Genomic DNA, 55,094 nt, shown 5'->3' with positions numbered 1-55,094 from the left:
AGCGACTGCGAACCCCTCGCTGACCCCATGCGGCGAGGGGTCTCGCCTTTTGTTCCTCTCCAGGTCACTGCGCTGCGCGCAGGAACTGCTCGAGCACCGGGCCGGCGGTACCGGAGCCGGACTCGCCCTGCGCCACGTAGACGGCGACGGCCAGGTCGCCCTGGGCAGCCACCATCCAGGCGTGAGTGAGGGTCTTGCCGTCCTTCTCGAACTCGGCCGTGCCGGTCTTGGCGATGATCGCCGGGCCGGGGACGTCGAGCAGGCCGCGCCCGGAGCCGTCGGTGACGACGGCGCGCAGCATCGCCTTGAGCGAGGACGCCTCGCGGGCGGTGAGCGGCGCGACGCCGTCGGGTGCGTCCTCCTGCTGGCCCTGCACCAGCCACGGTACGACCGTGGAGCCCTGCTGCACCGACCCGATCGCGGTCGCCATCGCCATCGGCGAGGCGAGCACCTGCCCCTGGCCGATGGTGTCGGCGGCCTGCACGGTCTGCGACTCCGGCTTCGGCACCGCGCCGAAGTAGGCCGGGAATCCGACCTCGTGGTCGACGCCCACCCCGAGCGATGCCGCGGCGTCACCCAGCTTCGTGCCACCGAGCTTGCCGGACTGGGAGATGAAGGCGGTGTTGCAGGAATAGGCCACGGCGAGCCGTAGCGGGATCTTTCCGATGCCGCCAGCGGGATAGTCGGAGTAGTTCTTGAACTGCTTGCCGTCGATCGTGATCGTCGGCGTGCACGGCAGCACGGTCTGCGGGGTGTCACCGGCACGCAGCAGCGCAAGACTCGTGGCGATCTTGAAGGTGGAGCCGGGCGCGGCCTGCCCGTAGGTGGCGATGTTGTAGCCGTCGTTGCCGGGGCCGTTCGCAGCGGCCAGGATCGCGCCGGTGCTGGGCTTGATGGCGACCAGGGCTGACTCCGGGCCGACGTTCGCCAACGCCCGCTCGGCCGCCTGCTCCAGCCCGACGTCGAGACTGAGCTTCAGGTCGTCGCCGTCGACCGACTTCTGCCTGAAGAGCGTGCGCTCCTCGGCCTGACCGCCGGCGTCGTCGGCCGGCACTGCCACGACCTGCACCCCCGGAGTGCCGCGCAGTTGTTCGTCGTAGCGCGCCTGCAGGCCCGAGAGCCCGGCGACGTCTCCGGACTGGTAGATGTCGGGGTTCTTCTCGACCATCTCCGCCGTCACCGGGCCGACCGAGCCGAGGATCGGTGCCGCGAAGTCTCGCGTCGGGGCGAGCGGCAGCTGCCCTTGGACCACCAGCACACCCGGCACTGCCCGGTAGCCCTGGGCCACCTTCGCCGGCACGTCGCCGACGCGGTAGGTGATGGCCTCCACGAAGGCCTGGTCGCCGGCCGCGGCGACCCGCTTGGCGTAGGACGCCGCGTCGACGTCGGTGAGCCTCGCCAGCCGCTTGGCCCCCGCCACCGCCTTGGCCTTCGACACCTTCGAGCGGTCGATGCCGTAGCGCACCACCGGCCGGTCGGTCACGATGGTCTGCCCGCCGGCACCCTTGATGTCGCCCCGGGTCGGCTCCAGCGTCGTGGCGTCGAGCACCTCGCCGTCGGTCAACTCGGGCTCCACCACAGACGGGGCCCAGCTCGCCTCGAAGGAGTCGCCTGCCTCGGAGAGCTCGACGGTGCTGTCGTAGGTCCACGTGCCGGCCGTGAACGGCCACGACCAGCTCAGCGTCGCGGTGGCGGGCTGGTCGCCGTCTCCGGAGTCGACGGAGCTGACCTCGACCGTGGGCTCGACGTCTCCGAGCCGCTCGACGATGGCCTCGAACTCCTTCTGCGCAGCGCTCGGGTCGGCGAACGGGGCGTCCGAGAGGTCGCCGGCGCTCAGCGCCGCCGCTACGGCGTCGGCGCTCGGCTCGGGGTCGGGCCCCGCATCGACGGCGGAGCAGGCGGTCAGCGGCACAGCGGCAGCGACCGCCACGGCGGCGAGCACACGGCAGGGTTTCCCGAGCATGCCCAGTGTCTACCAGCAGCCACCGACGAACGGCTCACGTCGACCCCTCGAAGCGCGATTTGCGACCCCTCGCGGCACAATTCGCGACCCCTCGCGGCACGATTCGCGACCCCTCGCGGCCGACTCAGCGGCGGGGACGGCGGCCGGGAGGGCCGGAGTCGGCCTTGATCTCGATCAGCTTGCCGGAGATCCGGGTGCCGGCCAGCCGGTCGAGGGTGCCGGGTGGCAGATCCCGGGGCAGCTCGACCAAGGAGAAGTCCGGCTTGATGATGATCTTGCCGAAGTCGCGGCGGTTCAGGCCGCCCTCGTTGGCGAGCGCACCGACGATCTGCCGCGGCTCGACCTTGTGCCGCTTGCCGACCTCGAGCCGGTACATCGCCACCGGTGGGCCGTCGCCGCGGCCGCGCGGCGGTCGTCCGCCCTGGCCGGCCTCGTCGCGGCGTGCGCCCTTGGAGGGCGGCCGGTCGTCGCGGCCGCGGGGCAGCCGGATGTCGTCGCGGGCCGGGTCGAGCAGCAGCGGCGTCTCGCCCTGGGCGACCACGGCGAGCGCGGCGGCCACGTCGGTCTCGGGCACGTCGTGGTGGCGCACGTAGTGCTCGATGATGTCGCGGAAGCCCGAGATGCGGTCGGCCTGCGTGAGCGCCTCGGTGATCTGGTCGTCGAAGCGCGTGAGCCGGGTGGAGTTGACGTCTTCGATGCTCGGCAGCGTCATCTCGGCCAACGGCTGCTTGGTGGCCTTCTCGATGTGCTTGAGCAGGTAGCGCTCGCGCGGGGTCACGAACGAGATCGCGTCCCCCGTGCGCCCGGCCCGGCCGGTGCGGCCGATGCGGTGCACGTAGGACTCGGTGTCGGTCGGGATGTCGTAGTTGACGACGTGGCTGATGCGCTCGACGTCGAGGCCGCGCGCGGCGACGTCGGTGGCGACGAGGACGTCGAGGGCGCCGTCCTTGAGCTGGTTGACCGTGCGCTCGCGCACGTTCTGCGGGATGTCGCCGTTGATCGCGGTGGCCGAGAAGCCGCGGGCCCGGAGCTTCTCGGCGAGCAGCTCGGTCTCGTTCTTCGTGCGGACGAACACGATCATGCCCTCGAAGCTCTCGACCTCGAGGATGCGCGTGAGGGCGTCGACCTTCTGCGGGTAGGAGACGATGAGGTAGCGCTGGGTGATGTTGTCGGCGGTGCGCGTCTTCGACTTCACGGTGATCTCGGCCGGGTCGTCGAGGTACTGCTTCGACAGCCGCCGGATCTGCGCAGGCATGGTGGCCGAGAACAGCGCGACCTGCTTGGTGGCGGGGGTCTCGGCGAGGATCGCCTCGACGTCCTCGGCGAAGCCCATCTTGAGCATCTCGTCGGCCTCGTCGAGCACGAGGAACCGCAGCTCGGAGAGGTCGAGGGTGCCCTTGTCGAGGTGATCTTGGATGCGGCCGGGAGTGCCGACGACGACGTGCACGCCGCGACGCAGGGCCGAGAGCTGGACGCCGTACCCCTGGCCGCCGTAGACCGGCAGCACGCGGATGCCACGCGACTTCGCGGCGTACTTCTCGAACGCCTCGCACACCTGGAGCGCGAGCTCGCGGGTCGGGGCGAGCACCAGCGCCTGCGGCGTCTTCTGGTCGGGGTCGAGGTTGGAGAGGATCGGCAGCGCGAACGCGGCGGTCTTGCCGGTGCCGGTCTGCGCCAGACCCACGACGTCACGCCCCGAGAGCAGGGTCGGGATGGTCGCGGCCTGGATGGCGGACGGCGTCTCGTAGCCGACGGTGGTGACCGCCTCGAGCACCTCCGCAGAGAGGCCGAGATCGGCGAAAGTGGTCTGCGCGGGGGTGGAATCGGGGGATACGTCGGTGTCGCTCACCCGACAACTTTAGTGGGCGTGGTAGCCCGGTTCCTATTTCAGGTTTCTTGGGGGGGCAAACCCGAATCCGGAACCGGACTACCCGGGCTGCCTCACTCCACGGTGACCGACTTCGCGAGGTTGCGCGGCTTGTCGACGTCGAGCCCGAGATGGAGCGAGGCGTGGTAGGCCAGCAGCTGGAGCGGAACGGTCATCAGCACGGGGTCGAGCTCGGCCTCGTTGCGCGGCACGTCGATGCGCGTGAGGTCCACCGCCTCGCTCGTCTCGAGGTCGCCGAGGTCGACGCCCGCATGCGTGACCACCACCAGCGGGCCGCCCCGCGCCGCGATCTCGTGCAGCGCACCGACGTTGCGCTCGGCGAGCTCGTCGTCGGGCACCAGCGCGACCGTCGGCACCGCGGGTGAGATGAGAGCCAGCGGCCCGTGCTTGAGCTCGGAGGTCTGGTAGGCCTCGGCGTGCCGGTAGCTGATCTCCTTCAGCTTCTGCGCGCCCTCCCGGGCGACGGGGTAGCCGCGCACGCGGCCGACGAAGAACAGGGACGGCGCCTCCGCGAGCCGCCGGGCGACGTCGGCGAGCTGCGGCTCGAGGTCGAGCGCCTCCTTCAGCTGCCCGGGCAGCGCCTCAAGCCCGGCGACGATGCGCTGACCGTCGGCGATCGAGAGGTCACGCACGCGGCCCAGCTGGAGGGCGAGCAGCGCGAAGCCGAGGAACATCGAGGTGAGCGCCTTGGTCGAGGCCACGGCGACCTCGGGGCCGGCGTGCAGGTACACCCCGCCGTCCACCGCGCGGGCGATCGCCGAGCCGACGACGTTGACCAGGCCGAGCACCCGGCCGCCCTTGCGCTGGATCTCCTGCACGGCCAGCAGCGTGTCGATCGTCTCGCCGGACTGACTCACGGCCACGTAGAGGGTGTCGGGCTCGATGATCGGGTTGCGGTAGCGGAACTCACTGGCCGCCTCGGCGTCCGCCGGCACGCGGGCGAGCTCCTCGATCAGCTGGGCGCCCATCTGCCCCACGTAGTAGGCCGACCCGCAGCCGAGGATCTTCACCCGCTTCACCGCGCGCAGGTCGCGGGCATCGAGGTTGAGGCCGCCGAGATGCGAGGTGCCGAAGCGTGCGTCGAGCCGGCCGCGCAGCATGCGCTCGGCGCTGATCGGCTGCTCGTGCATCTCGCGGTGCATGTGCGACTCGCCCTCGGCCAGGTCGAGTCCGTCGTCGGCCGCCTCGACCTCGGTGGTGGCGATCGAGGTGCGGTCGAGCCGACCCGACCGATCGTCGGGCAGGTACGTCGAGAGGTCGGTCGCGCTGACCGAGGCCAGCTCGCCGTCGCCGAGGTGCACCACGGTGGTGGTGTAGCGCACGATCGCGGCGAGGTCGCTCGCGACGAACATCTCCTTCTCGCCGACCCCGATCACGATCGGGCTGCCGAGACGCGCGACCACGATCCGGTCCGGGAAGTCGGCGTGCACCACCGCGATGCCGTAGGTGCCTTCGACCTGGGCGAGCGCCTCGGCCACCTTCTCCTCCAAGGTGCTGGCCGGCGACCGAGCCACCAGGTGGGCCAGCACCTCGGTGTCGGTGTCGGAGGCGAGCTCGACTCCGTCGTCCGCGAGGCGGGCCCGCAGCGTGGCGGCGTTGTCGAGGATGCCGTTGTGCACCACGGCCACGCGGCTCTCGGCGTCGGTGTGCGGGTGCGCGTTGCGGTCGGACGCCGGCCCATGCGTGGCCCACCGGGTGTGGCCGATGCCGAGTTTGCCGGCGAAGCGCTTGGGCAGGTCGTCGGCGAGGTCGCGCACCCGGCCGGCGCGCTTGGCGACCTTGAGACCGGCGCTGCCGCCGACCACGGCGATGCCTGCGGAGTCGTACCCCCGGTGCTCGAGCCGGGTCAGTCCCTCGAGCAGCAGCGGGGCCGCCGCCTGGGATCCGATGTAGCCGACGATGCCGCACATGGGTGTCTCCTCGTCTGATGCGTGGAAGGGGGAAGGGGAGGGATCTGGTCAGCCGTGCACGATGCGGCGCAACTGTCGCTCGCTGAGCTCGGGGGCGGCCACGACGCTGTGCCGCAGCTCGGCCGCGATCTGCCGGAAGATGGCGGTGTTCTGCTGCCCGCGCGCCTGGAGCTCGCGGTGCCGCCTGCGCACCAGGTGCTCCAACGGCTCGGCATGAAAGGCGAGCACGTCGCCGATGACGCGAGTCGCCTCGGGCGCCGTGAGTCCGGTCGTCGCGACGACGTGGCGCAGCAGGGCCCCGGCGGGGGCCGGCGAGACGATGTCGGAGGAGGAACCCACGTCCCCGAGCGTGCCGGAGACAGCCCTCGAAGTCACGCAAGTGTGCTCATCTCACCCGATATCGGGTCAGATCGGTCATTTTGCGGGGCAAAGACGTCCGCCGCGGGTCACCCCGGTTTCTTCACCGGCGCTCTCACCCCATCGGGGGAGTAAAATCCCTGCGCCGCGCCGTCAGCGAGGTGCGCCAGTGGAGGAAGCGAGGCGATTTCGGCGACCCTTGGACCACCTCGGTGGGGACGTGTTACCTTGGGTGAACAGAAGGTGAACAGGAGGTGGATCATGGCTGACCCACAGATGTCTGAACTGGTGCGTACCTGGGTGAGCGTGACCGACACGTCCGGTCGCGAGCGACTCGAGGCGCGATGGGTTCTGCCCAGCGCGACGCCGGCACCGCTGGCCGGGGCGCACGCCGCCTGAGCCGAGCCAGCCAGCAGCCAGGCCCGCCAGCAGCGTCGAGGAGCACCCCCGCAGGGTGCGCCTCGACGTTGCTGGCATTTTTCGCGCGTTCTGCTCGGGACGGGAATGAATCGGACCGCGGTCCGATTACAGTGGTTGAATCCTGCACCACTTCCGACACCTCCAGGAGCACCCCATGACCGAGCAGTCCTTCGACACCCCGACCTCCGCCGTCGACGACATCACCGGCGACTACGCCCTCGACACCACGCACAGCCGCCTCGGTTTCAGCGTGCGCCACGCCATGGTGACCACCGTGCGCGGTCACTTCGCCGACTGGAGCGGCACCGCACACATCGACTCCGCCGCCCCCGCCAACAGCTCGGTGACCATCACCGCGCAGCTCGCCTCCATCGACACCGGCAACAAGGACCGCGACGGCCACCTGGCCTCCGGTGACTTCTTCGACGTCGCCCAGCACCCCGAGATGACCTTCACCTCGACCGAGGTCAGCCACGACGGCGAGACGTGGAGCATCACCGGCGATCTCTCCCTGCACGGCGTCACCAAGCCCGTCACCATCGACTTCGAGCAGACCGGGTCGGCCCGCGACCCGTTCGGCAACCTGCGAGTCGGCTTCGAGGGTGCGACCACCATCAACCGCAAGGACTGGGGCCTCACCTACAACGCCGCGCTCGAGACCGGCGGCGTCCTGGTCTCCGACAAGGTCAAGCTCGACCTCGACATCTCCGCGATCCAGCAGGGCTGAGCCCGCCCCGTCGTCCGCTCGCGGCTCGACCCGACTGGGGTCTCAGGCCGTGTGGACGACGGGCTCCACGGGGGCGGCGGCCGGCACCGACGCACGCCGTCGGTACACCGCCGCCACCCGCGGGGTCAACACCATCAGCTCGACGGCCATCACGAGCACCCACCCCACGGCGAGACCGGTCAGACCGCCGAGGCGGGCGCCGGTCGCGGCCGCGACCAGCTCGATCACCGTGAAGCCGCCCAGCAGCGCCGACTCGCGACCGACGTGACCGGTGACCCTCGCCACCGACACGTGGTGGTCACGCACCAGCACCCCGAAACCGGCCAGCGCGATGAGGATGAGGGCGGTCCGTCCCTCCCGGGCGTAGTCGGAGCCGAAGAGCTGAAGCACCACGCCGGCCAGCGGCGCCAGCACGACGTTCGCCGCCAGGCAGGCGGCCACCGAGACCCGCAGGGTGAACCGGAACTCGTCGACGAACTCGCTCGCGTCGCGCGAGCCGGAGGCGAACAGCGCGGTCGAGAGCGCGAGGGGGAGCATGAACACCCCGAAGGCGACCTGGAGCACCGCGTAGAGGTGGCCGGCACTCACCGAACCGAGCACCGCGGACGCCACGATCGGCAGTGCGAAGTACGGCGTCGCCAGGGCCAGGTTGAGCGAGTGGTGCCACACCGACTCCAGCGCCAGGCCCCGGATCGAGCTCAGCCGCGGACGCACGCTGCGCAACCGCACCTCCTGCCGGCGCGCCACCCACAGCGTCAGCGCCACCAGCGAGAGCAGATTGCCCACCAGCCAGCTGCCGTAGATGCCCACCGAGCCACTCGAGGCCACGAGCACGGCGATCGCGGCCAGCAGCAGCAACTTGCTGACGGTGAGCACGATGTTGCGGCCCAGTTGCGGGCCGCCACCGAGCATGCTGAGCAGCGCTTGATCGAGCACCACGCCGGTCGTGTTGACGCCGACGCCCGCGGCGAAGACCGCCGTCGGGAACACCTGATCACCGACGCCGGGCAGCCCGGTCATCGACATCGGCAGCGCGAGCGCCACGACGAGGGCCAGCACCGCCCCCGCCACTGCGGAGAGCAGCGCAGCGGTGACCAGCAGTTCGCGACGCCCGGTGCGCATCGCCGGGAGCCGCGCCACGAGCAGCGTGCCCAGCCCCAGCATCGCGAGCGTGCTGATGAGGTTCATCGCCGAGATGGCCGTGGCGGCCTCGCCGAGATCCCCGGTCGAGAACAGCCGCGCGCCCAGTGCCCAGAACACGAAGCCCAGGCCGGAGGTCAGGCCGGTCGTGAGCACGAGCGAGGCAGCGCTGCCCACGAGAAAGGAGGGGAGCGGCAGCCTGGCCAGCCGTCCACCCTCCGTCTCGTGAGTCGACTCCTCCACGTCGTCGCTCACGGTGCGTCCTCCAGTCCTCGGGCGGTCTCAGAATAGGCCCCGGCCGTCGGGTCGCCGATCGCTTGTCCGAACCGCATCACCCCCACCTGGGAGACGCGTCACACCATCTTGTGTGTGGGCTGTGCGTCATCGGCTACTCCGCGTGAGCACGCACTTCGCCACCCGCTTCGACTCGTGGGCTGCGAGATCCTCGCCGGCGCAGCGCCAGCACCTCTACGTCCCGGACGAGCTCGTCGAGCAGGTCATGCCGGCGCCGACCTGACCCCCGCGCGATCACGAACCCGGCAGCCGCACCGTGGTGACCACCTCGGTGACCGAGGGCCGGCGCGGGGTGGAGGAGAAACCGAAACCGGGCTCGGGGTACACCGGCGCCAGCGCTCCGAGCTCGACGCCGTCGAAGTGCCCGGACGACGCCACCAAGGCCCGGTGGCTCGTCGCGCCGTAGTACTCGGTGCGGCCGCCGCCGGCGGTGCCGCGGGTGCGTACGCCACGCATCAGCACCCGGGCCACCGGGTCGGTGAGTGCGCAGAAGGCCGGACTCGTGGCCAACCGATCCGGCACCAGAGAGAGCAGCCGACCCAGCGGGGTCCTACCCCCCACCTCGAGGTCGAGGTGCAGCGAGGACGAGCGCACCGCCCACGCGTCGTCCGGGCCGGTCACTGCGAACGGCTCGATGCGCACCTCGTCGAAGGAGTACGTGGCGGCCACGAAGTCGGCCACCTCCTCGTTCGGAGCCAACAGCACCCGTCGTCTCGCAGCCGTGGCGACCATCGCATCGGCGAACGACCCGAGCGGACTCGTGTGCCACCGCCCCACCACGACCCGTACCCCCGAGACCGACCCGACCCCGGCGATCGCCCCCTCGAACCGCTGCTTCATGCCCCGACCCTAGGCGTGACCCGTCACCAGTTTTCACCTGACCTGCCACGACTTTCAGGCAACACCCGTGCACCGGGGTTACCCTGCGGTAATGACCGACGACGCCCCCATCCCGTACTTCGGGCTGACGCCCGACCATCTCGAGCTCAAGGACTGGCTGCACACCTTCGCCGCCGACGTCATCCGGCCCGCCGCGGCCGAGTGGGACGAGAAGGAGGAGTTCCCCTGGCCGGTGGTCGAGGAGGCCGCCAAGGCCGGCATCTACTCCTTCGACTTCTTCGCCACCCAGTCCTTCGACCCCTCGGGCCTGGGTCTCCCGCTCTTCATGGAGGAGATCTTCTGGGGCGACGCCGGCATCGGCCTCTCCATCGTCGGTACCGCGCTGGCCGCGGCGGGAGTGCGCGCCAACGGCACCGACGAGCAGGTCATGGAGTGGGTGCCGCAGATGTTCGGTGAGCCCGGCGACCTCAAGATCGCCGCGTTCTGCTCCTCCGAGCCGGACGCCGGCAGCGACGTCGGCGCCATGCGGACCCGTGCGATCTACGACGAGGCGAGCGACGAGTGGATCCTCAAGGGCACCAAGACGTGGGCCACCAACGGCGGACTCGCCGACGTGCACGTGGTCACCGCCGTCGTCGACCCCGACCTGCGCAGCCGCGGGCAGGCGTCGTTCGTGGTGCCGCCGGGCACCAAGGGGCTCAGCCAGGGGCAGAAGTTCCACAAGCACGGCATCCGCGCGTCGCACACCGCCGAGGTCGTGCTCGACGACGTGCGGATCCCCGGGCGCTGCCTGCTCGGCGGCAAAGAGAAGCTCGACGCGCGGCTCGCCCGCGCGCGCGAGGGGGCCAGCTCGAGGGAATCCGGTGGGTCGAACGCGAGCATGGCCACCTTCGAGCGCACCCGCCCGGCGGTCGGCGCACAGGCCGTCGGCATCGCCCGCGCGGCCTACGAGGTCGCGCTGGACTATGCCAAGACGCGCGAGCAGTTCGGCAAGCCGATCATCGAGAACCAGGGGGTCGCGTTCCAGCTCGCCGACATGAAGACGGCGATCGACGCCTCGCGGCTGCTGGTGTGGCGCGCCGCGTGGATGGCCGCCAACGGCAAGCGGTTCGAGAACGCCGAGGGTTCGATGTCGAAGCTCATGGCCGGCGAGACCGCGGTCAAGGTGACCACGCAGGCCATGCAGATCCTCGGCGGCAACGGCTTCACCCGTGAGTACCCGGTGGAGCGCTGGTCGCGCGACGCGAAGATCTACACCGTCTTCGAGGGCACCTCGGAGATCCAGCGACTGGTCATCGCGCGCACCGTCTCCGGCGCTCCCATCCGCTGACGTCATGCCAGGTGACCTGCCATGAAAACTCGTGGCAGGTCACGTGAAAACTCGTGGCAGGTCACGTGAAAACTGGCGACGGGTCAGCGACTCATCGGACGGTGACGGAGGGGTCGAGCTCGTCGAGGACATCGGGGTCGTCGGCGTCGGCGTGGTAGTCGTCGTCAGAGGTGATGTCGTCGCCCTCCGGCACACCGGTCATCCGCAGGATCGGCGTGACCACCACCACCACGATCACGTTCGCCACGAACGCCACGACCGCGATGTAGACCTTCGTGTCGGTGAACGGGAACATCACCAGCGAGCCGCCGAAGTGACTGCCGGGGTCGCCTGGGGTCGCGACTCCGTAGGCGAGCCAGGTGCCGTAGAGCATGCCGACGGCCCATCCGGCGAGCAGTGCCCACCGGTGGCACCACCGGGTGAAGAGACCGACCACCACCGACGGCAGTGTCTGGAGGATCCACACGCCGCCGAGGAGCTGGAGGTTGATGGCGAAGTCGTTCGGGAGCGCCAGCACGAACACCAGGGCGCCGAGCTTGACCACGAGCGAGACCAGCTTGGCCTGCCTGGCCTCCTGGGCGGGCGTGGCCCCACGGTTGATGAAGGCCCGGTAGATGTTGCGCGTCCACAGGTTCGCCGCGGCGATGGACATGATGGCGGCCGGCACGAGCGCACCGATGGCGATGGCGGCGAAGCCGACGCCGGCGAACCAGCCGGGGAACTCGTTCTCGAACAGCTGCGGCACCGACTGCTGGGCGTTGTCGACCTTGACGCCGGCGGCGACCGCCACGAAGCCGAGCAGCGCCAGCAGCCCCAGCAGGAACGAGTAGGCGGGCAGCAGCGAGGCGTTGCGGCGGATCACCGAGCGGTCCTTGGTGGCCAGCACACCGGTGAGCGAGTGCGGGTACATGAACAGGGCCATGGCCGAGCCGAGCGCGAGCGAGGCGTAGGCCCACTGCGCGGCGCCGGGCGGGATGATGGCTCGAGCGTTGGCCCCGCCCGCGGCGATCGTGTCGGCGTTGTCGGCGTTGAAGCCGTTGAAGGAGTCCTTGGCGGCGTCGAAGACCGCACCCCAGCCGCCGACCTGGCTGGGCAGGTAGAGGACGGCCACGATGATGACCAGGTAGATCAGGGCGTCCTTGACGAACGCGATGAGTGCCGGGGCCCGCAGGCCCGAGGAGTAGGTGTAGGCGGCGAGCACGGCGAAGGCGATGAACAGCGGCAGATCCTTCACGAACCAGTTGCCCGTGGTCGTGCCGATGCCCATGACCTCGAGCACCACCTGCATGCCCACGAGCTGCAGCGCGATGTAGGGCATCGTCGCCAGCAGCCCCGTGACGGCGACCGCCAGACCGAGCCCGCGGGAGCCGTAGCGGCCCGTGACGAAGTCGGCCGGCGTCACGAACCCGTGGCGGTGACTCACCGACCACAGCCGGGGCAGGAACAAGAAGATGAGCGGGTAGACGACCACCGTGTAGGGCACGGCGAAGAAGCCGACGACGCTGCCGGCGTACATCGTGGCCGGGACGGCGATGAAGGTGTAGGCGGTGTAGATGTCGCCGCCGACCAGGAACCACGTGATGAACGTGCCGAAGCCGCGTCCGCCCAGGCCCCACTCGTCGAGCGAGCCCATGTCGTCGGCTCGCCGCCACCGGGCGGCGGCGAAACCCATCACCGTGACGAGCAGGAAGATGAAGACGAAGACCCCGACGGCGACCCCGTTCATCGGTGGCCCCCCTTGCCGGACGCCGAGGCCTCGCGCTCACGCCGCTCGGCGAGCAGCGTCACGCGATAGGCCGCCGTGGTCAGCAACGCCGCCACGATGATGAACGCGAACTGGAACCAGAAGTAGAACGGGAAGCCCCACAAGGTGGGGCCCTCCCGGTCGTAGATGGGCACCAGCAGTGGCACGACGACGGCCGGCGCGAGCAGCAGCAGAGCGAGCAGCCAGGGGCCGCTTCGGCGAACCCGGGGCCGCGCGGGGCGGGACCGGTCGCCGGACGGTGAGTCCGTCATGGGGAGCTCCTCCCGAGAGCACGGTTGACACCGCCAACCTAGACCCGGTCTGTGAGCGGTGTCACGTCGAGCGGTCGTGGCACGATCGACTCATGCACGATGCCCCCCGGCTCTACCGCGACCTGGTCGAGGCCATCGCGGCCCTGGCTCTCGACCTCCCCGCCGACTCGCTTGCCGCCGTCGTGCCTGCCACCCCGCAGTGGAGCGTGCGCCAGCTCATCGCGCACCTCGCGGGAGGCCCAGCCGACGCCGTCGCCGACCGTATGGACGGCGCACCCGGGCCGTCGTGGACCACGCGCCACGTCGCCGAGCGCGAGGGCCGCGCGGTGGCCGACCTGGTCGAGGAGATGCGCGCCAACACCGACGCCGTGGCGGCGAGCGTCGAGGACAACCCCCGCCCGGCCATCGTCTGGGATCTCGCCGTGCACCACGCCGACCTGCACGAGGCGCTCGGCCGTGGCGTACCGCCCGAGTGGTCCTGGTCACCGGTGGTGCACGCGCTGGCACCGATGCTGCTGAGCAAGGTGCCGGCCGAGGTCCACTGCGGTGACGCCACCTACGGGGCCGGCGGACCCGACGTCACGGTCGACCCCTATGAGCTGTTCAGGGTCGCGTTCTCTCGCCGGTCGCGGGCCCAGGTGAGCCGGGTGTTCGCGGGTCGGGTCGAGTCGGCGCTGCTCGACGAGCTACCGATCTTCGGCCCCCGCGACGACGACCAGCCCGTGCCCGAGGCAGGCTGAGCGCGCCTACCAGCCCCAGCTCCCGGGCACCCCCTTGAACGGGCCGACCACGCGATCGGTGATCCAGCCGCCGTAGAACCCGCCCTCCTGCGGGCGCACCCGCTCACCGTCGACATAGGCCGCCTCGACCGCCGCGGGCATCACCGAGACCGCACCGGCCAGGTCTGCAAAGGCGGGCGTCGGGTCGGGGTAGGTCCAGGCCGCGCGCTCGGCGAGTACGGGCCCATCCTCCGCGGCCGCGAGGTCGAAGTACGACGCCGCGCCCTTCCACTCGCAGTGACTGCTGCCGAACGTGGGACGCAGCACGCCGGGCGCGAAGGCCGAACTGGGCAGGTAGTAGGTGGGCGGGTGACTCGTCTCGAGCACGCGCCACCCATCGCTCGTGGTCGCGATGGACGTGCCACCCAACACGATCTCGATCCGCTCGTCGGTTCTCTCGAGTCGCGGCGGTCGAGGGTAGTCCCAGACCGACTCCTGGCCGGGTCCGGGCGCGATCGGACGAGGGCGTCTCATGCCGCCAGTACAGCCGCTCCTGCCGATGGCTGGGCCACCCCGGTGGCGTCCCGCGGCGGTCAGCGCGGCGGTCAGCGCGGCGCGCCGGCCTCGACCCGCAGGTTCATCAGGTCCAGGCCGTCACGCAGTTCTTCACCGGAGTCGTACATGCCGGTCACCTGGTCCAGCAGGACCGCGCTCCAGGTGGGCTCCGTGGTGAACAGGTCGGGGCCGAAATAGGCCTCGAGGGCCGAGTTGGCTTCATCGTGAGTGAGACTCATGAGCGCCAATATGGCAGGTGGCCTGCGCGTTTGCCGCGCATGTGACGAAAGTTTCACCCGGTCTCCGCGCGGGCGCTCCCTCGTTGGGGTGAAGCACCCTGAGGCACTCTGGTCCCGTGAGCAACCAGCTGCCTCCCCACGTGATGGTCCTCTTCGGCGCCACCGGCGACCTCGCCGCCCGCAAGCTCTTCCCCGGTCTGTATCGGCTGGCGGTCGACGGCCGGATGCCGACGTCGTACGCCGTGATCGGCTCCGGCCGGCACTCGCCGGGCACCGACGAGGAGTTCCGCGAGCAGGTGCGTCGTGGTCTGGAGAAGAGCGTCGACGATCTTGACGACGCCGTCGCCGACGATCTCTGCTCCCGCGTCAGCTTCCGCACCGCCGACAGCGACGACGGCGCCGACCTGGCGAGCGCCGTCCACGAGGCCGAGCAGCGGATCGCCGACGAGGCCGGCGTCGAGGTCGCCGAGACGCGACGGCTGCTCTACCTCTCGATCCCGCCCAAGGCGATGCAGAAGATGATCGGCATGCTCGGTCACGAGGGTCTGGTCGAGCGGGCCCGGGTCGTGGTCGAGAAGCCGTTCGGCACCGACCTGGCCAGCTCTCGGGAGCTCGACGACGCCATCAAGGAGGTCGCCGACGAGGACCAGGTCTTTCGCATCGACCACTTCATCGGCAAGGAGGCGGTCCAGAACATCCTGGCGCTCCGCTTCGCCAACGGGCTCTTCGAGCCCGCCTGGAATCGCGGCTCCATCGAGTCGGTGCAGATCGACGTGCCCGAGGCGCTCGGTCTGGAGGGCCGCGGATCGTTCTACGAGTCCACCGGCGCCCTGCGGGACATGGTCTCGACCCATCTCTCCCAGCTGCTCGGCTTCGTGGCGCTGGAGGATCCGGGCTCGTTCACCGAGCGCGACCTGCGTGACTCCAAGTCGGCGGTCTTCGAGGCGATGCGACCGCTCGACCCGGAGCGCTGCGTGTTCGGCCAGTTCGTGGGCTACCGCGACGAGAAGGACGTCGACCCCGACTCGCAGGTCGAGACGTTGGTGGCCTTGGAGGTGTGGGTCGACAACGACCGTTGGCGCGACGTGCCGTTCTACCTGCGCACCGGCAAGGCGATGGCCGAGGGGCGGCGCACCATCACGATCCGGTTCCGCGACCCGGAGTCCGGCATCTTCGGTCCGGCCCCACACGAGAGCCGCAACGAGCTGGTGCTCGAACTCACCGACCACCCTCAGGTGCGGGTCGACCTGCTGGGCAAGAAGCCCGGGCCCGACATGGAGTTGCTCGAGGCCTCGATGTGCCTCGACTACGCCCGGGCCGTGCCGGACGGCGACCCGCTCGAGGCCTACGAGCGGCTCCTGCTCGACGTCATGCGCGGCGACCGCTCGCTGTTCACCCGCGCCGACGAGGTCGACCGCATCTGGCAGGTCTGCCAGCCGCTGCTCGACCAGCCGCCGGCCGCACAGCCCTACGAGCAGGGTTCGTGGGGTCCGCAGGCCGCCCTCGACCTGCCGAAGGGCGGCTGGAGCCTCGGCGACTGATCCGGGCTGGTCAGGCCGACCACAGCCCGGTCGGGAGCCCGACCGAGGTGACGATCTCCCGGATCGCCTCGGCATTCTCCCGCGTGACCAGCAACATGAGCCCTCTCCCCGGCGGGGCGGTGAGCGCCGTGGCCAGCGCGTCGAGCGGCACGAGCCGGCAGCCGGCCGGCTCGCCGGGCGCACCCAGCTCGACGTAGGAGTCGGCCACACCCACCCGCAGCGTCGGGCCGGCGCCGTCCGTGCACCAGAGACCGACGAAGTGGCCGACGTCGAAGGCCTCTCCCAACGGTCCGGTGCGCAGGTTCGCCAGCACCCCGACCGGCACGCCGGTCTCGACGATCCCGTCGAGGAGCCCGTCGAGCCGGCGCGTCACGCCCTCGACACCGGCCATAGGCAGCGCGACCAGCTCGACCCGGTCGCCGCACACCTCCGTGATGCCGCGCGCCAGCCCGGCGGCGTCCGTGCCGGACGCCTCGAGCGCCGCCGCCCGTGGCAGCTGCTCCCAGTGGGTTCTCAACCACGGCGCGCCGGCGGGACGCCAGGCCGCCACGTCGTGCGGCCAGATGCGGGTGCCGGCCGCCCGGGCGAGGTCGACCACCGTGGGCGGATCGGTCAGCACCGCACGCAACGCGTGCGACGCCGCGAACGGGCCGCACAGCTGGTCCGGCTGCGGCAGCACGCGGCCGGCTACGACCCGCTCCCCACCCGGCAGCACGCGGCGCCCACCGCCCAGCGGCAGCCTGGAGGCTCCAGCGCTCACGCGTCGTCCCGGGCGTCGGCCCGCAGCCGGAACACCGCGAACCCGGTGGCCATCACCGCGGAGACCAGCGCATACAGCCACTGACCGCGCCAGACCATGCCCACCGCGCACACGCAGAACAGCGCGACGTAGACCCAGGCCAGCTTGTACTGCGTCGAGTCCTGGATCGCCACCACACCAGCCTGCCCCAACCCCGGTGGCATCTGGGTGAGCCGGGGCCGACGCACCCGGGGGTCGGACGGCGTTTCTGTCCCTGGGACGTCGAAACTTCGTCGTCCCAGGGGCGAATTCACCGGACGTCCGGTGAATTCGCCCCCCACCGAGCCGCCCGCCTCAGTACAGCCAGCGCAGCGACGACACGACCTGTTCGACCGACTGCTCACCGATCCACGCCTGGTCGGCGTCGCGGCAGGCGAGGAAGGCCCCGAAGAGCCTGCGGCCGAGCACGTCGCGCACCAGGTCACAGCCCAGCAGAGCCGCCTGCTGATCGGCGTAGTCGGTGGGCAGGGCCGCGATGCCGGCCGCCGCGCGCTGCTCGTCGCTCCAGCCCCCGACGTCCTCCTGCACCGGCTCGGGCAACGCAGCACCGTCACGCACCCCGGCCAGGCCGGCGGCGATGACGACGGCCAGCGAGAGGTAGGGGTTCGCCGAGGCGTCGCTGGCCTTGAGCTCGACGTTGGTGGCCTCCGCGCCGACCAGGCGGGTGGGCGGTACGAGTCGCAGCGCCGCCTCCCGGTTCTCGACCCCCCAGCAGCCGTAGGCGCCCGCCCAGTAGTGCGGACGCCGCCGCATCAGGGAGCCGGTCGACGGCGCCGTCACGCCGACCAGGCCGGGTAGCTCGCGCAGGAGCCCGGCGACGTAGCCGGCGCCGTCGTCGGAGAGTCCGTACGGACCGTCGCCGTGCAGCACGTTGGCGCCGGTGTCGAGGTCGACCAAAGAGGTGTGCAGGTGCCAGCCGTTGCCGGCGCCGTCAGTGGTGGTGAGCGGTGCGAGGCTGGCGCGGAGCCCGTGGGCGCGGGCGGCCGCGTGCACGAGCTGGCGCACCAGCACCTGCGCGTCGGCTGCGGCGAGGGGTTCGAGCGGAGCGATGGCGAGCTCGACCTGGGCTCCGCCGTACTCGGCGTGCACCTGGCCGACCGGCACGCCTGCCTCGGCGAGGTCGCCGAGCAACTGCACGACGAACTCGTCGACGTCGAGCAGCGCCTTGGGCGAGTACGCCGGGCCGCGGTGCGCGGGCACGAGTTCGGCTCCTCCCTCGACACCAGGGTCGACGCCGAGCGTCATCTCGACCTCGAACCCGGCTCGCACCCCGAACCCGGCCTCGGCGGCGACCTCGACCTGGCGCTCGAGCACGGCGCGCTGGCAGTACGGCCACGTCTCGCCGTCGGCACTGACCTGCCGCCCGCTGACCCACGCCAGACCCGGCTGCCCGGGGAGCGGCACGATGCCGGCGAGCTCGTCGTCGGGGTCGAGCACGGGCAGCAGGCGCACGTCGCCGGACGGTGTCGAGAGGCCGTCGTGGGCGAAGGTGATGCCGTCGTGGGAGTCGAAGACCGCGAAGACGGCGGTGATGCCGACGCCGCGCCGGGCGGTGGCCTCGAGCTGGGAGAGCGGCACGGTGCGCGAGCGCACGATGCCGTTGTTGTCGACCCAGCCGATGCTCACGCCTCTGACCCCGTGCCCGGCGAGACGGTCGACGACCGCCGTCAGGTCGGCGGGGGCGCCGTCGTGGGCGAATGGGCCGGCGCTCGGTCCGGCGTGCGGGTCCGCGTCAGGTGCCATGCGGTGACGCTACTCGCTGGTGGGCACCTCTAGATTTCCTGGTTGTGATCAGCAACCGGTCGGCGAGCCGCCTGCGCGGCCTGGTGGCCGACACGCGACCGCTGGCCGAACCGCACTTCCGACGGCTGTGGCTGGCCAACATCGTGACCGTCGTCGGCGCGCAGCTCACCATCGTGGCGGTGCCGGCCCAGATCTACGCCGACACCGGCTCCTCGGCGTACGTCGGGCTCACCGGCCTCTTCGGCCTGGTGCCCCTGGTCGTGTTCGGGCTCTACGGCGGCGCCCTGGCCGACGTGTTCGACCGGCGCAGCATCTTGCGGGTCACCACCCTCGGCCTCATCGTCACCAGCGGGCTCTTCGCTGCGCAGGCCTTCGCGGGCTCCACGAACGTGTGGCTGCTCCTCTCGCTGTTCGCGGTGCAGCAGGCGTTCTTCGCCGTCAATCAGCCCACGCGCAGCGCGGTGCTGCCGCGGCTGCTGCCCGCTGAGCAGCTCCCGGCAGCCAACTCGCTCCAGATGACCGTCTTCCAGGCGGGCGCGATCGCGGGCCCGCTGGTGGCCGGCGTGCTCATCCCGTTCACCGGCTACGCCTGGCTCTACACGGTCGACACCGTGACGCTCGGCGCCACCTTGTGGGCCGTCGTCCGGCTGCCGCCGCTCCCGGTGGACGACGGCGGCGCGGCCAAGGCGCCCGGGCTCGGCGCGGTGGTCGACGGGTTCGCCTACCTGCGCACGCAGCCGGTGCTGCTCATGTCGTTCGTGGTCGACATCATCGCCATGGTCTTCGGCATGCCCCGGGCGCTCTTCCCCGAAATCGCTCACGTCGACTTCGGGGGCCCCGAGGCGGGCGGCCTGGCCTTCGCCCTGCTCTTCGCGGCGATCCCGGCGGGTGCCGTGGTCGGCGGGGTGCTCAGCGGCTGGGTCTCTCGCGTCGAGCGCCAGGGGCTCGCCGTCGTCGTGTGCATCGTCGTGTGGGGCGTGGCGATGGTCGGCTTCGGTGTCGCGGTGTTGCTGGCGGACCTCGCGCGGACGCCGATGCTCCTCGCTGCGGTGGCCTTGCTCGCCGTGGGCGGCGCCGCCGACATGGCCTCGGCCGCCTTCCGCTCCTCGATCCTCCAAAGTGCCGCCACCGACGCGATGCGGGGCCGGCTCCAGGGCGTGTTCATCGTGGTCGTGGCCGGGGGACCTCGCGTGGCAGACGTCGCCCACGGTGCGTCGGCAGCCGTCGTCGGGGCGGGTGCGGCAGCCGCGGGCGGCGGCGTCCTCGTCGTGATCGGGGTCGTGGTCGCCGCGCTCGTCGTGCCGTCGTTCGTGCGCTATCGGGTCACGCGCTGACGCGCCGCTCCCACAGGCCGCGCACGTAGGCCATCTGCCCGGCGTGGGCCGAGCCTTCGTCGGCGAGACTCACCAGGCGCACGCCGAGCGTGACGGGTGGATCCCACCGCTCGTCGACGACCCGGTCGAGTTCGTCGGGGGTCAGGTGCGGGAGCCAGGAGCGGGCTCGCTCATAGACCGCGGAGAGGTACTCGGCGAGGAGGGCGGCGTCCGCGCGCACGGCGGCCACCTCGTCGCTGGAGTGCCCGTAGCCGATGGCGGCGTCGTCGAAGGGCAGGCCGAAGCGCCTGGTGAAGCCTTCGGCGGTGTAGAGCTGCTCGTGCCCCGCGACGTCGGCCACGTGGTCGTCGACCACGCGCGCCAGGTGCCACGCGAGCCAGCCCACCGGGTTCGCCTCGGCGTCGGGTCGCCAGGCCAGCGCGTCGACGCCGAGATCGTCGAGAGCCGCCAGGGCCGCTTGCTGGGCCCGGTCGAAGCAGTCGTCGAGCAGCGCGGTGGTGTCCATGCCTCGGAGGCTACGCCGCGGGCGCCGACTGGCCGACCGATCGCACGGGCCGAGGGCGCTCTCACCCGGTTGGGCAGCGATCGCCACGCCGCCTTCGCGCCTTTTCCTGAGAGAGTGCCGGTCATGAGCACGCCGCTCGACGACGTTCGTCCCTCCCCCCTCGTGGCCGAGGCCGAGGAGCGCCGCGCCTGGCTGCACGACCTCGCCTACCGGTTGCTCGGCTCGGCGAGCGAGGCCGACACGGTCGTCGAGCGCACCCTCGACCGGCTGCGAGCGACCCCCGAGAGCGACGTGCTCGACCTGGGCACGTGGCTGGTCACCGACGTCGGTCGCGACGCGCTGCGCCGACTCCGCGAGCGCCGGTACCGCCGCGCCGCCCAGCCCGTCGACACCGACGTGGCCGAGGCGGCCGGGCTCCCCGCCGTCGACGACCCGGCGCGCGAGGCCGGGCTGGCCCAGGAGGTGGGGGTGACCCTGCTCGCGGATCTGGAGGGTCTCGCACCCGCCGAGCGGGTGGCGCACGTGCTGCACGACGTCCTCGGGCTGCACTTCGAGGACGTCGCCGGCGTCCTCGGGCGCACCTCGTGCGCCGCTCGCCAGCTCGCCGGGCGAGCCCGCGCGGAGCTCGATCTGCTCGACCACGCGCGGCCGACCGCGGCCGAGGAGCACCGCGCCTTCGTCGTGAGCCTGTTGAGCCGGATGTCGGGCCCCCTGCCGGCCGGAGCCGACGGAGCCCGCTCGCCGCTTGCCCAGACCGTCGAACTGCGCTCCGACGCCGCCGCCGCGCGGGCTGGCCTGCCCGACCACGCCGTGGGCCGGGCCCGGGTCGCCGCCGCTCTCGAGAGCCTCCAGGAGCCCCGGCCGGTCGTGCTCGACGGCTACGCCGCGATCGCCGGTCATCTCGCGACCGAGCCCGTCCTCGTCGGTCTGGTCGTCGACGACGAGGGCGTGACCCAGATCGACGCCATCGCGGACCCGGTCGTGCTCGACCTGCTCGACCTGCACGGCTGATCTTCGACGCGGGCCGAGGCCGCTGTCGCATCGGCGATGAGTCCGGCTGTCGGCGCCGGTCTCTAGGGTCGTGCACCTCACCTCACGAACCATTCGATCGCCCCGCACTCCACGAGCCCGGCGGGCGCCGGGAGGCAGGTCCAGCGCATGACCGACATGATCCGGGCGACCGGCCTCCGCAAGAGCTTCAAGGAGGTGCAGGCCCTCGACGGCCTCGACCTCGCCGTGCCCGAGGGCCAGGTGCTCGCCCTGCTCGGCCCCAACGGGGCCGGCAAGACCACGGCGGTCCGGGTGCTCACCACCCTGCTGCGCCCCGACTCCGGCAGCGCGATCGTCGCGGGCGTCGACGTCCTGGCCGACCCTGACGGCGTGCGGGCGCGCATCGGCCTCTCCGGGCAGTACGCCGCAGTCGACGAACACCTCACCGGGCTCGAGAACCTCGAGATGGTGGGGCGCCTCTACGGCCTCGGTGGCGCCGCCGCACGCCGTCGCGCCGCCGAGCTGCTCGACCGCTTCGGGCTCACCGAGGCCGGCAACCGGCCGTCGAAGACGTACTCCGGCGGCATGCGGCGGCGCCTCGACCTCGCCGGCGCCCTCGTGGCGGCACCGCCCGTGCTGGTGCTCGACGAGCCCACGACCGGGCTCGACCCCGCCAGCCGTGTGCAGATGTGGGAGGTCATCCGCGAGCTCGTCTCGGGTGGTGCCACCCTGCTGCTCACCACGCAGTACCTCGAAGAGGCCGACCGGCTCGCCGACGACATCGTGGTCATCGACCACGGTCGCGCCATCGCCCAGGGCACAGCCGACGAGCTCAAGGCGCAGACTGGTGGCGAGCGGGTCGAGGTCGTGCTCGCCGAGCCTTCCATGGTCGGCGCGGCGCGGGCCGTGCTTGCCGAGGTCGCCTCCGGGGAGATCGAGCTGAAGGCGGGTGGCCGAGAGCTCACCGCTCCCGTCGCCGGGGGTCTCGCCGCCCTGGGCCACACGGTGAGTGGCCTGCAGCAGGCCGGCATCGCGGTGCTCGACCTCGGGCTGAGACGCCCCACGCTCGACGACGTCTTCCTCAGCCTCACCGGTCACGCCTCCGAGGCACCAGCCGGCTCCCCCGGCGATCCTGACTCCGCCGAGACCGAGGAGGCCCTCCGATGAGCACCCCCAGCGCGGGCTCCGACCTGCCCGCACCCACCCCGCTGCCCTACCGGCGCCCTTCCGGCCCCGGCCGCGCCCTGGTCGACGGCTGGGTCGTGGCGAAGAGGAACCTCATCAAGATCAAGCGCGTCCCCGAGATCCTCGTGTTCGTGCTGATCAGCCCGATCATGTTCGTGCTGCTCTTCGCGTTCGTGTTCGGTGGCGCCATCGACCCCGGCGACGGCGTCGGCTACCGCGAGTTCCTCATCGCCGGCATCTTCGCCCAGACGGTCGTCTTCGGAGCCACCTTCACCGGCGCCGGGCTGGCCGACGACATGGCCAAGGGCATCATCGACCGGTTCCGCTCGCTCCCGATGTCACCGGCGGCGGTTCTCGTGGGCCGCACGACCTCCGACGTCGTCTACAACGTGCTCTCGCTGGTGATCATGGCGCTCACCGGGCTGCTCGTCGGCTGGCGGATCCGCGAGGGGTTCCTCGACGCCCTGCTCGGCTTCGGGCTGCTCCTGGTGTTCGCCTACGCGATCAGCTGGGTCATGGCCTACATCGGCCTCGTGGTGCCCAGCGTCGAGGTCATCAACAACGCCTCGTTCGTCGTCATCATGCCGCTCACGTTCGTCTCCAACGCCTTCGTGCCGCTGGAGTCCTTCGACGGCGTACTGCGCCAACTCGTGCAGTGGAACCCCGTCTCGGCCCTCACCCAGGCCAGTCGCGACCTCTTCGGCAACGTCAGTGCCTCGGCCGCCGCGCCCGACGTGTGGTCGATGCAGCACCCCGCCCTCTACACGCTGGTCTGGGTGCTCGGCATCCTGCTCGTCTTCGTGCCGTTGTCGGTCCGGCAATACAGCCGAGCTGGAGGTTGATGGCCATGATCACCCCAAGGGGTGAGATCCGGACCGACACGCGATAGTCTCGCGCCACCGTCCCCCCGCGGTCAGTCGACGACGAGGGAATGGAGTGTGCGTGCTGCGCGACAGAGCCGGTTCGACCGGGGCCGCTATGGAGGTGCCCACACGCTTCATCGACGCTGGTCCACGCGTCGAAGCGGGTGCGGCGGGTCTTCTCGTCCTCGACGCCGCGGGCGTCATCCAGTACGTCGACCAGGCAGCTGACGATCTCCTCGGCGAGCGCGATCGCATCGGTCACGCATTCGAGCTGCCGCTCGACACCAGTGCGCCGCAGCGCATCGAACTCGTCGACCGGTGGGGCTGCGTGCGCAGCGTCTCGGTGACCGTGAGCCAGGTCGACGGTGCCGCCGGCGGGCCCGGCGGCTACGTCGTGGTCTGCCGGGATCTCGTGGAGCACGACGCCGCGCTCGAGGCCGTCCGGCGGCAGGTCGAGGACGACCGCGAGCTCTCGGCGATCGCCTTCCGCGAACTGCACGACTCCCTCGGTGGCCTGACCTGGACCCTCGACACCCTCCAGCGGCGCTGGGAGCACCTCGACGAGCGCGAGCGCCGCAGCCAGCTCGTCCGCATCGACCAAGCCGTGGGATCGCTCGCGGCCACGGTCGCCGGCTATCTGGTGCCCGACCACCCGGTCGGCGACCAGGGCGCGAGCACGCTCAACGCGCTGGTGCGCGAGCGGCTCGTCGACCTCGGCGAGGCGGGGGCGGCCGCCGTGGCGATCGCCATCCCCGACCACCTGCGAGTCGACGCCGAGGACGCCCACGTGTGGACCATCCTGCGCTCGCTGCTCGAGAACGCCCTCGTGCACGGCTGCGACCCCGTGCTGCTCGTGGCCGTCGAGCGCGACGACGAGATCGCCGTGGCCGTCGTCGACCACGGCCCGGGCATCGCGGCGTCGGGCGTCGCAGACCTCTTCAACCGCCCGCACTCCGCCGACGGCCGGATGACGCTCACCAGCGGACTGTCCACCGCACGCATGCTCGCCGAGCGGTACGACGGATCCTTGAGCTATCTGCCGCACCCCCCGGGCGGCTCACGCTTCATCCTCACGTTGCCCGCCTTCTCCGGCAGCGACTGAGCCAGGCTCTGGCGCCGCCCGCCGCGGCTCTCAGTCGGTGGCCTCGTGGATCGGCTCGGAGGGTAGCTTCTTGACCTTGCGGGCGCGCTTGCGCCGGCTCGGGATCATCGAGCGCATCTCCTCGAGCTTGCCGAAGCAGAGCAGCCGGTCCCCGGCCTCGAGCACATGCTTGCCGTGGGGGTTCGGGATCACCTGAGTACCACGGTGCAGGGTGAGCGCGGTGATGTCGCGCTCACGCAGACCCGACTCGCCCAGCGCCTTGCCGACCAGGTCGGAGGCCTCGAAGACGCCGATCTCGGCGACGCCGTACCCGGTCGAGACCGTGAGCCGCTGGCGCACGTCGATCTCGGGGAAGGCCACCTGGTTGTCGATGTGGTCGATGATCGAGCCCGCGACGTCGAGGTCGGTGGCACGCTCGATGCCCTCCAGACCGGGAGAGGAGTTGACCTCCATCACGAGCGGCCCGTCGTTGCCCTCCAGCATGTCGACTCCGGCGACGCGCAGACCCATGATCTGCGCCGAGCGCACGGCCGCCTTCTCGAAGGCGGGGTCGAGGTCGACGGCCTCGACCGACCCGCCACGGTGCACGTTGGAGCGGAACTCGTCGCCCTTCGCCACCCGACGCATGGCGGCGACCACGCGATCGCCCACCACCAGCGCCCGGATGTCGCGGCCCTTGGACTCCTTGACGAACGCCTGGATCAGCACCTGCTGACGGGTGCTCTGGAGCGTCTCGATGATCGCCTCGGCGACCTTGAGCTCGGGCGCGAGGATGACGCCGATGCCCTGGGTGCCCTCGAGCAGCTTGATGACGACGGGGGCGCCGCCGACCCGTTCGATGGCCGGGATCACATCGCTACGGTCACGCACGAACGATGTGGCGGGCATGCCGATGTTGTGCCGGGAGAGGATCTGCGTGGCCCGCAGCTTGTCGCGGCTGTTGCTGATGCCCCACGAGGTGTTCGGGGTGTAGACGTCCATCTGCTCGAACTGCCGCACGACGGCGGTGCCGAAGTAGGTGATCGAGTTGCCGATGCGCGGCAGGATCGCGTCGTAGGTCGACAGCGTCTTGCCGCGGAACTGGAGGTCTGGCTCGTCGCCGGTGAGGTCGATTCCGAAGCGCAGCGTGTTGAGAACCTTGACCTGGTGGCCACGGTCGAGTGCCGCGGTGCGCAAGCGCTGGGTGCTGTAGGAACGTGGTGCGCGAGAGAGGATCGCGAGCTTCATGACTCCCCGGGAGGTCGGTGTGCGGTGGCGGGCGATGCGGACGTGAGCAAGCGGGTGCGGACGGGTGGTGAGTGCGTGCCGGCGGGACGTGTCAAGGTTGGCCACGTGTCCGATGTACCTTCCTACACCCTCGCCGGATGGCGCGAGTGGGTGAGCCTGCCCGGGCTCGGCGTCCCCTGGATCAAGGCCAAGCTCGACACCGGCGCCCGCACCTCGGCGATCCACGCCTTCGACCTCACCGAACACACCTCCGACGGCGAGCCTCGCGTGCGCTTCGGCGTCCACCCCTGGCAGGAGTCCGACGCCGACGCCGTCGAGGTCGACCTGCCCGTGATCGACATGCGCGAGGTGCGCTCTTCCTCGGGTCACGCCGAGGAGCGGTTCGTGGTGCCGATGGAGGTCACCCTCATCGGTCGCACGGTCACGGTCGAGATGACGCTCTCGCGGCGCGACGAGATGGGCTTTCGCATGCTGGTGGGTCGCGAGGGCCTGCGGCAGGGTTACGTGGTCGACCCGGCGTCGTCCTATCTCGGCGGCAAGCCGCCGCTGGCCCAGCGCCGCGCGAACCGGGGGCGCTGAGCCGTGCGAGAGTCCTTCGAGATCGGATCGGTCCGGGTGCGACCCGGTCGCATCCAGTCGGTGTCGCTGCCGATCACCCGCTTGGTCACCGGTGCCGACGTCGACCTGCCGGTGCGGGTCGTGCACGGTCGCGAGGACGGCCCGACCGTGTGGATCGACGCCGCGATCCACGGCGACGAGGCGGTGGGTGTCGAGGTGGTGCGTCAGGTGCTGGCCGGGCTCGACGCCAAGCAGTTGCGCGGCACCCTCATCGCCGTACCGATCGTCAACGTGCTCGGCTTCATGAACGGAGACCGCTACCTGCCGGACCGCCGCGACCTGAACCGCTCGTTCCCCGGCGCCGCTCGCGGCTCTCTCGCCTCACGCATCGCCCACCTCTTCATGAACGAGGTCATCGCCAAGTGCGAGGTCGGCATCGACCTGCACACCGGGTCGGACCGACGCACCAACCTGCCGCAGATCCGCGCCGACCTCGACGACCCGCGCACCCGCGACCTGGCGCGCGCCTTCGGGGCCCCCGTGATGCTGCATGCGAAGCTGCGCGACGGATCGCTTCGCTACGCCGCCCGCGAGCGCGGCGCGACCGTGCTGCTCTACGAGGCCGGCGAGGCCTGGCGCATGGACGACTGGGCGATCGATGCCGGCGTGGCCGGAGTCAATCGGGTGCTGGCCCGGCTCGGCATGGTCGAGGGCCCCGACGCACCCGAGGAGCCGAGCGCGGTGTCGTACCGCTCGGGGTGGGTGCGCGCCCGCGGCACCGGCATGCTGCACCTGGAGTCCAAGCTGGGGCAGCGCGTCGTCAAGGGCGAGCGTCTCGGTGGCCTCTTCGACTCCTTCGGCAAGCGCGTGCGACTCGTGCACGCCGATCGCGACGGCATCGTGATCGGTCGCACCGAGGCGCCCCTGGTGAACTCCGGCGACGCTGTGGTGCATCTCGCCGAGATCCGCGACGACGACGGCGCCGACCGTGTCGTCGAGCCGGCCGAGGTGCTCAGCCCCGAGCTCTCCGGCGATCACGGCGGCTGACCCCGCAGGCTCAGGTCACCGCGGGCAGGGTGAAGGCGAACCGCTTGCTCCAACCCGGCTCCTCGGCGACCTCGATGGTGCCGCCGTGGCGCTCGACGACCCGCCGGCAGATCGCCAGGCCGAGACCAGTGCCTTCGGCGTGCTCGGCGGCTTCGTCGCCGCGTTGGAAGATCTCGAAGAGCCGGGTGCGGTCGGCACCCTCGATGGCCAGGCCCCGGTCGGCGACGCTCACCAGCACCTGGCGGCCGCGCGGCTCGGCGCGCACCAGCAGCGAGACCGGTCCATCGCCCGGGGTGTACTTCACCGCGTTGCTCACCAGGTTCGCGAGCAGCCGGCGGATCAGCGCCGGATCGGCCTGCACCGGCACCAGCGGACCCAGGCGCAGATCCAGCGGCCGATCATGCTCGATCGACACCTCCCCCGCGACGGTCGACACGAGGCGGCCCAGGTCGAGCGTGGCGGGCCGGGTCTCAACCGTGCCGACGCTGGCGTAGTCGAGGAGGTCTTGCACGAGGGCCAGGCCACGGTCGGTGGCGTTGCGCAGTCGTGGCAGCAGCAGTTGAACGCGCGCCGGCGTCGCGTCGCGCTCCAGCAGTTGGACGGCGAGCTGGATGGCGCTCAGCGGGCCACGCAGGTCGTGCGCGGCGGCGGCGTTGAACTCGCGCAGGTCGCGATTGGTGACCTCGAGCTGCCGGGTCGCCCGCCCCAGGTCGGTCATGGCCCGGTCGGTCTCCGCCCGGGCCGCCACCGCCTCCTCGCGACTCACCTCGGCCTGCTGGAGCCTCGCTGCGACCAGGAGCACCGCGGCGCCGCCCACCAGGGACATGGCGGTGGCGACCAGCGCCAACACGAAGCCGATGCCGAGGCTGGAGGAACGTGCCCACCAGAGGCTGATCCATCCCAGCAGGCTCGGCAGCAGCACCACGACGGGGAGCAGGCTGCGCACCAGGCGCCCGCCAGGGGTGGACGAGCGGGCGATCCGGGTGACCCCGACGTCGCCCGCTGCCAGCAGCAGCGCCGCGCCCACCACGGCGATGCCGGCCGCGGTGTGCAGGGCGAGGGTCTGGAAGTACCCGACTCCGTAGAGGTCGCTGGTGCCGTAGGCGTAGCCGGAGAGACCGATCAGGCCGATCACGAGTCCGACGAGCGCCAGCACGTGCGCCGCGAGCCTGCGGCCCAGCGCCAGCGCGGCGATGCCGGCGGCCACGACCAGGTGTCCGATGGCGGTGATGCCGCTCATCCGCCCGTCGTTCTGGGTCATGTCGGCGAGCCACGAGAACGGGTACGGCTCGTCGGTAATCTCGGTGACCAGGCCGGTGGCGGCCAGCACCACGACGCCGGCAGCCAGGACCAACGCCGCCGCGACAGCCGCGCGCGAGGACCGCGCGCGGACCACGAGCAGTGCCGTCGCCGTCCCGAGGAGCACGAAGTCGGTGGCTGTCGCCGGCTGCATCGCCACCAGGGAGGGATGCAGGCGTATCAGCCGCTCCGAGCCGACCGTCCACCCGACGAGCACCAGCACTCCGAGCGCCGCGGTGCACTCGGCCAGGAGGACGGCGAGCAGCCGGATGCGCCGTGAGGAGAGCACGGGAATCCGCGGACGCACGGACTCCGCGGTGCTGCTCATCGACCAGGCCCCCTGCCCGTGGAGATCGCCACTGCGCACCCTAGAGCAGGTCTACCGACACCGTTTGGAATCTCGTTCTAGAGTGATGCTCCACCGCGAGAGGAGCAGGCCGATGGCACGTGATGCGCAGTCCTGCGTCCACCGCGCCGCCGAGAGGCTGTTCGCCGAGGTCGGCTTCGAGTCGGCGAGCATCGCCGCCTTGTCCGAGCGTTCCGGCGTCAGCAACGGAAGCATCTACCACCACTTCGGTTCGAAGGAGGGGGTGCTCGATGCGCTGCTGTTCCGAGCCGCCAGCGACCTGCAGGAGCACCTGCTGGCGGCACTCGACGACCACCTCGACGACGCCCGAGCCGCCGTGGCGAAGACCGTCGCGGCCCAGCTGTCGTGGAGCGAGCGCAACCGATCGGCCTGCATGCTGCTGACCGAGTACGGCGGCCGGCTCCGCGCTGGTCGTCGGGCCGGGGATCTCCGCGGCCTCAACGACCACTACCTGGCACGCACGAGCGTCTGGCTCGCCGCCGCCGCCGAGCGTGATCAACTCCCCGCCCTTACGCCCCAGGTGGCCCACGCGATCGTCTTCGCACCAGCGCGTGAGGTGGTCCGCGTCTGGCTGTCGCGACCCGACTCCCCCACCCCCACGTCCCTGACGGCCCCCCTCGCTGCTGCCGCCTGGGCCGGCCTGCTCGCAGCGGCCCCGACGATGACCGAGGAGAACCGATGACCGACCCGACGACCGACCCGACGACCGACCCGACGACCGGCCCGACGACGATCGACGTCTGGATGCAGCACCCCACTCCGCGGTTCTCCCAGCACGAGATGTTCGACTCCCTGCGTCGCTGGACCCACCAGCCTGCGCTCACGCAAGAGCTCCCGCTCGCCGCGACGACCGGTCTTCTCGACGAGGCCGGCGTGGCCCTCGGTCTGCTCTCGGCCTGGCACGGCCCTCGGGAGGGCGCGCTCATCTCCAACGACGAGGTCGCGGCGTGGGTCGAGCAGGCGCCGGATCGCTACCGCGGTCTCGCGGCAGTCGACCTGCGCCGACCGACGCACGCGGTGCGCCAGCTGCGACACCGCGTCCGCGACCAGGGATTCGTCGGACTCCGCGTGGTGCCCTGGCTCTGGGATCTCCCGCCCACGCACGCCCTCTTCTACCCGCTCTACGCCGAATGCGTCGAGCTCGGCGTCCCGTTCTGCACCCAGGTGGGACACACGGGGCCACTGCGACCCAGTGAGACCGGGCGTCCGATCCCCTACATCGACCAGATCGCTCTCGACTTCCCGGACCTTCGCATCGTCTGCGGTCACATCGGCTACCCCTGGGCCACCGAGATGATCGCCGTGGCCGACAAGCACCCGAACGTCTACATCGACACCAGTGCCTACGCCGCGTCGAGGTACCCGGCCGAGCTGGTCCAGTACCTTCGCGGACGCGGACGGACGAAGGTGTTGTTCGGCACCAACTATCCGATGATCACCCCTGCGCACGCACTCGAGGGAGTGCAGGGCCTAGGGCTCGACGACGACGCGCTGGCCCTCTTCCTCGCAGGGAACGCGCGGCGGGTGTTCTCGCTGTGACGCCCGCCCGCACCCACGCGGCCTCGTGACGCGAGCTCGGCGCGTCAGCGCCAGCCCAGGGCCGGGGCGACGTGGGTCAGGATCGACTCGATGACGTGCGCGTTGTAGTCGACGCCGAGCTGGTTGGGCACGGTGAGCAGCAGGGTGTCGGCGGCGGCGATGGCCTCGTCCTTCGCGAGCGCCTCGACCAGGGCGTCGGGCTCGCCGGCGTAGGACTTGCCGAACCGGGCGATGCCTCCGTCGATGTGGCCCACCTGGTCGCGGCTGGCCCGGTCGGCACCGAAGTACGCGCGGTCGCGGTCGTCGACGAGCGGGAAGATGCTGCGACTCACCGACGTGCGCGGGGTGCGCTCGTGTCCGGCCGACTCCCAGGCCTTGTGGAACATCGCGATCTGCTCGGCCTGGAGCTGATGGAAGGGCGCGCCGGTGTCTTCGGTGAGCAGGGTCGAGCTCATCAGGTTCATGCCCTGCTCTGCGGTCCACTCCGCGGTGGCCCGGGTGCCGGCGCCCCACCAGATGCGATCGCGCAGACCGGGAGAGTGCGGCTCGAGGCGCAACAGCCCGGGCGGGTTCGGGAACATCGGGCGCGGGTTGGGCTGGGCGAAGCCCTCACCCTTCAAGACGTCGAGCAGCACGGCGGTGTGCCGGCGCGCCAGGTCGGCATGGTCCTCGCCCTCGGCCGGGGCGTAGCCGAAGTACCGGTAGCCCTCGATCACCTGCTCCGGTGACCCGCGGCTGATGCCGAGCTGGAGCCGGCCGTCGGAGATCAGGTCGGCGGCGCCGGCGTCCTCGGCCATGTAGAGCGGGTTCTCGTAGCGCATGTCGATGACGCCGGTGCCGATCTCGATGCGGCTGGTGCGCGCGCCGACCGCGGCCAGCAGGGGGAACGGCGAGGCCAGCTGGTTCGCGAAGTGGTGCACCCTGAAGTAGGCACCGTCGGCGCCGAGCTCCTCGGCGGCCACGGCGAGGTCGATGGACTGGTGCAACACGTCGCGCGCCGACCGCGTCGCCGAGTGCGGCGAGTCGGTCCAGTGCCCGAAGGAGAGGAAGCCGATGTTCTTCATGACCGGTCAACAATAGTTGAATCTTGTATGTTCCCGCACGGCGTCGTCAGGCGGTGTAGCGGGCCAGCTGCCGCGACTGCACGATGAGTCGGCCCTCGGAGTCGTGCACCAGGGCGTCCTCGTCGAGGAACCCACCCTCGACGTGGTGCGTGCTCGCCACGACGGCCAGGGGCCCGATGCCCGTGCGGGCGCGCACGTGAGCGGTGAGCTCGACCGTGGGCACCCACCCGGTGGCACCGACGGCGTTCCAGACCGCCGGGGGCGTGACGTCGCATGCGACGAGGGCGCCGAGTTGGTCGGCCGGCAGCAGGTCGGTGACGGCCCGGATCTCGGCACTGCCGTCGGGTGCTCCCGTCGCGAACCCGAGACTGGCGCGGTCGATGCGCTCACCGGAGCGGTGCGCGACGCCCGGCGTCGGCATGCCGCCCGCTTCCATCTCGGGCGTGCCCGCGCGCGGACTCAACGTCGCGGCGCCGGCGTCCCACGGCTCGGCGTGCCGCCAGGCCGGTCCCTCGATGCTCGACCGGTCGCCGACCGAGGCCATGATCGAGAGGACGACGTCGTCGCCCTGCGTCGCGGTCGCCGTCACGGTGGTGAACCGGCGGCTGCCGCCGACCCGCTCGACCCGGAACCGGATCGGCGCGTAGCTCGCCTTGCGCAGGTAGTGCGTGGTGATCGTGAACAGGTCGGGCGCCCCCGACGCCGTCAGCACGGCGTTGCCGGCCAACGCGAGCAGGTAGCCGCCGTGCGGGATGCCGAAGACGTCCCAGCCCTCGGCGACGTGGCCGACGAGGTCGTCGCCGTCGAGCTCGAGGGCGATCGCGTCGGCGAAGGACACCGGCGTCGGTGTGGTCATGGCTGCTCCCCTCCTCGTATATGACGATGTCATATGACAGCATCATAGGCATGGCGCGTGGCTCCGAGACAACCCGCGAGCAGGTGATCGAGGTCGCACGCGGCGTGCTCGTGGCCGAGGGCGCCGACGCCGTGACCATGCGCAGGCTCGCCGCCGAGCTCGGCACCAGCTACCAGGTGGTCTACAGCCGCGTGGGGGCGAAACCCGAGGTGCTGCGCGCCGTGCACGATCTCGCGTTCGAGAACCTCACCGCGCAGGTGGATGCCTTGGATCCGACTCTCGGCACCGACGAGCACCTGCACGCCCTCACGGCCGGCTACCTCCGCTTCGCTGTCGCCAACCCGCGGCTCTTCGAGGTGATGTTCGGCTCCCCGACGGGGCTCGTGCGCGACCAGGCCCTGCAGGAGGTCGAGCGCGAGTCCTTCCGCCGTTGCTGGGTCACCGCCGCTCGCGCCTGGCTCGACGCGCACCGGCCGCGCCGCCCCGCCGGATCGGCGGCACCGCTGGCCTGGAGGTTGTGGACGGCGACCCACGGCATCGCGGTGCTGCATCTCGCCGGGCACGGCTCGCCGTCGTCCGACGTGCTCCGCGATCTGGCGGGCGTCGTCGAGCTCGTGCTCGTCGAGCCCCTCGCCGCGTCGACCCGGTCGTCCTAGGGTGGGCGCCGTGGCCGACCGTGTGCACCCCGCGTCCGCGAGCAGACCCCGGGGCACCGGCCTCGCTTGGGGGCTCAACGAGGCGGTGGCGTGGGGCGGCGTGGTGGTCACCCTGGTGCTCTCCGCGGCGAACGCCTACGGCGGTGGCGCCGCGGAACCCGGTCTCTACGGCGACACCGGTGACGGCCTGCACGGCCTGCTCGCGCGGCTCACCGATTCGCTGAGCTACTTCACGATCTGGTCCAACATCGTGGTGGCCCTCTCGCTCACGCTGTTGCGCCTACGACGACGCGGCGACCTGCTCGAGCGGGTGCTGCGACTCGACGGGTTGATGATGATCGTGGTGACCGCGGTGGTGTATCGGGTCGTGTTGGCGCCGGCGGTCGACCTGGAGGGTTGGTCGTACCTGACCGACCCGTGGCTGCACGTCGTCACGCCAGCGCTCACCGTGGTCGTGTGGCTCGGCTGGGGGCCGCGCGGGCAGGTGACGCTGCGGCTGGTGCCGGCGGCCCTGGCGGTGCCGCTGGTGTGGGTCGGCTGGATGCTCGCGCGCGGTGCGGTGATCGGCTCCTACCCCTACGGCTTCGTCAACGTCTCCGAGCACGGGTACGCCGCCGTGTTCGCCGCGATCGGTGCCGTGCTGGTGGTGGGGCTGGTGGTGGCCGTGGTGCTGTGGTTCGCGGAATGGCTGGCGCTGCGGGTTCTCAGCCGCCGCTGAGGTCGGGCACCGGCCCACCGGGCGCCGGCAGCTGGGCGTAGCCGACCAGCCCGGGGGCGGTCGCGCGGACTTCCGCGGGCCTTCTCGGGTCCGACCTCCGCAGCTTCAGCACACCAGCACCCACAGCACCGAGACGACGACGAGCACCAGCCAGGTGCCGAGCACGATCACCCACGGACGCCGCCACCAGGCCCGCGCCGAAGCCGGCGTGAGTGGCGACCGCGAGCTCGCGGGAGGCCGCTCGAGGGCTGACGGCTCCCCAGCCTCGACGAGACCCTGCCCGAGGGAGTAGCTCGCCCCGGGGCCGTAGAAGGCGGGGAGGAACCGGATCACCACGACCGCGCGATCGCCATCCGAGGCATCGGGGCCGAGCGCGGCGAGCTCGCTCTCGGCATCGGCGAGCGAGCGCTCGAAGCCGGGGTCGAACGAGTTGCGGCGCAACACGGCCAGCCCGCGTTCGACCAGCTCGGCGTCACTCCAACCGTGGGTGCCCTGAGCCTCGCGCGCCAACTCGTCGGCCGTGCTGTCCCAGCCCGTCACTCGACCACGGCCACGTCAGCCACCCAGGAGCTCACTGAGGAGCGTCTGCACCTTGAGGTCGATCTCGTCGCGGATGACGCGCACCGCCTCGATGCCCTCGCCCGAGGGGTCGGCGAGCTTCCAGTCCTCGTAGCGCTTGCCCGGGTACAACGGGCAGGCGTCGCCGCAGCCCATGGTGACGACGACGTCGGAGGCCTCGACCGCTGCGTCGAGCAGCTTCTTGGGCAGCTCGGCCGAGATGTCGATGCCCAGCTCGTCCATCGCCTCGACGACGACCGGGTTGATCGAGTCGGCAGGGGCGGAACCGGCCGACTTCACCAGCACCCGGTCGCGCCCGTAGTGACGCATCAGCCCGGCGGCCATCTGCGAACGCCCCTGGTTGTGCACACAGACGAACAGGATCTCGGGAACACTCATCACTCAACCCCCCCATGGGTTCGTGGTAGATCGTAAGCGGCCCTCTTCACCCAGAGGGAGACATAGACCAGTCCGACGAGAACCGGCACCTCGATCAGCGGACCGACCACGCCGGCCAGCGCTTGGCCCGAGGCGACGCCGAACACGCCGATGGCGACCGCGATGGCCAGCTCGAAGTTGTTGCCGGCGGCGGTGAAGGCGAGCGTCGTGGTGCGCGCGTACCCCAGACCCAGCGCGCGGCCCAGGCCGAATCCGCAGGCGAACATGACCGCGAAGTACGCCAGCAACGGCAGGGCGATGCGGGCGACGTCGAGCGGCTTGCTGGTGATGGTGTCGCCCTGGAGCGCGAACAGCACGACGATGGTGAACAGCAGTCCGTAGAGCGCGGCCGGGCCGATGCGCGGCAGCACCTGCGACTCGTACCGCTCCCGACCCCAGGAGCGCTCGCCGAGGGTCCGGGTGAGGAACCCGGCCACCAGCGGGATGCCGAGGAAGACCAGCACCGACTTCGCGATCTGCCAGGTCGAGATGTCCAGGGATTCGCCGTCGGCTGAGCCACCTCCCAGGCCCAGCCAGCCGGGCAGCACCGAGAGGTAGAACCAGCCGAGGAACGCGAACGCGACGATCTGGAACACCGAGTTGATCGCCACGAGGATCGCGGCCGCCTCGCGGTCACCGCAGGCGAGGTCGTTCCAGATCAGCACCATGGCGATGCACCGGGCGAGTCCGACGATGATCAGGCCCGTGCGGTAGGCCGGCAGGTCGGGCAGCAGCAGCCACGCGAGCGCGAACATGACCGCGGGGCCGACCAGCCAGTTGAGCACGATCGAGCCGACCAGCAGCCGTCGATCGGCGGTGACGTGGCCGAGCTCGTCGTAGCGCACCTTGGCCAGCACCGGATACATCATCACGAGCAGACCCACGGCGATCGGCAGCGACACCGAGCCGATCTCGACGGCAGAGAGGGCGTCGTCCAGACCGGGCACGAGGCGGCCCAGGGCGAGGCCGATCACCATGGCCGCGATGATCCAGACCGGCAGGAACCGGTCGAGCGTCGAGAGCCGCTGCAGCACGGCGGCCTCCTCGGGCTGCGTGCGTGCGCTTGACGTGTCGGTCATGCGGTGACTCCCGGGGCCAGGACGTCGCTGAACAAGCGAGCCAGAGCTTCGAGCGCCTCGGGGCGGGCACGCCAGTAGACCCAGACGCCACGCTTCTCGCGGTCGAGGAGGCCCGCCTCGTGCAGCACCTTGAGGTGGTGGCTGATGGTCGGCTGGGAGAGCTCGAAGGCGGGGAGCAGGTCGCAGGCGCAGGCCTCGCGGCCCTCGCCGGCGAGCACCATCGAGAGCAGACGCACGCGGACGGGGTCGCCGAGCACCTTGAGCAGGCGTGCGACCTGGGCGGCCTGCTCGGTGCTCATCGGCTCGGTGACCAGCGGAGCGCAGCAGGCGAGGGCGTCCTCGGGCATCGACACGGGTCGATATTGACCTATGTCGATGTGTGTCGCCAAGTCGGCTCCGCCCTTGACCTCGACCGCGCTCGAGGTCGCACCGTGTCGTCATGACGCTGCTGCTCGACGACGACGACGTGCGCCGACTGCTCACTCCCGCCGAGGCCCTCGCCTGGACTACCGAGGCGCTGCTCCGGCACGCTCACGGCGCTCTCGTCTCCCCGGCGCGGGTGCGGTCGACCCTCGGCGCGGGCGACCTCGTCTTCACCCTCGGCGCGAGCGGCGGGGAGTGGTACGGCTACCGGGCCTACGACACTCTCGGACTTCCCGGGAGCGAGCAGACGGTCGTCCTCCACGATGCGCGCACCGGGGGCGTCGCGGCGGTCGCGATCGGGTCCGAGCTGGGGGCGCGGCGCACCGGCGCCCTGGGTGGGGTCGCCATGCGCGCCCTCACCGACGGTGCGCTGCGCACGCTCGCCGTGATCGGCACCGGACGCCAGGCCTGGGCGCAGGTGTGGGCGATCAGCGGCTTCGTCCAGCCCGCCGAGGTGCGCGTGTTCTCCCGTGATCCCGCTCGGCGCACCGCGCTCGCGGACCGGATCTGGTGCGAGCTCGGCCTCCGCGCAGTGGCCGTCGGCTCGGCGCGCGAGGCCGTCACCACGGCAGACGCCGTCGTGCTGGCCACCAGCAGCGGCACGCCCGTGGTCGAGACCGACTGGCTAGACGACGACGTCGTGGTCACCACGGTGGGCCCCAAGCAGGAGGGCCGTGCGGAGTTCGCCCGCGACCTGGTCTTCGACGCCGCCTTCGCCGTCACCGACTCCCCGACCCAGCTCGCGGCCTACGACCCGCCCGCGTTGGCCGCCGGCCTCGACCAGGCCCCCCTCGCCGATGTCGTGGCCGGTCGCGTGGTGCCACCCGTCGGTGGTCGCCGCGTCTACTGCTCCGTCGGACTCGCCGGCACCGAGATCCATCTGCTGGGTCGACTGGTGGCGGCGCGCAGGGCGGAGGGTCGGCAACCGGATCCTGCGCCCGGAGGTTGACAGTTCACCGCCGGCCGGCGCGTCGGCGTGCCCGCCGCGGGCGCCGAGGAACGGGCGTCGGCTCAGAGCCCGGACGACCCGCCCGACCCGATGCCCAGCGCGGCGTCGACGAACGGGTTGCGAAAGACGCCGTCCGGGTCGAGTCGGTCGTAGAGCCGGCGGGCGTCGTCGCGCCGTGGGTAGAGGGCGCCGAAGTCGAACGCCGAGGGGTCGAAGGTCTTGCCCCAGTGCGGCCGACCCCCGAGCGACGCCAAGGCGGCGCCGAGCTGGGCGTCCATCGTCGCGACCTCCGCGGGGCGCCGGTGCCAGGTGAAGTGCAGACAGGTCGTGGCCACGCCGCCGCTCGGCGAGAGCCACAGGTCGTCGGGCGCCAGGCTGCGCAGCTCGGCGACGATGAGGTGGGCGTCGAGCACCGGCGCGAGGTCGGTGAGCGCGGCCACCGCCTCGTCGGTGCGCTCGGCGGGCACGAAATACTCCGACTGGATCTCCTCGCCGAAGCTGGGCCGGTGGTCGACCCGGAAGTGCGGCAGCACCTCCAGCCAGGGCCGGTCCTCGTCGATGGGCGTCAGGTGGGGCTCGTCGCCGAGCAGCACGCTGGGCGGTGAGGGCTCGGCGTCCGGGCTCGGCGCGGCCTTGCGCTGCACCTCGGTGGGCTGCTCGTCGGAGAAGCGGGTGAACACACTGACGCTGTAGCCGTCGTCGAGCACCTCGCGCACGCGCGCCCGGGTGTCGTCCCACGTGGTCAGGCGCCGGGTCTGACGCAGGGTGTAGGTGGGCACCAGGTCGAGGTCGACGTCGAGCACGATGCCCGCGGCGCCCAGCGCGAGCACCGCCCCGGCGAAGTCGGGGTGGTCGCGGGTCAGCTCGTGCGCCGCACCGTCGGCGCTCATCAGCCGTACTCGCGAGACGCCGGCCGCGAGCACCCGGTGCGCCGACCCGGACCCGTGGGTGCCGGTACTGGCGGCGCCCACGACCGAGATGTGCGGCAGCGAGCCGAGGTTGGGCAGCGCGAAACCGGCCTCGTGGACGGCACGGGCGACGTCGCCGAACCGGGTGCCGGCGCTGACGCGCACGACGCCACGGCCGGCGTCAACGACCGGCGGGCGTGCGAGTCCGGTGACGTCGAGGAGCAGATCCTCGGTGTCACAGATGGTGTTGAAGGAGTGCCGACTGCCAACCGCCCGCACGTGCGAGGCACCGGCGAGGGTCTCCGCCAGGTCGCTCTCGTCTCGCGGACGACGTAGGCGCGTGTGGGCATAGGCGTGGTGACCGGCCCAGTTCAGCTCGCGCACGGTGCCAACCTACGTCCGTGACGAACGCCGTCGACGTCGACGAGCTCGCAAGGTGAAATCACGGGACTCTGCTCGTGGAGGCGTCATGCTCGATCAGAACGGTGCCCAGGCCAACGCAATGCAGGCCTAACTGCGCGGTGAGTCCGCCGGCGCAAACCTCCGTCGAGGTGGGCCCGAGGCGCCGCAGGTCTTCACCAAGCAGTTGTGGTCGCGCCGGCACCCCTTCTTGGCGCTCGTGCTCCTGTTCGTCATCGGCGCCGCCCTGGTCTGGGCGCTCTTCCTGAGGTGACGAGGAGCCCGGCCGCCTGACTCTCGGCGGCATGGACGGCCTCGGCGATATGCAACGCACCCACCACGAGTCGACGGGCGCCTCCGCGCCGGTTCGGGTCTCGGCTCGCAGCCGTACCGGTCACCACGAGGCATGCCCCTGCGCTGACCCGGCGATCGTCAGACTCGGGCGAGCACCACGTACTCCAGGCCGGGCCGATCCGGTGCCTCGCGCACGTCGGTGACCCTCAGCCCGTGCTCGGCGAGGTCGCGGCGGATCTCCTCCAGATCTCGGAACCTCAAGGTCGAGGTCGACCTCAGCACCTCGCCCTCCACCGTCATCGACCCGGTGAAGGTGACCAATGGGAGCGCCACATCGGTGACCGTGCGCTCGACCGTGGCCGTGCGTCCGTCCGGCAGCGGCAGCCGTGTGGGTGTGATCTGCCATCCCTCCCACGCGCGCGCCTGGGGGCGTCGGGTCTCGAACACGAACCAGCCACCGGGCTCGAGCACGGCTCGCACGGCGCCCAGCGTGGCGTGCCAGTCCGCGTCGTCGACGAACACCTGCGCGACGTTGCCGGTCATCACGGCCAGGTCGACGCACGCCGCATGCCCGGCCAGTGCGGTCGCGTCACCGTGCACCCACGTCACACGGCCGGCGCCCGGCTTGGCGCGGGCGACGTCGAGCGAGGCGCCCGCGGGATCCACCCCGATCACCCGCACCCCCTGCTCGGCGAGCAGCACCGCAAGGCTGCCGGTGCCGCACCCGATGTCGACGACGGTGCTCGCCCCCAGCTCGTCGACGATCGCCACGTAGTGGTCGAGGTCGGAGCGGTCGTCGTCGAACCAGTCGTAGAGCGCGGCCTGGCGTGGGTCGGCGAAGACGGCGTCGGGTGGTCGCATCAGACGACCACGGGGATCTCGTCGCCGAGCGTCATCCGTCGCTCGAGCTCGAGATGATCGCCCGACCAGAACCGGCCCGGGTCGTAGTAGTTGGTCGGCTTGTCGGGGTCGAGCAGGCCCATCGCCTGGTACGTGGCGGCGACGACCTCGGCGCAGTAGGTAAGCTCGGCGCCGGCCTGGCGACGCACCCGACCACGCGCCCAGCGCCCCACCAGTTGGGCGGTCTGCGGAAAGGGCGTGCCGTCGAGCCGGGCGATGGTCTGGAGCGTGGCGTCCTCCATGGCCGGCGTGAGGTTGCCGTCGAGCTGCCGCAACCACGCGCGCTGCTCGTAGCGTCCGCACCACTGCTCGACCGCCTCGCGCAGGTCGTGCAGCTGCACTCCTCGCTGGTGCTTGCCGGTCCACACGTCGCGCAGGCCCTTGCCCAGCTCGGCGTGCCACATCAGCGGCGGCAGGTCGTCGATCACGACCGCCATGCCGACGTGGTTCACCGGTGCGTTGGTGAGCATCCGGATAGCGTGGTCGGCGGTGGACCGACCGCGGAAGAGCCAGAGGTCGCCAGTGCGGGTCAGTTCGACCGCCTGGTCGAGGGTCAGGCGCGTGGCGGCGCCGTGGCCGGGTTGGGTGTCGCTCACGAAGAAGGAGTCTGCCAATGAACGCGTCCCGAGTCTGGAAGCTGCTCGGCCTGGCCGGCGTGGCGGGTGTGGCCGCCGGCGGAGTGGTCGTGGCGCGCGACCAGCGCCGCCGCAGTCGGATGACGCCTGAGCAGGTGCGCGACAAGCTGCACGCGCGGGTCGCCGAGGCTCAGGGCCTTGACGAACGCGACGCCGCGACCTGAACCCGCGCCGAGGAATATTGATTCTTCAACTATCGTTGCCCCGGCATGCCAGCCATCACCGTCGACGACCTCAGCACACTGCCCCGCCTCGCGGGCCCCGGTCTGGGTGACCAGCCGCGCGCGGTGCGCCAGGTGACCACCGCCCCGAGCGGCTACGAGGGCGAGGGCTTCCCCGTCCGGCGTGCCTTCGCTGGGATCGACCTGCGTGACCTCGACCCGTTCATCATGATGGACCAGATGGGCGAGGTGGAGTACGCGCCCGGCGAGCCCAAGGGCACGCCGTGGCACCCGCACCGCGGCTTCGAGACCGTCACCTACATCATCGACGGCACCTTCGACCACCAGGACTCCCACGGCGGTGGCGGCACCATCACCAACGGCGACACCCAATGGATGACGGCCGGCTCCGGGCTGCTGCACATCGAGGCACCACCGCAGTGGCTGGTGACCTCGGGCGGACTGTTCCACGGCATCCAGCTCTGGGTGAACCTGCCACGCGCCGACAAGCTGGTGACTCCGCGCTACCAGGATCTGCGCTCCGGCGAGGTGCAGCTGTTGGCGAGTGCGGACGCCGGCGCCCTGGTACGCGTGATCGCCGGTTCGGTCGGCGGCCACGACGGCCCCGGCACCACCCACACCCCGATGACGCTCGTGCACGCCAGCGTCGAGCCGGGTGGCCGACTGGACCTGCCGTGGGACGTCGATTCCAACGCACTGCTCTATGTGCTCGCAGGCTCCGGCACGGTCGGCGTCGAGGGACGACCGGTCCACACCGGCCAGGCCGTCGTGATGGGTGCCGGCGACTACCTCACCGTCGCCGCCGACACCGCGCAGGAGTCGCGCTCACCGAAGCTCGAGGTCATCGTGGCCGGCGGCCGTCCCCTGCGCGAGCCGGTCGCCTGGGCCGGTCCGTTCGTGATGAACACCAAGGCCGAGGTCATGGATGCGTACACCGACTTCCAGCGGGGCCGGTTCGGGCAGATCCCCGCTGCCGGCTGAGGCCAGGATCCCTCGCAACCGGGTCCGGCGTCGACGAGTCCGAGCCGGTGAGCGCTCAGGCGGCGGTGCTCGGTCGCTCCTGCGGCTCGACCTTGTAGAAGCCGGAGAAGAGGATGCGGTCCTTGGCCAGCCCTGCCCCGACCAACCAGCGTCGTCCGGCGGTGGCGAGGGTGGACTCGCCGATCACGAAGCCGTAGGCGAGGGGCGAGGGTGCCGGACCCTCCCTGAGGGTGCTCAGGGCGAGCCTGCCCGGCCGGCGCTCCTCGACCGCACGCACGCACCACGCCAGGTCCAGCCCCGGAGGCGCGATCCAGGTCTCGATGTCGTCTGCGTGCGGCACCTCGATCACCACGCGGCCGCGCGTGTCGGCGGGCAGGTCGTGGACGATGCCGCGCAGGGCGGGGATCCCGGATTCGTCCGAGACCAGCACCACCTCGTCGGCGTCCGAGGGCGGGTCGAAGAGCACCCCCTGGTCCAGCAGACCCATCGGACTCCCGATCTGGGCGGTCGTCGCCCAGATCGCCACCCCTCCGCAGAGCTGCCCCGCGTGGTCGTGGTGCAGCACGACGTCGATGTCGAGCTCGGCGTCGAAGGCTCCGTCCGGGCCGTGCGAGGCCGAGCGGTACCCGGCGACGGTGTAGTTGCTGCAGTGCGGGCGCACCTCGTCGGGCAGGTCGAGGTAGGGCTGCCACCAGGTGCGGCCCTCCACCTCGGGCAGGACCAGCGCCGCTCCCGGCTCCGGGGGCAGGAACAGCCGGAACCAGTGGTCGAGACCTTGGTGATCGAAGCTCGCGAGGTCGGGTCCGGCCACCGTGACTCGCTGGAAGGTCGGCGAGAGCCGGCGGGTGGCTCGCACCTGCGCGGTGAACATCTGAGGCTCGGTGGGCATGGTGCGAGGATAGGTCGACATAGGTTAACCTTACCTAAGTTCGTAGGATGGTCGCGTGCGCACTCCTCCAGTCCTCACTCGCGGGGTCTCCCCGGGGGCCTCCGCCGGGGCCGACAGCCACTGCGCTGCGGCGCTCGCCAGCCCGGCGCCAGGGCGGCGCCTGCGCCTGACCGGCGCGCTGATCGGGCTGCCCGCGGCCCTGGTCGTGGTCGTCATGGCGAGCCTGGTGCTGGGCAGCAACCACGTCTCACTGGGCCAGGTTCTCACCGCGCTGGTGGACCGCTCCGATGATCCCGGTGCGATCGTGTGGGGGTCTCGCGTCCCCCGCACCGTGCTCGGCCTGGTGGTCGGCGCGTGCCTCGGGGTCGCGGGTGCAGTGATGCAGGGCCAGACGCGCAACCCCCTGGCCGATCCTGGACTCTTCGGGGTGTCGGCCGGCGCCAGCCTGGCCGTCGTGCTCGGCATCTACCTCGCCGACGTCACCTCGGTGTTGGCGATCTTGTGGCTCGCCTTCGTCGGCGCCGTCGTCGCGAGCCTCGTGGTCTTCGGCGTGGCCGCGCTCGGCCGTGGTCTGGCCAGCCCGGTGCCACTGGCGATCGCGGGCATGGCGGTCTCCGCCCTGCTGGGCGCGGTCACCTCGTTCCTGGTGCTGACCGACGAGGCGACGCTGGCCGGCTACCGGATCTGGGTGGTCGGCTCGCTGTCGGGACGCACGTTGAGCGGCATCGGCCCGGCACTGGCCATCGCCGCGGCCGGCGCCGTGCTCGCCGTGCTCAATGCGCGCTCCCTCGACACCTTGGCCCTGGGAGCCGAGTTGGCCACCGGACTGGGCGAGAACCTGGTGCGCGCTCGGCTCGTGGGCCTGGGCGCGATCACGCTGCTGACCGCCAGTGCCGTCGCGATCACCGGACCCATCGGCTTCGTCGGGCTGACGGCACCCCACGTGGCCCGCTCCCTGGTCGGCGGCTCCCATGCCCGACTGCTGCCCGCCTCGGCCCTGGTCGGGGCGATCGTGCTGCTCGGCTGCGACGTCGTGGGGCGACTCATCGGCGGCATGGGCGAGGTCTCGGTGGGCGTGGTGCTCTCGGTGTTGGGAGGCGGCGTGTTCGTCACGATCGTGCGGCGTGGCCGGATGGCGCAGCTGTGAACGGCCTCTGGCAGCCGCGTCTGCTCGCGGTTACCACGATGACGGGTGCGCTCGTCGCCGTCCTGCTGGTGATCGGCATCCTCGCCGGCTCCTCCGGACTCTCGGTGGGCGACGTCTTGCACACCCTCTTCATCGGGGGCGACGCCGGCCAGCGCTTCATCGTCTTCGAGCTGCGCCTGCCCCGCGTCGCGGTGGGCCTGCTCGTGGGTGCGAGTCTGGGTGTCGCCGGCGCGCTGACGCAGTCGTTCTCGCGCAACCCGCTGGCCACTCCCGACATCCTCGGCGTCACCTCGGGCGCGGCCGCCGGCGCCGTGGCGGCCATCGTGATCGGCGGAGGCACCTACGCGGTCGGGTCGGGGATGCTCGGGGTCGGCCTGCCGGCCATCGCCGTCATCGGGGGGTTGGTGACGGCGATCGTCGTCTACGGACTCTCCTGGCGCAGCGGGGTCGACAGCTACCGGCTGATCCTCGTCGGCATCGGGGTCACGGCCTCGCTGACCGGCATCACCCAGTACCTCATCGTGCGCGCCCAGCTCACGCAGGCCGCGGCGGCGCAGCAGTGGCTCGTGGGCAGTCTCTCGGGCGTCTCGTGGATCAGCGTGTGGCCCGTGCTCGTCTCGCTCACGGTGATGCTGCCCCTCGCGCTGACACAGACCCGGGCCCTGGACCTGACCCAGCTCGGCGACGACGTGTCGGTCGGCCTCGGCGTCGCTGTGCAGCGGCACCGGCTCATCGTCATCGTGTGCGCCGTGGTGCTCACCGCGGTCGCCGTCTCCGCGAGCGGACCGATCGAGTTCGTCGCCTTCCTCGCACCGCAGGTGGCACGCCGGCTCGCGGCCACCGCTCGCCCACCCCTGCTCGCCTCCGGCCTGATCGGAGCCGCGGTGGTGACCGGTGGGGACATCGTCGGCCGCACCCTGCTCCCCTGGTCGGTGCCCGTCGGCATCGTCACCGCGATCGTCGGCGCGCCCTACCTCATCTGGCTCCTGACCCGTCGCAACTCTCGCGAGAGGACCACCGCATGATGCCCACCTCGACCCCTGCTCCCAGCTCGAGCGGCCCCGCTGCCGACGCTCCCCAGGACGGAGCGCGTGCACCCGAGGCCCAGGAGCCGGGAGTGCCCGCCCTCGAGGCGCGTTCGCTGAGCATCGGCTACGACGGCCACGAGGTGCTGCGCGATCTCGACCTGAAGGTCGAGGCCGGCACGGTGACGACGATGATCGGCGCCAACGGCAGCGGCAAGTCGACCTTGCTCAAGGCGTTCGCGCGGCTGCTGTCACCGACGGCCGGCCAGGTGCTGCTGCACGGGTCGCCGATCCGGGGCCAGTCCGGACGCCAGGTGGCGCGCCAGCTGGCCGTGTTGCCGCAGAAGCCGCTGACCCCCCAGGCGACCCGGGTGCGTGACCTGGTGGCGCGGGGCCGGCATCCGCACCAGTCGATGCTGCGCCCGTGGACGTCGGCCGACGCTGCCGCCGTCGACGACGCGCTGGCCGCCACCGGCATGGGCGACCTGGCCGACCGCGATGCCGCCGAACTGTCCGGCGGACAGTTGCAGCGGGCCTGGATCGCGTTGGTGCTGGCCCAGCAGGCACCGACCGTGCTGCTCGACGAGCCGACCACGTTCTTGGACCTCACTCACCAGCTGGAGGTTCTGCGCATCGTGCGCCGGATCAATCGCGAGCGGGGCACCACCGTGGTCATGGTGCTGCACGACTTGACCCTGGCCGCGCGATTCTCCGACCGGCTGCTCGTGCTGGGCTCCGGGGAGCACCGTGGAGGCATCGTCGCGGACGGCGCACCGTGGGAGGTGCTGACGCCCGATGTCTTGCAGACGGCCTTCGACCTCGACGCCTCGGTGATCCCGGATCCGCACACCGGGCGGCCGCTCGTCGTCCCCCACGAGCCCGTCTGAGCAGGCCCCGGCGTGACAGAGGTAGTTAGGTAAGGCTAATCTTACTGTCGTGAAGATCCGATCCCCGCGCCGTGCTCTCACGGCAGCCCTCTCCGCCATCGTGGCCACCGCCGCGCTCACCGCCTGCGGTGCCGCCAGCTCCAGCGACGACGACTCGGCCTCCGACGCCAGCGCCACGTCCAGCGCCAGTGCCGGCCCTTGGAGCTGGACCGACGACACCGGCAACGCGATCGAGCTGGACAGCCAGCCGACCCGAGTGGCCGCCTACGCCGACCAGGCGCTGGCGCTGCTCAGCTACGGCATCAAGCCCGTGGCCATCTTCGGCCGCGTCGACGTCGCCTCCGACCCGCGCTTTGCCGACTACGACCTCTCGGGCGTCGCCATCGTGGGCAACTCCTACGGCGAGATCGACCTCGAGGCCCTCGCGGCGGCGTCCCCGCAGCTCATCGTCACCGGCATCTACCCGACCGACCGCAAGGGCACCCTCGACACTTCGGGCCCCTACTACGGCGTGGCCGATGCCGAGCAGCAAAAGCAGCTGGAGAAGATCGCCCCGGTCGGCGCGATCAAGATCGGTGGCGAGGGGCTCGACGTCGTCGAGAGCACCACGGCCCTCGCGGAGTCGCTGGGCGCCGACAAGGACGACGTGGCCGACGACAAGGCGGAGTTCGAGGAGGCCGCCCAGGAGCTCGGCGAGGCCGCCAAGGAGCACCCGGACATCGAGGTCACCCAGCTCTACGCCGACGCCGACGGGCTCTACGTCGTCAAGATCGCCGACGAGCCGGAGACCCAGATGTACGCCGGCTTCGGGGTGAACTACACCGACCTCAACCCGGGCGGCGACTACTACTGGGACATCTACAGCTGGGAGAACGCCGCGAAGATGATGTCCGGCGACGTGATCTTGGCGAACGTCGAGGGCTACCAGGCCAAGCAGCTCGCCAAGCAGCCCACCTTCGCCGACGACCCCGCCCTCAAGGCCGGTCAGGTCTACTCCTGGAACGGCGCCGCGATGGACTACACCTCGCAGGCCAAGCAGATGGAGAAGCTCGCCGACCTCATCGACGACGCCAAGGACGTCGCCTGAGTAGAGGCCTGACTCGTCGGTCACCCGACCCAGACGCCCGCACCCGCGCCACACGGGTGCGGGCGTCTGTCTGTTCTCGCCCGACCCCGACGTCGTGGCCGGGAGTAGTCCGTCGCGCGGTCGCAGCGGTGTCGCCCACTAGCTCGGGCTCGGCAGAGAGGAAGCGTCAAAGCCCTTGTCTCTGCTTTGGACCTTACGCGAATCTCAACCGAGAGCCGCACCCCGTATAGGAACGGCCGAGAGCCTGGGGCGCTTCAACCTTGCCCCGAGAATTCTGCGCTTCGTCCGGAAATCGGCGAGCGTCGGCAACTCGTCGGCGGCTCAGTTGTGAGCCGACACGAATCTGTCAGTGGCCGCGACATCAGGTGTCAGTAGTGACAACCCGCGTCGTCTGTCCACAGGCAGATCTCGCCTTCCTTGAGCGTCCTGAGCCGGTCCTAGGACTGTCCGACGCCTCAGGCCGAGTTACCGGTCCGCGCCGTCTGTGTGTGACACCGTGTATGCGTGCGTGTTGCGGGAGTCAATGTTAAGGCAGGCTTCCTGTTCGTTGTGGTGCTTGATTGGGCTGCCGACGGGGAAGCGACGCCGACTGTTGTCGCGAGCAATCGGTTTGAGGCGAATGGAAGCCTGGGAGATGCGGACCGTTTTTCCGATCTCCGGGATCGGATTCGACAGTTCTTGGCACCGCTGGGCGTGTCTCGGGTCGACGTCGTTGAGACTCGGCAGTACGCGCAGTGGAAGTACGCCGACGCGTACTCCCGGGTGGTGAAGATCTGTGCGGTGATGGATGCGTCCCGCGCTTTGGGTGTGCCGTTCTCCACCCAGAAGACGGGCGATATCGCGAAGACGTTGAACTTGCAGGCGAGCATGCTGCAGGTGTTCGAGGCGTCGAGGGTGGGGCTGGCGAAGAATCCGATGTACTGGACGACCGGGCTGTCCGAGGCCGCAGCGGTGGGTCTGCATGTCCTTGGTGATCCGGCCGCAGCGAGCGATGACGACGAGGCGGAACCCGCGTGAGCGCGGACACGTACCCTTTGGAGGCGGTGCCGCCGCCGGAAGGTCGGGTCGACGAGCGCGTCTTGACGCTGCCGTTCGAGTGCTTGCGCAGTCTTCCTGAGGGCATCAACGAGGTCCACGTGTGGTCGGATCCGCTCTTGGGTTGCGAGCGGGTCGGTAAGCGGATCGACATGTCAGCGATGGAGGGTGACGACGTTCTTCCCGAGCCCGCCACGCTGCAATCGATCCGTCACAACAACGTGGTGCCGGTCGTCGCGGCTGCCGAGGTCTCCGGGTACCCGCAACCCATGAGGGTCGTCGAGGTCATCACGCCGTACTTCGAGCGGGGGTCGATCACCGACGCGTTGCTGCGGGGGGAGAAGTTCACTGCGCGAACGGCGGTTGCGATCACACAGGCGACGCTGCGTGGCCTGTCCGAGGTTCACGAGGTTCATGGCATCTGTCATCGCGATGTGAAGAGCGGGAACGTGCTGCTGTGCCCGGACCATGTGGCGCGTTTGGCTGACCTCGGCTTGTGTGGACGATTCGACGACAACGGCGAGGTCCTGGCGTTGAAGAACCCGACGTTGTACAGCAGTCCAGAGTTCACGGCGACGTCGACGCTGACCCGAGCCAGTGATGTCTACTCGGTCGGTTTGATTCTTCGAGAACTCCTAGGTGGTCCATTCCCGTACGCGGACTACACCACGACGTTTGTGCTGGAACGGATGAGTGCGGGCCGCTCACCTCTTCGCGCGGCCGATCTCTCTCTCCCGATCTGGGCTTCCCGGTCAATGCGTCGCGTCTACACCAAGGCGACGCATCGGGATCCGGCGCGGCGGTATCAGAGCGCCCACGAGATGGATCAGGCGTTGTCCAGGGTGGTCGCCGTGGACTGGGAGCAGATCAGTGAGAACAGGTGGGAGGCCCCGTTCGTGCACTCTTCCAAGCGGGTCGCCGTGGAGGCCACCTGGATGCCGAGGAAGAAACTGTTCCGGGTCTCATCGCTCGCGTCGACCAAGTCGGGTTGGCGGCGGACTCAGGACGACGTCGAGGTTGACGACCTGGGCTCCACCGCGGTTGCGCGCGTTTTTAACCACGCGTCGGACACCGCCAACGCGCGGTGAGCGGCGACCGCGATGGCTCGCCGTTCGCCCACGGTTGCGATGGGCCATGACCCAGCCGCTCGTGCTTGTTGATCCGCTGGAATGGTCCAGAGTGCCTCCCGCCCACTCACACAGGGTGAGAGGAACCCGGCTGACAGGAGTCGGTCTGCGGCGTCCCGCATCGACCTGCTAGTGACACCTCGTCGCGGATCGCGAAAAGTGGCGATCGCCCGAACACTTCGAGACCCGTCCGGTAAGGCGGCGATGAGTTGCTCGACGAGTATCTGCAGGAACCAAGGTTGTCGAGGTACTCCCTGGGACTCCCCACGTTGGACCGACTCTGCTACGGCCGCTCCGAGTCCTGACAGCAGCACCGAGTCAGCGTCAGAGAGCACCCTCTGCCGCTTGTCCGAATGCTCGACCTGCCCCATACTCACAGCATTACACGAACCATGTAACGCATACCGCATTACAGGTAGCCTGTCGCTGTGAGTCTGCCGAACACGCCCTTGGAGCGCCTCTCCAAGACTGTCTTCGGGCAAGTTCATCGTCTCGCCGTCATGGCTTGGATCGCTGAGTCGGACGGATTGGTAAACCCGGGAGATCTGACGGCCGACCTCGGATACCGCTCTCAGAGCGCCGTGCAGGCTCCGCTCCGTGACTTGGTCGACGCTGGACTGCTTGTTCGCTTGCCATCTGACGCGGGTCGGACGTACTACCAGCGGATCGACAGTTCGGCTTGGCGGTTCGCACTGGAACTGGTCGCATCCCTCCAGTCGTCGGCGCGCGCCGACTGACCCTGACCCTGTCTCCTCGCGTGGTTTCATCTCAACAAGCCTCCGACTCAGGTCTACCGGAGGCCACCGACAGTGGTCGGCGCGTTCACGCCTGCTATTCGAACGGGCGGACCTGCAGGGCTGCGAGCAGACTGTCTTGGTTGGTGATGATCGTGTCTTCGGCGGCTGTGGTGGTGACGTTCCAGGCGTCGGCGAGCCCGTTGATCACGGCGTTCAGGTCGCCCGGTCGGCTGGCTTTGCCGGTGTAAGGGGCGTCGGTTTCTAGCAGCACTCGGTCTCGTGGGATCGCGGCTAGTAGTTCGCTCTTGCGGGTCATGCGGGCGTTGACCGAGAAGTACGCGCCGTGGTCTGCGGCGGCCTGTGCTTGCTTCGCGGTCCCTGTGAACCAGTGGAGGACGGCTCCGGGAATGAGTGCGCGTCGAAGGTGGTCGATTGTTTCCTTGACTGCGCGGCGGCTGTGTAGGGAGACGAGCCGTTTGGCTGTTTCTGGGTGAGTGAGGATCTGGTCGAGTTCGTCGCGCTGCCTGTGGAGCGGGACAGCGTTTGGTCCGGTGACTGTGCCGTCGAGGCCGACTTCTCCGACGACGGCACAGGTCGGGAGAAGGTCGAGGAACTGTGTCACGACTTCCGAGGGGTGGGGTTGGCCTGGGTGGAGACCGAGCGCCCATTGGACTCTCGGGTGTTGGAGGCCGTGGAGGCGTTCGTAGTGTCGGGGCAGATTGGTGACGGCGACGATCCTGTTCAGGTCGTCGCCAGGAGTGGCCCGGTCGTCGTCGAGGGCTGGGATGCCGCCTGCTGCATCGAGATGTGCGTGGGTGTCGATCAGGGTCATGCGGCGGTCAGAGCCCGAGGTTTCGACGGACTTGGGCGGTCATGCCGTTGTCGAGCATGGTGCGGAGTTCTCGGTGTGAGCGTTCGCGCATGTCTTGTAGTCGTTCTCGGTCGACGTCGGGAGGAAGAGGGGCCGTGCGGACGAGATCCCTGGGATGGGGGTCGCTAGCAAGGCGCGCGATGACAGCGTAGATGTCGGCTCGACGGTCAGTTTTTGGGTTGGTGATGTCGACGTCTGTGCGTGGGTCGAACTTGTAAGTCGTCGGGTCGGTTCCGCCCGTGGCTGCCTCGATACCGGAGCGCCGCACCAGGCATGGGTAGCAGTAGCCGCAGTTGCTGTAGGTGGCGTCCCCTCGCCATCGCTCAGTTGGGTGTGAACAGGACACGGTGGCGGCGATCCCACCGAGTTGAGTGAGTGCCGCGCGCGTGATGTCGCCCTTGGTGGAGTAGAGCCACGGGTTGTCGAGTTGTACGTCGATCCCGAGCGCCTGGATGACATTCCCGATCAGGGTCAGGGTGTGGGGGTGAGTGCTGCGCGTCGACAGTGCGCCGGTGCGGGAGGCGGTGAGGGGGACGTTGAGGGCGACGAATCCGTTCTCCGGGATGGTGACTGTCGGTGCTCGCAGCGTTGCTGCGACCGCGACGGCGGCGGCTGCGAAGAGGAACCCTCGTGTCCTGCTGGTGTCCTCGGTGCTCTCCTTGACCGCGACGTGGAACCACCGGAGCCGGTCCGGGGAACGTCCTAGGTCATCATGGAGTCGCTCTTGCAGCCCTTTGAGGGGTCCCATGTCCCAGTGTCCGACCGCGAGCCTGTTGTTCTCGGGGTTGGCTGCGGCGAAGGCGTAGGAGTCGAGTCCGCCTGAGAACAGGTCTACGGCGTCGGCTTCTAGGGCAATCAGTGGGAGTTGGGACGGGCTGAGCGTGGGTTGCTGTGTGGCCTGGTACGGCGTGACTGTCCAATGGTCGTTGCTGAGGAACCGCAGAAGTCGTTCGGTCTGCGCGCTGGGCCATGTCGTGGGGTTGGTGACGGGGAACGCGATGTTGATGTGGCGCTTCCACCGGTCGGGTTGGCCGTTTCGTGGGATGGAGCGGTCGGCAAGCCATGCGGCGGTCGCGGCGAGGAAGAGTTCGACGGCCGGTGTGTCAACGGACGGAAGTCCGGCGGTGAGGGTCTTGATTTTGGCGCTTGCCTGGTGGCTCGTGCCGTCCAAGGTGTACTTGACGTGGCCCTTGTCGATGACTGGGCTGCTGATGGATAGGTGGTGCTGTGTTGGGTTGTCGGCGGCAGTCGTGTTCACTCAGCGAAGACCTCTCGTGCGCCGTCAAGGATTTGTCGGGCCTCGCGGGCTCCGTCTGGCCCGGCCCAGTCGATTGATGTGATCGCTCGGTCAGCGATCACGTTGGCGAGTCGTTCGGTGACGTATTCGCGTATCTCGCTGCTGCGCCGTTCTGCTTCGTGGGGGTTCGGGTCGGTGATTGCGGTGGATAGTTCGCGTGTGATGAGTCGGGTGAGCCATTCGGTGAGGTAGCGCTGCATCATGCGTTCTGCGGTGGCTTGGTCGATGACGATGTTGTCGAGATCGTCTGCTGATTCGAGTACCTCGGTGACGGCTTCGTCGGCGGCGGAGCGGACAAGGTCTGCGTCGCGGTCTTCGGGGTCTCCGGCGATGTAGTCGACGAGTGCTGCGTGTACTTCTTCCAGCGGGCGCCCGACGAGGTCGTCGAGGCCCTCTCGACGGAACGCATCGTTGAGGTTTTGGTCCGGCGGTCCGGCTGCGAGCCCACCGATTCGAGCGAGTCCGGGGGCTGCGGCTCGGGCCGCTGATGTGCCCTCGTAGCCCGCTAGTGCGGCGGCAGCGTCAGCCACGAGTTTCACCAGCCCGGGACCGGATCCGCCGCCCGCGTTGGCCCAGTCCCGCCCGGACTTTCGGGCCTTCTGCCAGGCGGCACCAACACCGCCGGAGTGATCGCTAGAGGTTCCCATGCCGTCGCGTTCCCCTACTGCTTCGCCCGGCGGTCGAGTTCCTGCTGCGCCGTCCGTGCGACGCTCGTGTTGACCGACTGCTGCGCCCACATTCGCAGCACCTCGTCGACGGCAGTATCCGTGGCGGCACCTTTGAGCCGTCGCGCGAAACCGAGGGGTACACCGACGGTGAGTCCGTCGAACGGGACGCCCCTGATCGCGAGCAGCAGACCAGGTGCAAGCGAGGCGTGGTTACCTGCCACCGTCGCTAAGGACAGGATCAGGTTGCCGGGCAGTTTCTCTGACGGCAGCCGATCGAGCGCCGCGTCGGCGAGGAGGGACGCCTCGGCTGCGTCGAGTGCGTCGGCCTTCTCTGCCGCCGTGTCACGAACGTTAGAGTCGTTCGAAGCCATCATCTGAAGAAGTTGCTGCAAACGCTCGGGCAGGGCACGTGCGCGCACCGCGACGGAAGGCAGTCCAGCACGACCGAGTTCGAAGTACGGACCGAGGTCGATGCCTGCGAGTGGCGGATCAAGGGCGAGCCAGTCCACCTCCCATTTCGACTCCAGCCACCGCGCTGCACCTGCAGGCATGGCGGGCTCCTCCTGTCGCGCGGGCTGGCGCGATCGAGAACGGCTCGCACCCGAATCCTTCTCGCCGGTGGTCGCCGTGTCGCCCCTCGGAACACTGTGTAGCCGTTCAGGGGTTCGTTGTCCGGACTTCCGAGCAGCGACCGCACCGTCGTCGTCACCGCGGCTGGTCGACTCGGCCTCGGCAGTAGGAGTCGACGAGGTCACCCCGCTATCATGGTCGAGGGCGAGTTCGGTGATGCCGAGCATGCGACGCGACTTGGCTTCCAGTCCGCCCAGCACCTTGCTGGCCTCGGGCGCCTCCGTAACCCACCGATGCAGTTCCTTGTACCGGGCCGGTTCGGCGTATTCGAGAACCATGAGTTTGGCGACGACTCCGCGATCGAGGTCGAGCCGACGGCGGAGCGCTGTACTCCACCGCATCTCCATCGCGTTCAGGTACCGCTTCAACTGGCGTGGGTTGCCCTTGAGCCCCACAGCGAGCAGTCGTGACACTCGACCCATGAGCGCGAACTCGCGCTCAGCCGCATCGCCCACGTCGCCGCCGACGGCCTCGCGAGCAAGCCCGAGGTTCATCGAAACACTCACGCTGCCACTAGCCCGGATCTCCTTGGCTTTGGCCAGGCACGCAACCATGTGCTCTTCAGACAGGTGTCGCTGAGCAACAAGCAGGTTGAGATAACTCTCAGCCTCAGCCGGGCCAACCGGCGGAATGCGGACCGGCACCTGCACGATCTTCTCCAGATACTCCGACGGGAGGTTGGTCTCGCTCGCCAGCGCAGCATGCGGGTACCGGATACGGATGGCGTCCCGCACCACGCGCTCGTCCGTCGCAAGGACGAACGCAGTCCCGGACACCGACAAGAAGAGACGGATCGCTTGCAAGATCTCGGGCACCTGCTCCGGCATGGAACGATCGAGGTCGTCGACAAGGACGACCACAAGTTGCCCTTCGAGACCGGCGACGAGTTCCTCGAACTCGCTTCGGAAGTCCCGAGATACCGACTCGCTGCTCGGCTGGTTCCCGGCGTCCTTGTCGTCCTTGAGGAGACCGTCCAACTCGTCGAGTGTCGGCGCGGACAGCGTGACGATGTGTTTGGCGGCCAGTCCCGCCACGCGCATCCACTTCACCCGGCGGCGCAACATCGACAGTGTCTCCGCTGCACGCCGAGCAAGAGGGGTCTCGGGCTCGTCAGGCAGATGATCCGCGACCTGCTCAACGACTGCAGAAAGAAAAGCAGTCTTGGCGTCGTCGTATGTCTCGATCCGCCACGGGCTGAATTCGACGACCACGACATCACGGGAACGGAGTTCCTTCGCGACCATCTTCAACAGGCTGGACTTACCGGCACCCCAGTCCGCCAGGATGCCAGCGGTCACCGGAAGGACAGTTGGATCGGTCACGAGGTCGACAATGTTGTGAACCTCGTCCTCGAAGCCTAAGAGGTCGACGTCGGTCTCGTTGTCGCTATACATGCCGCAAGTTCCTCTCGACGCCCGCCGCCCCGATGCGCGCACGCTCGCTGTCAATGTCGCTCAGGGGCGCGCTCTCACCCGTGCTGACCCCCTGACGATTCGCCTGTGCCGGAGGATAGAGGTCGGGTCCGACAGTGCACGAGACGTCGGAAGAGTTGGACAGGTCGGACATCAGGTCGAGTTGTGCCCATGTCGAGTGCCGAACTCGGACGACTACGAGACTGCCGTTGGTCCGCGCCCGAGTCGCTCCACATCGAAGGTGGTCCTGCAACGACGTCAGCAACAGGACCGACATGTGTGAGCCCGACAGCCCTCGCATGTGAGCACGGGGTCGCTATCCGAACCTGCTGACAGTTTGGGCTCATGAGACTCGGGACCCGGGGGCCTGACCCCGGTTCTTGGACACGCTGAATCCAGCACGTGCTGGGGAAGCGAGATGATTCAGGAATCATGGCCAGGAAGAACTATTCCGAGGAGTTCCGTCGTCAGGCCGTCGACTTGTATGAGTCCACCCCTGGTGCCACTGTCCGCGGCATAGCCGAGGATCTCGGCATCGTGCGCGGCACGTTGAGGCACTGGCTCGAGGTGTACGGGACCGGCAAGAAGACCGCTGCCGACGGGACGTTGACCTCCAGCCCGTTGCAGTCCAAGCCATCGACGGGCAGCTCATCGCCGCCAGCAGACGAGACACCCGCCCAGAAGATCAGGCGGCTTGAGGCCCGTGTGAACGAGCTCGAGGTCGAGACGACCAAGCTCACGACCG

At 70.2% G+C, this 55,094-nt stretch carries 57 protein-coding genes; 27 read left to right on the top strand and 30 right to left on the bottom strand.

What is annotated here, in order from left to right:
- Positions 1–64 precede the first annotated feature (64 nt).
- The 4 genes from ISG29_RS05195 to ISG29_RS05180 all read right to left on the bottom strand — a co-directional run bounded on the left by ISG29_RS05195 (position 65) and on the right by ISG29_RS05180 (position 6,100).
- Complete coding sequence (locus ISG29_RS05195; protein ID WP_194502345.1) at positions 65–1,963, bottom strand: penicillin-binding transpeptidase domain-containing protein; 1,899 nt, start codon at positions 1,961–1,963, stop codon at positions 65–67.
- A gap of 124 nt (positions 1,964–2,087) precedes the next feature.
- Entirely contained in the window at positions 2,088–3,812 is a 1,725-nt protein-coding gene (locus tag ISG29_RS21520; protein WP_194502344.1) for a DEAD/DEAH box helicase, read from the bottom strand.
- Between the two features lie 92 nt (positions 3,813–3,904).
- Positions 3,905–5,761 (bottom strand): glutamine--fructose-6-phosphate transaminase (isomerizing), encoded by a 1,857-nt coding sequence (gene glmS / locus ISG29_RS05185; protein ID WP_194502343.1) that lies wholly within the window; start codon positions 5,759–5,761, stop codon positions 3,905–3,907.
- Positions 5,762–5,809: 48 nt separating this feature from the next.
- Positions 5,810–6,100 (bottom strand): hypothetical protein, encoded by a 291-nt coding sequence (locus tag ISG29_RS05180; RefSeq protein WP_328828050.1) that lies wholly within the window; start codon positions 6,098–6,100, stop codon positions 5,810–5,812.
- 279 nt (positions 6,101–6,379) lie between these two features.
- On the opposite strand from ISG29_RS05180, the gene ISG29_RS05175 reads away from it, so the two are divergent.
- Both ISG29_RS05175 and ISG29_RS05170 read left to right on the top strand, forming a co-directional pair.
- Positions 6,380–6,517 (top strand): hypothetical protein, encoded by a 138-nt coding sequence (locus tag ISG29_RS05175; RefSeq protein ID WP_194502342.1) that lies wholly within the window; start codon positions 6,380–6,382, stop codon positions 6,515–6,517.
- A gap of 175 nt (positions 6,518–6,692) precedes the next feature.
- Positions 6,693–7,265, top strand: coding sequence for a YceI family protein (locus ISG29_RS05170; protein WP_194502341.1), 573 nt, complete (start codon positions 6,693–6,695; stop codon positions 7,263–7,265).
- A 42-nt stretch (positions 7,266–7,307) separates the two neighbouring features.
- Here the strand turns inward: ISG29_RS05170 and ISG29_RS05165 are convergent, their stop codons facing one another.
- Together ISG29_RS05165 and ISG29_RS05160 are read right to left on the bottom strand one after the other, a co-directional pair.
- Positions 7,308–8,660 (bottom strand): lipopolysaccharide biosynthesis protein, encoded by a 1,353-nt coding sequence (locus tag ISG29_RS05165; RefSeq protein WP_194502340.1) that lies wholly within the window; start codon positions 8,658–8,660, stop codon positions 7,308–7,310.
- 273 nt (positions 8,661–8,933) lie between these two features.
- Complete coding sequence (locus ISG29_RS05160; RefSeq protein WP_194502339.1) at positions 8,934–9,539, bottom strand: hypothetical protein; 606 nt, start codon at positions 9,537–9,539, stop codon at positions 8,934–8,936.
- A gap of 91 nt (positions 9,540–9,630) precedes the next feature.
- Here ISG29_RS05160 and ISG29_RS05155 point away from each other — a divergent pair, with 91 nt between their 5' ends.
- Positions 9,631–10,869, top strand: a complete 1,239-nt coding sequence (locus tag ISG29_RS05155; RefSeq protein ID WP_194502338.1) for an acyl-CoA dehydrogenase family protein — start codon at positions 9,631–9,633, stop codon at positions 10,867–10,869.
- Positions 10,870–10,960: 91 nt separating this feature from the next.
- Here the strand turns inward: ISG29_RS05155 and mctP are convergent, their stop codons facing one another.
- Positions 10,961–12,595: a monocarboxylate uptake permease MctP gene (mctP, locus tag ISG29_RS05150; RefSeq protein ID WP_194502337.1), complete on the bottom strand. Its 1,635-nt coding sequence runs from the start codon at positions 12,593–12,595 to the stop codon at positions 10,961–10,963.
- Entirely contained in the window at positions 12,592–12,885 is a 294-nt protein-coding gene (locus tag ISG29_RS05145; protein WP_194502336.1) for a DUF3311 domain-containing protein, read from the bottom strand. Before ISG29_RS05145 ends, mctP begins: the two co-directional genes overlap by 4 nt.
- Positions 12,886–12,977: 92 nt before the next feature.
- Here ISG29_RS05145 and ISG29_RS05140 point away from each other — a divergent pair, with 92 nt between their 5' ends.
- Positions 12,978–13,625: a maleylpyruvate isomerase N-terminal domain-containing protein gene (locus ISG29_RS05140; RefSeq protein WP_194502335.1), complete on the top strand. Its 648-nt coding sequence runs from the start codon at positions 12,978–12,980 to the stop codon at positions 13,623–13,625.
- Between the two features lie 6 nt (positions 13,626–13,631).
- On the opposite strand, the gene ISG29_RS05135 is transcribed toward ISG29_RS05140, so the two are convergent.
- Positions 13,632–14,138 carry a DUF427 domain-containing protein gene (locus tag ISG29_RS05135; RefSeq protein WP_194502334.1) on the bottom strand — a complete coding sequence of 169 codons (507 nt, stop codon included), beginning with the start codon at positions 14,136–14,138 and terminating at the stop codon, positions 13,632–13,634.
- 71 nt (positions 14,139–14,209) lie between these two features.
- A complete protein-coding gene (locus tag ISG29_RS05130; protein ID WP_194502333.1) occupies positions 14,210–14,398 on the bottom strand; it encodes a hypothetical protein in 189 nt (62 codons plus the stop codon).
- 116 nt (positions 14,399–14,514) lie between these two features.
- On the opposite strand from ISG29_RS05130, the gene zwf reads away from it, so the two are divergent.
- On the top strand, positions 14,515–15,939 hold the full coding sequence (gene zwf, locus ISG29_RS05125; RefSeq protein WP_194502332.1) for a glucose-6-phosphate dehydrogenase: 1,425 nt from the start codon (positions 14,515–14,517) through the stop codon (positions 15,937–15,939).
- Positions 15,940–15,949: 10 nt separating this feature from the next.
- Here the strand turns inward: zwf and ISG29_RS05120 are convergent, their stop codons facing one another.
- The 3 genes from ISG29_RS05120 to ISG29_RS05110 all read right to left on the bottom strand — a co-directional run bounded on the left by ISG29_RS05120 (position 15,950) and on the right by ISG29_RS05110 (position 18,481).
- Positions 15,950–16,699, bottom strand: coding sequence for a DUF6885 family protein (locus tag ISG29_RS05120; protein ID WP_194502331.1), 750 nt, complete (start codon positions 16,697–16,699; stop codon positions 15,950–15,952).
- On the bottom strand, positions 16,696–16,872 hold the full coding sequence (locus tag ISG29_RS05115) for a hypothetical protein (RefSeq protein ID WP_194502330.1): 177 nt from the start codon (positions 16,870–16,872) through the stop codon (positions 16,696–16,698). The genes ISG29_RS05120 and ISG29_RS05115 overlap by 4 nt, the downstream gene beginning before the upstream one ends.
- Positions 16,873–17,032: 160 nt before the next feature.
- Positions 17,033–18,481 (bottom strand): type I glutamate--ammonia ligase, encoded by a 1,449-nt coding sequence (locus ISG29_RS05110; RefSeq protein ID WP_194502329.1) that lies wholly within the window; start codon positions 18,479–18,481, stop codon positions 17,033–17,035.
- Positions 18,482–18,525: 44 nt separating this feature from the next.
- Between ISG29_RS05110 and ISG29_RS05105 the strand changes: the two genes are divergently transcribed.
- Entirely contained in the window at positions 18,526–19,815 is a 1,290-nt protein-coding gene (locus ISG29_RS05105) for an MFS transporter (RefSeq protein WP_328828043.1), read from the top strand.
- On the opposite strand, the gene ISG29_RS05100 is transcribed toward ISG29_RS05105, so the two are convergent.
- On the bottom strand, positions 19,805–20,320 hold the full coding sequence (locus ISG29_RS05100; protein ID WP_194502327.1) for a mycothiol transferase: 516 nt from the start codon (positions 20,318–20,320) through the stop codon (positions 19,805–19,807). The two genes, ISG29_RS05105 and ISG29_RS05100, sit on opposite strands and share 11 nt — an antisense overlap.
- Before the next feature lie 123 nt (positions 20,321–20,443).
- Between ISG29_RS05100 and ISG29_RS05095 the strand changes: the two genes are divergently transcribed.
- The 4 genes from ISG29_RS05095 to ISG29_RS05080 all read left to right on the top strand — a co-directional run bounded on the left by ISG29_RS05095 (position 20,444) and on the right by ISG29_RS05080 (position 24,460).
- Complete coding sequence (locus tag ISG29_RS05095) at positions 20,444–21,331, top strand: RNA polymerase subunit sigma-70 (protein ID WP_194502326.1); 888 nt, start codon at positions 20,444–20,446, stop codon at positions 21,329–21,331.
- 147 nt (positions 21,332–21,478) lie between these two features.
- Positions 21,479–22,477: an ATP-binding cassette domain-containing protein gene (locus tag ISG29_RS05090; RefSeq protein ID WP_194502325.1), complete on the top strand. Its 999-nt coding sequence runs from the start codon at positions 21,479–21,481 to the stop codon at positions 22,475–22,477.
- Positions 22,474–23,337 carry an ABC transporter permease gene (locus ISG29_RS05085; protein WP_194502324.1) on the top strand — a complete coding sequence of 288 codons (864 nt, stop codon included), beginning with the start codon at positions 22,474–22,476 and terminating at the stop codon, positions 23,335–23,337. Before ISG29_RS05090 ends, ISG29_RS05085 begins: the two co-directional genes overlap by 4 nt.
- A gap of 142 nt (positions 23,338–23,479) precedes the next feature.
- Positions 23,480–24,460, top strand: a complete 981-nt coding sequence (locus ISG29_RS05080; RefSeq protein WP_194502323.1) for a PAS domain-containing sensor histidine kinase — start codon at positions 23,480–23,482, stop codon at positions 24,458–24,460.
- A gap of 30 nt (positions 24,461–24,490) precedes the next feature.
- Here ISG29_RS05080 and ISG29_RS05075 read toward each other — a convergent pair whose 3' ends face one another.
- The gene (locus tag ISG29_RS05075; protein WP_194502322.1) at positions 24,491–25,687 is read right to left on the bottom strand and encodes a RimK family alpha-L-glutamate ligase; all 1,197 of its coding nucleotides are present in this window, start codon (positions 25,685–25,687) and stop codon (positions 24,491–24,493) included.
- A 105-nt stretch (positions 25,688–25,792) separates the two neighbouring features.
- On the opposite strand from ISG29_RS05075, the gene ISG29_RS21250 reads away from it, so the two are divergent.
- Entirely contained in the window at positions 25,793–26,266 is a 474-nt protein-coding gene (locus tag ISG29_RS21250; RefSeq protein WP_194502321.1) for an ATP-dependent zinc protease family protein, read from the top strand.
- Between the two features lie 3 nt (positions 26,267–26,269).
- Positions 26,270–27,292 (top strand): succinylglutamate desuccinylase/aspartoacylase family protein, encoded by a 1,023-nt coding sequence (locus ISG29_RS05065; RefSeq protein WP_207792802.1) that lies wholly within the window; start codon positions 26,270–26,272, stop codon positions 27,290–27,292.
- A 10-nt stretch (positions 27,293–27,302) separates the two neighbouring features.
- Here ISG29_RS05065 and ISG29_RS05060 read toward each other — a convergent pair whose 3' ends face one another.
- On the bottom strand, positions 27,303–28,919 hold the full coding sequence (locus tag ISG29_RS05060) for a sensor histidine kinase (protein ID WP_194502320.1): 1,617 nt from the start codon (positions 28,917–28,919) through the stop codon (positions 27,303–27,305).
- A 112-nt stretch (positions 28,920–29,031) separates the two neighbouring features.
- Between ISG29_RS05060 and ISG29_RS05055 the strand changes: the two genes are divergently transcribed.
- Together ISG29_RS05055 and ISG29_RS05050 are read left to right on the top strand one after the other, a co-directional pair.
- A complete protein-coding gene (locus ISG29_RS05055; protein ID WP_194502319.1) occupies positions 29,032–29,640 on the top strand; it encodes a TetR/AcrR family transcriptional regulator in 609 nt (202 codons plus the stop codon).
- A complete protein-coding gene (locus tag ISG29_RS05050) occupies positions 29,637–30,497 on the top strand; it encodes an amidohydrolase family protein (RefSeq protein WP_194502318.1) in 861 nt (286 codons plus the stop codon). The genes ISG29_RS05055 and ISG29_RS05050 overlap by 4 nt, the downstream gene beginning before the upstream one ends.
- Before the next feature lie 44 nt (positions 30,498–30,541).
- Here ISG29_RS05050 and ISG29_RS05045 read toward each other — a convergent pair whose 3' ends face one another.
- A complete protein-coding gene (locus ISG29_RS05045) occupies positions 30,542–31,561 on the bottom strand; it encodes an LLM class flavin-dependent oxidoreductase (RefSeq protein ID WP_194502317.1) in 1,020 nt (339 codons plus the stop codon).
- 46 nt (positions 31,562–31,607) lie between these two features.
- Positions 31,608–32,417, bottom strand: coding sequence for a thioesterase family protein (locus tag ISG29_RS05040; protein WP_194502316.1), 810 nt, complete (start codon positions 32,415–32,417; stop codon positions 31,608–31,610).
- Positions 32,418–32,467: 50 nt separating this feature from the next.
- On the opposite strand from ISG29_RS05040, the gene ISG29_RS05035 reads away from it, so the two are divergent.
- On the top strand, positions 32,468–33,073 hold the full coding sequence (locus ISG29_RS05035; RefSeq protein WP_194502315.1) for a TetR/AcrR family transcriptional regulator: 606 nt from the start codon (positions 32,468–32,470) through the stop codon (positions 33,071–33,073).
- 10 nt (positions 33,074–33,083) lie between these two features.
- Positions 33,084–33,791 (top strand): Pr6Pr family membrane protein, encoded by a 708-nt coding sequence (locus ISG29_RS20675; RefSeq protein ID WP_194502314.1) that lies wholly within the window; start codon positions 33,084–33,086, stop codon positions 33,789–33,791.
- A gap of 105 nt (positions 33,792–33,896) precedes the next feature.
- Here ISG29_RS20675 and ISG29_RS05025 read toward each other — a convergent pair whose 3' ends face one another.
- The 4 genes from ISG29_RS05025 to ISG29_RS05010 are packed head-to-tail and all read right to left on the bottom strand — an operon-like array spanning position 33,897 to position 36,213.
- Positions 33,897–34,331: a hypothetical protein gene (locus ISG29_RS05025; RefSeq protein WP_194502313.1), complete on the bottom strand. Its 435-nt coding sequence runs from the start codon at positions 34,329–34,331 to the stop codon at positions 33,897–33,899.
- 15 nt (positions 34,332–34,346) lie between these two features.
- A complete protein-coding gene (locus tag ISG29_RS05020; RefSeq protein ID WP_194502312.1) occupies positions 34,347–34,748 on the bottom strand; it encodes an arsenate reductase ArsC in 402 nt (133 codons plus the stop codon).
- The gene (gene arsB / locus ISG29_RS05015) at positions 34,748–35,866 is read right to left on the bottom strand and encodes an ACR3 family arsenite efflux transporter (protein WP_328828034.1); all 1,119 of its coding nucleotides are present in this window, start codon (positions 35,864–35,866) and stop codon (positions 34,748–34,750) included. The genes ISG29_RS05020 and arsB overlap by 1 nt, the downstream gene beginning before the upstream one ends.
- Positions 35,863–36,213 (bottom strand): ArsR/SmtB family transcription factor, encoded by a 351-nt coding sequence (locus ISG29_RS05010; protein WP_194502791.1) that lies wholly within the window; start codon positions 36,211–36,213, stop codon positions 35,863–35,865. Before ISG29_RS05010 ends, arsB begins: the two co-directional genes overlap by 4 nt.
- Before the next feature lie 92 nt (positions 36,214–36,305).
- Between ISG29_RS05010 and ISG29_RS05005 the strand changes: the two genes are divergently transcribed.
- Complete coding sequence (locus ISG29_RS05005; protein WP_194502311.1) at positions 36,306–37,238, top strand: NAD(P)-binding domain-containing protein; 933 nt, start codon at positions 36,306–36,308, stop codon at positions 37,236–37,238.
- A gap of 62 nt (positions 37,239–37,300) precedes the next feature.
- Here the strand turns inward: ISG29_RS05005 and ISG29_RS05000 are convergent, their stop codons facing one another.
- From ISG29_RS05000 to ISG29_RS04990, 3 genes are all read right to left on the bottom strand, one after another.
- On the bottom strand, positions 37,301–38,530 hold the full coding sequence (locus ISG29_RS05000) for a D-arabinono-1,4-lactone oxidase (protein WP_194502310.1): 1,230 nt from the start codon (positions 38,528–38,530) through the stop codon (positions 37,301–37,303).
- A gap of 447 nt (positions 38,531–38,977) precedes the next feature.
- Positions 38,978–39,700 carry a class I SAM-dependent methyltransferase gene (locus ISG29_RS04995; protein ID WP_194502309.1) on the bottom strand — a complete coding sequence of 241 codons (723 nt, stop codon included), beginning with the start codon at positions 39,698–39,700 and terminating at the stop codon, positions 38,978–38,980.
- The gene (locus ISG29_RS04990; protein WP_194502308.1) at positions 39,700–40,335 is read right to left on the bottom strand and encodes a C40 family peptidase; all 636 of its coding nucleotides are present in this window, start codon (positions 40,333–40,335) and stop codon (positions 39,700–39,702) included. The genes ISG29_RS04995 and ISG29_RS04990 overlap by 1 nt, the downstream gene beginning before the upstream one ends.
- 17 nt (positions 40,336–40,352) lie before the next feature.
- On the opposite strand from ISG29_RS04990, the gene ISG29_RS04985 reads away from it, so the two are divergent.
- Entirely contained in the window at positions 40,353–40,538 is a 186-nt protein-coding gene (locus ISG29_RS04985; RefSeq protein WP_194502307.1) for a hypothetical protein, read from the top strand.
- A 45-nt stretch (positions 40,539–40,583) separates the two neighbouring features.
- Entirely contained in the window at positions 40,584–41,537 is a 954-nt protein-coding gene (locus ISG29_RS04980) for a pirin family protein (RefSeq protein ID WP_194502306.1), read from the top strand.
- A 55-nt stretch (positions 41,538–41,592) separates the two neighbouring features.
- Here the strand turns inward: ISG29_RS04980 and ISG29_RS04975 are convergent, their stop codons facing one another.
- Complete coding sequence (locus ISG29_RS04975; protein ID WP_207792801.1) at positions 41,593–42,426, bottom strand: siderophore-interacting protein; 834 nt, start codon at positions 42,424–42,426, stop codon at positions 41,593–41,595.
- A 55-nt stretch (positions 42,427–42,481) separates the two neighbouring features.
- Between ISG29_RS04975 and ISG29_RS04970 the strand changes: the two genes are divergently transcribed.
- From ISG29_RS04970 to ISG29_RS04940, 7 genes are all read left to right on the top strand, one after another.
- On the top strand, positions 42,482–43,573 hold the full coding sequence (locus tag ISG29_RS04970; RefSeq protein ID WP_328828028.1) for a FecCD family ABC transporter permease: 1,092 nt from the start codon (positions 42,482–42,484) through the stop codon (positions 43,571–43,573).
- A 38-nt stretch (positions 43,574–43,611) separates the two neighbouring features.
- Positions 43,612–44,598 (top strand): FecCD family ABC transporter permease, encoded by a 987-nt coding sequence (locus ISG29_RS04965; RefSeq protein WP_194502305.1) that lies wholly within the window; start codon positions 43,612–43,614, stop codon positions 44,596–44,598.
- Positions 44,595–45,485 (top strand): ABC transporter ATP-binding protein, encoded by an 891-nt coding sequence (locus ISG29_RS04960; RefSeq protein WP_194502304.1) that lies wholly within the window; start codon positions 44,595–44,597, stop codon positions 45,483–45,485. The genes ISG29_RS04965 and ISG29_RS04960 overlap by 4 nt, the downstream gene beginning before the upstream one ends.
- Positions 45,486–45,534: 49 nt before the next feature.
- The gene (locus tag ISG29_RS04955) at positions 45,535–46,572 is read left to right on the top strand and encodes an ABC transporter substrate-binding protein (protein ID WP_194502303.1); all 1,038 of its coding nucleotides are present in this window, start codon (positions 45,535–45,537) and stop codon (positions 46,570–46,572) included.
- A gap of 504 nt (positions 46,573–47,076) precedes the next feature.
- Positions 47,077–47,589, top strand: a complete 513-nt coding sequence (locus ISG29_RS04950; protein ID WP_194502302.1) for a hypothetical protein — start codon at positions 47,077–47,079, stop codon at positions 47,587–47,589.
- Positions 47,586–48,695 (top strand): protein kinase domain-containing protein, encoded by a 1,110-nt coding sequence (locus ISG29_RS04945; RefSeq protein WP_207792800.1) that lies wholly within the window; start codon positions 47,586–47,588, stop codon positions 48,693–48,695. The genes ISG29_RS04950 and ISG29_RS04945 overlap by 4 nt, the downstream gene beginning before the upstream one ends.
- Positions 48,696–49,162: 467 nt before the next feature.
- Entirely contained in the window at positions 49,163–49,471 is a 309-nt protein-coding gene (locus tag ISG29_RS04940) for a MarR family transcriptional regulator (protein WP_207792799.1), read from the top strand.
- Positions 49,472–49,565: 94 nt separating this feature from the next.
- Here the strand turns inward: ISG29_RS04940 and ISG29_RS04935 are convergent, their stop codons facing one another.
- The 4 genes from ISG29_RS04935 to ISG29_RS04920 are packed head-to-tail and all read right to left on the bottom strand — an operon-like array spanning position 49,566 to position 54,331.
- Positions 49,566–50,303, bottom strand: a complete 738-nt coding sequence (locus ISG29_RS04935; protein WP_194502301.1) for a TatD family hydrolase — start codon at positions 50,301–50,303, stop codon at positions 49,566–49,568.
- 7 nt (positions 50,304–50,310) lie between these two features.
- Positions 50,311–51,600 (bottom strand): hypothetical protein, encoded by a 1,290-nt coding sequence (locus ISG29_RS04930; RefSeq protein ID WP_194502300.1) that lies wholly within the window; start codon positions 51,598–51,600, stop codon positions 50,311–50,313.
- Positions 51,597–52,286, bottom strand: coding sequence for a hypothetical protein (locus tag ISG29_RS04925; RefSeq protein ID WP_194502299.1), 690 nt, complete (start codon positions 52,284–52,286; stop codon positions 51,597–51,599). Before ISG29_RS04925 ends, ISG29_RS04930 begins: the two co-directional genes overlap by 4 nt.
- 14 nt (positions 52,287–52,300) lie before the next feature.
- Complete coding sequence (locus ISG29_RS04920; protein ID WP_194502298.1) at positions 52,301–54,331, bottom strand: KAP family P-loop NTPase fold protein; 2,031 nt, start codon at positions 54,329–54,331, stop codon at positions 52,301–52,303.
- Positions 54,332–54,781: 450 nt separating this feature from the next.
- Between ISG29_RS04920 and ISG29_RS04915 the strand changes: the two genes are divergently transcribed.
- Positions 54,782–55,094 (top strand): transposase (locus tag ISG29_RS04915; RefSeq protein WP_194502297.1); only part of this gene is annotated, 313 nt, incomplete at its 3' end.

Origin of the sequence: Nocardioides acrostichi (genome assembly GCF_015319165.1) — a bacterium.
Lineage (GTDB): Bacteria > Actinomycetota > Actinomycetes > Propionibacteriales > Nocardioidaceae > Nocardioides > Nocardioides acrostichi.
This window is presented reverse-complemented; position numbering and strand designations above follow the sequence as displayed.

What these genes read in the sequence shown, in the direction of transcription:
- ISG29_RS05055 (WP_194502319.1), top strand. Translation starts at nt 29,032, where the DNA reads ATGGCACGTGATGCGCAGTCCTGCGTCCACCGCGCCGCCGAGAGGCTG.
- ISG29_RS05175 (WP_194502342.1), top strand. Translation starts at nt 6,380, where the DNA reads ATGGCTGACCCACAGATGTCTGAACTGGTGCGTACCTGGGTGAGCGTG.
- ISG29_RS05005 (WP_194502311.1), top strand. Translation starts at nt 36,306, where the DNA reads ATGACGCTGCTGCTCGACGACGACGACGTGCGCCGACTGCTCACTCCC.
- ISG29_RS05075 (WP_194502322.1), bottom strand. Translation starts at nt 25,687, where the DNA reads ATGAAGCTCGCGATCCTCTCTCGCGCACCACGTTCCTACAGCACCCAG.
- ISG29_RS05140 (WP_194502335.1), top strand. Translation starts at nt 12,978, where the DNA reads ATGCACGATGCCCCCCGGCTCTACCGCGACCTGGTCGAGGCCATCGCG.
- ISG29_RS05170 (WP_194502341.1), top strand. Translation starts at nt 6,693, where the DNA reads ATGACCGAGCAGTCCTTCGACACCCCGACCTCCGCCGTCGACGACATC.
- ISG29_RS04965 (WP_194502305.1), top strand. Translation starts at nt 43,612, where the DNA reads ATGACGGGTGCGCTCGTCGCCGTCCTGCTGGTGATCGGCATCCTCGCC.
- ISG29_RS05155 (WP_194502338.1), top strand. Translation starts at nt 9,631, where the DNA reads ATGACCGACGACGCCCCCATCCCGTACTTCGGGCTGACGCCCGACCAT.
- ISG29_RS04960 (WP_194502304.1), top strand. Translation starts at nt 44,595, where the DNA reads ATGATGCCCACCTCGACCCCTGCTCCCAGCTCGAGCGGCCCCGCTGCC.
- ISG29_RS05085 (WP_194502324.1), top strand. Translation starts at nt 22,474, where the DNA reads ATGAGCACCCCCAGCGCGGGCTCCGACCTGCCCGCACCCACCCCGCTG.
- ISG29_RS04985 (WP_194502307.1), top strand. Translation starts at nt 40,353, where the DNA reads ATGAACGCGTCCCGAGTCTGGAAGCTGCTCGGCCTGGCCGGCGTGGCG.
- ISG29_RS05050 (WP_194502318.1), top strand. Translation starts at nt 29,637, where the DNA reads ATGACCGACCCGACGACCGACCCGACGACCGACCCGACGACCGGCCCG.
- ISG29_RS05010 (WP_194502791.1), bottom strand. Translation starts at nt 36,213, where the DNA reads ATGCCCGAGGACGCCCTCGCCTGCTGCGCTCCGCTGGTCACCGAGCCG.
- ISG29_RS05090 (WP_194502325.1), top strand. Translation starts at nt 21,479, where the DNA reads ATGACCGACATGATCCGGGCGACCGGCCTCCGCAAGAGCTTCAAGGAG.
- mctP (WP_194502337.1), bottom strand. Translation starts at nt 12,595, where the DNA reads ATGAACGGGGTCGCCGTCGGGGTCTTCGTCTTCATCTTCCTGCTCGTC.
- ISG29_RS05195 (WP_194502345.1), bottom strand. Translation starts at nt 1,963, where the DNA reads ATGCTCGGGAAACCCTGCCGTGTGCTCGCCGCCGTGGCGGTCGCTGCC.
- ISG29_RS05035 (WP_194502315.1), top strand. Translation starts at nt 32,468, where the DNA reads ATGGCGCGTGGCTCCGAGACAACCCGCGAGCAGGTGATCGAGGTCGCA.
- ISG29_RS05100 (WP_194502327.1), bottom strand. Translation starts at nt 20,320, where the DNA reads ATGGACACCACCGCGCTGCTCGACGACTGCTTCGACCGGGCCCAGCAA.
- arsB (WP_328828034.1), bottom strand. Translation starts at nt 35,866, where the DNA reads ATGACCGACACGTCAAGCGCACGCACGCAGCCCGAGGAGGCCGCCGTG.
- ISG29_RS05145 (WP_194502336.1), bottom strand. Translation starts at nt 12,885, where the DNA reads ATGACGGACTCACCGTCCGGCGACCGGTCCCGCCCCGCGCGGCCCCGG.
- ISG29_RS05160 (WP_194502339.1), bottom strand. Translation starts at nt 9,539, where the DNA reads ATGAAGCAGCGGTTCGAGGGGGCGATCGCCGGGGTCGGGTCGGTCTCG.
- ISG29_RS04925 (WP_194502299.1), bottom strand. Translation starts at nt 52,286, where the DNA reads ATGGGAACCTCTAGCGATCACTCCGGCGGTGTTGGTGCCGCCTGGCAG.
- ISG29_RS05110 (WP_194502329.1), bottom strand. Translation starts at nt 18,481, where the DNA reads ATGGCACCTGACGCGGACCCGCACGCCGGACCGAGCGCCGGCCCATTC.
- ISG29_RS05130 (WP_194502333.1), bottom strand. Translation starts at nt 14,398, where the DNA reads ATGAGTCTCACTCACGATGAAGCCAACTCGGCCCTCGAGGCCTATTTC.
- ISG29_RS05020 (WP_194502312.1), bottom strand. Translation starts at nt 34,748, where the DNA reads ATGAGTGTTCCCGAGATCCTGTTCGTCTGTGTGCACAACCAGGGGCGT.
- ISG29_RS04935 (WP_194502301.1), bottom strand. Translation starts at nt 50,303, where the DNA reads ATGACCCTGATCGACACCCACGCACATCTCGATGCAGCAGGCGGCATC.
- ISG29_RS05095 (WP_194502326.1), top strand. Translation starts at nt 20,444, where the DNA reads ATGAGCACGCCGCTCGACGACGTTCGTCCCTCCCCCCTCGTGGCCGAG.
- ISG29_RS04975 (WP_207792801.1), bottom strand. Translation starts at nt 42,426, where the DNA reads ATGCCCACCGAGCCTCAGATGTTCACCGCGCAGGTGCGAGCCACCCGC.
- ISG29_RS05135 (WP_194502334.1), bottom strand. Translation starts at nt 14,138, where the DNA reads ATGAGACGCCCTCGTCCGATCGCGCCCGGACCCGGCCAGGAGTCGGTC.
- ISG29_RS05040 (WP_194502316.1), bottom strand. Translation starts at nt 32,417, where the DNA reads ATGACCACACCGACGCCGGTGTCCTTCGCCGACGCGATCGCCCTCGAG.
- glmS (WP_194502343.1), bottom strand. Translation starts at nt 5,761, where the DNA reads ATGTGCGGCATCGTCGGCTACATCGGATCCCAGGCGGCGGCCCCGCTG.
- ISG29_RS04980 (WP_194502306.1), top strand. Translation starts at nt 40,584, where the DNA reads ATGCCAGCCATCACCGTCGACGACCTCAGCACACTGCCCCGCCTCGCG.
- ISG29_RS04920 (WP_194502298.1), bottom strand. Translation starts at nt 54,331, where the DNA reads ATGTATAGCGACAACGAGACCGACGTCGACCTCTTAGGCTTCGAGGAC.
- ISG29_RS05045 (WP_194502317.1), bottom strand. Translation starts at nt 31,561, where the DNA reads ATGAAGAACATCGGCTTCCTCTCCTTCGGGCACTGGACCGACTCGCCG.
- ISG29_RS05060 (WP_194502320.1), bottom strand. Translation starts at nt 28,919, where the DNA reads ATGAGCAGCACCGCGGAGTCCGTGCGTCCGCGGATTCCCGTGCTCTCC.
- ISG29_RS04995 (WP_194502309.1), bottom strand. Translation starts at nt 39,700, where the DNA reads ATGCGACCACCCGACGCCGTCTTCGCCGACCCACGCCAGGCCGCGCTC.